The sequence below is a fragment of the Rhodococcus sp. IEGM 1305 genome (assembly GCF_030058635.1).
In the GTDB taxonomy this organism is placed as follows: domain Bacteria; phylum Actinomycetota; class Actinomycetes; order Mycobacteriales; family Mycobacteriaceae; genus Rhodococcus_F; species Rhodococcus_F opacus_D.
In genome coordinates, this window is record NZ_JASHKX010000002.1 from 172,872 (window position 1) to 230,542 (window position 57,671).

At 69.4% G+C, this 57,671-nt stretch carries 21 protein-coding genes (2 of these 21 cut by a window edge); 12 read left to right on the forward strand and 9 right to left on the reverse strand.

Translation table 11 applies throughout. The features are described from left to right. Positions 1–189, forward strand: partial view of a S1 family peptidase gene (locus tag QM693_RS04645; protein ID WP_283330809.1) — the end only. It extends 465 nt beyond the left edge of the window; 189 of the gene's 654 nt are visible here — the last part of the coding sequence; the start codon falls outside the window, past its left edge; it ends in the stop codon at positions 187–189. 68 nt (positions 190–257) lie between these two features. Here QM693_RS04645 and ilvD read toward each other — a convergent pair whose 3' ends face one another. Together ilvD and QM693_RS04655 are read right to left on the reverse strand one after the other, a co-directional pair. Beyond that, positions 258–1,952 (reverse strand): dihydroxy-acid dehydratase, encoded by a 1,695-nt coding sequence (gene ilvD / locus QM693_RS04650; RefSeq protein ID WP_065489475.1) that lies wholly within the window; start codon positions 1,950–1,952, stop codon positions 258–260. 37 nt (positions 1,953–1,989) lie between these two features. Next, entirely contained in the window at positions 1,990–2,556 is a 567-nt protein-coding gene (locus QM693_RS04655; RefSeq protein ID WP_283351564.1) for a TIGR03086 family metal-binding protein, read from the reverse strand. 84 nt (positions 2,557–2,640) lie between these two features. Between QM693_RS04655 and QM693_RS04660 the strand changes: the two genes are divergently transcribed. The 4 genes from QM693_RS04660 to QM693_RS04675 all read left to right on the forward strand — a co-directional run bounded on the left by QM693_RS04660 (position 2,641) and on the right by QM693_RS04675 (position 7,536). Further along, on the forward strand, positions 2,641–3,639 hold the full coding sequence (locus QM693_RS04660; RefSeq protein WP_105414220.1) for an aldo/keto reductase: 999 nt from the start codon (positions 2,641–2,643) through the stop codon (positions 3,637–3,639). A gap of 45 nt (positions 3,640–3,684) precedes the next feature. Next, positions 3,685–4,962, forward strand: a complete 1,278-nt coding sequence (locus tag QM693_RS04665) for an MFS transporter (protein ID WP_283351565.1) — start codon at positions 3,685–3,687, stop codon at positions 4,960–4,962. 82 nt (positions 4,963–5,044) lie between these two features. Further along, positions 5,045–6,625, forward strand: coding sequence for an FAD-binding oxidoreductase (locus tag QM693_RS04670; RefSeq protein WP_283351802.1), 1,581 nt, complete (start codon positions 5,045–5,047; stop codon positions 6,623–6,625). Continuing rightward, positions 6,622–7,536: a diacylglycerol kinase gene (locus tag QM693_RS04675; protein WP_280778510.1), complete on the forward strand. Its 915-nt coding sequence runs from the start codon at positions 6,622–6,624 to the stop codon at positions 7,534–7,536. Before QM693_RS04670 ends, QM693_RS04675 begins: the two co-directional genes overlap by 4 nt. Positions 7,537–7,540: 4 nt before the next feature. Here QM693_RS04675 and QM693_RS04680 read toward each other — a convergent pair whose 3' ends face one another. After that, positions 7,541–7,924 carry an RNA-binding S4 domain-containing protein gene (locus tag QM693_RS04680; RefSeq protein WP_283351566.1) on the reverse strand — a complete coding sequence of 128 codons (384 nt, stop codon included), beginning with the start codon at positions 7,922–7,924 and terminating at the stop codon, positions 7,541–7,543. Positions 7,925–8,065: 141 nt separating this feature from the next. Between QM693_RS04680 and QM693_RS04685 the strand changes: the two genes are divergently transcribed. Both QM693_RS04685 and QM693_RS04690 read left to right on the forward strand, forming a co-directional pair. Next, positions 8,066–8,749 carry a TetR/AcrR family transcriptional regulator gene (locus tag QM693_RS04685; protein ID WP_283351567.1) on the forward strand — a complete coding sequence of 228 codons (684 nt, stop codon included), beginning with the start codon at positions 8,066–8,068 and terminating at the stop codon, positions 8,747–8,749. Beyond that, positions 8,727–9,416 carry a GTP pyrophosphokinase gene (locus QM693_RS04690; RefSeq protein WP_005255930.1) on the forward strand — a complete coding sequence of 230 codons (690 nt, stop codon included), beginning with the start codon at positions 8,727–8,729 and terminating at the stop codon, positions 9,414–9,416. The genes QM693_RS04685 and QM693_RS04690 overlap by 23 nt, the downstream gene beginning before the upstream one ends. On the opposite strand, the gene QM693_RS04695 is transcribed toward QM693_RS04690, so the two are convergent. Then, positions 9,397–10,887: an MFS transporter gene (locus QM693_RS04695; RefSeq protein WP_283330814.1), complete on the reverse strand. Its 1,491-nt coding sequence runs from the start codon at positions 10,885–10,887 to the stop codon at positions 9,397–9,399. The genes QM693_RS04690 and QM693_RS04695 overlap by 20 nt on opposite strands. A gap of 6 nt (positions 10,888–10,893) precedes the next feature. Here QM693_RS04695 and QM693_RS04700 point away from each other — a divergent pair, with 6 nt between their 5' ends. Together QM693_RS04700 and QM693_RS04705 are read left to right on the forward strand one after the other, a co-directional pair. Continuing rightward, positions 10,894–11,421 (forward strand): GNAT family N-acetyltransferase, encoded by a 528-nt coding sequence (locus QM693_RS04700; RefSeq protein WP_283351568.1) that lies wholly within the window; start codon positions 10,894–10,896, stop codon positions 11,419–11,421. 53 nt (positions 11,422–11,474) lie between these two features. Beyond that, a complete protein-coding gene (locus tag QM693_RS04705; protein WP_283351569.1) occupies positions 11,475–11,894 on the forward strand; it encodes a hypothetical protein in 420 nt (139 codons plus the stop codon). Between the two features lie 15 nt (positions 11,895–11,909). On the opposite strand, the gene QM693_RS04710 is transcribed toward QM693_RS04705, so the two are convergent. Then, positions 11,910–13,355: an MFS transporter gene (locus tag QM693_RS04710; RefSeq protein ID WP_283351570.1), complete on the reverse strand. Its 1,446-nt coding sequence runs from the start codon at positions 13,353–13,355 to the stop codon at positions 11,910–11,912. Between the two features lie 87 nt (positions 13,356–13,442). Next, positions 13,443–14,687 (reverse strand): hypothetical protein, encoded by a 1,245-nt coding sequence (locus tag QM693_RS04715; protein WP_283351571.1) that lies wholly within the window; start codon positions 14,685–14,687, stop codon positions 13,443–13,445. Positions 14,688–14,777: 90 nt separating this feature from the next. Here QM693_RS04715 and ubiG point away from each other — a divergent pair, with 90 nt between their 5' ends. Further along, the gene (gene ubiG / locus QM693_RS04720; protein ID WP_283351572.1) at positions 14,778–15,611 is read left to right on the forward strand and encodes a bifunctional 2-polyprenyl-6-hydroxyphenol methylase/3-demethylubiquinol 3-O-methyltransferase UbiG; all 834 of its coding nucleotides are present in this window, start codon (positions 14,778–14,780) and stop codon (positions 15,609–15,611) included. Here ubiG and QM693_RS04725 read toward each other — a convergent pair. The 3 genes from QM693_RS04725 to QM693_RS04735 all read right to left on the reverse strand — a co-directional run bounded on the left by QM693_RS04725 (position 15,608) and on the right by QM693_RS04735 (position 18,563). After that, positions 15,608–16,456: a 3-hydroxybutyryl-CoA dehydrogenase gene (locus QM693_RS04725; protein ID WP_105422728.1), complete on the reverse strand. Its 849-nt coding sequence runs from the start codon at positions 16,454–16,456 to the stop codon at positions 15,608–15,610. The genes ubiG and QM693_RS04725 overlap by 4 nt on opposite strands. A 74-nt stretch (positions 16,457–16,530) precedes the next feature. Next, positions 16,531–17,691, reverse strand: a complete 1,161-nt coding sequence (locus QM693_RS04730) for an acyl-CoA dehydrogenase (RefSeq protein ID WP_009478133.1) — start codon at positions 17,689–17,691, stop codon at positions 16,531–16,533. Positions 17,692–17,864: 173 nt separating this feature from the next. Then, positions 17,865–18,563, reverse strand: coding sequence for a TetR family transcriptional regulator (locus QM693_RS04735; protein ID WP_283351573.1), 699 nt, complete (start codon positions 18,561–18,563; stop codon positions 17,865–17,867). A 118-nt stretch (positions 18,564–18,681) separates the two neighbouring features. On the opposite strand from QM693_RS04735, the gene QM693_RS04740 reads away from it, so the two are divergent. After that, a complete protein-coding gene (locus QM693_RS04740) occupies positions 18,682–45,381 on the forward strand; it encodes a non-ribosomal peptide synthase/polyketide synthase (RefSeq protein ID WP_283351574.1) in 26,700 nt (8,899 codons plus the stop codon). Positions 45,382–45,545: 164 nt separating this feature from the next. Continuing rightward, positions 45,546–57,671 carry the 5' portion of a non-ribosomal peptide synthase/polyketide synthase gene (locus tag QM693_RS04745; RefSeq protein ID WP_283351575.1) on the forward strand. Its footprint extends 14,460 nt past the window's final position, so the window shows 12,126 of its 26,586 coding nt (coding positions 1–12,126); the start codon lies at positions 45,546–45,548; the stop codon falls past the right edge of the window.

Consider the following 57,671-nt stretch of genomic DNA (forward strand, 5'->3'; position numbering starts at 1 on the left):
TGGACCCAGGCCTGCGTGATCGAGGGTGACTCGGGCGCACCGATGGTCGTCGGCACCACCCTGGTGGCCATGGTCAACGCCTACCTCGCGGCACCGTGCATCGGCCCGGAGATCGGCACCAACCTCAACTCGATCATCGCCGACATGAACGCGAGCGGCGGTCCCGGCGCCGGGTTCCGGCCCATCTAGGCGCCTCCGGCGCTCGTGCGCCTTTTTGGTAGCCAGGACAACCAGAAAGGCGCACGGGCGCGAAGCGCCTACCCGCAGACGGCGCCGCCCGACGCGGAACCGACCAGCTTCGTGTACTTGGCCAGGACCCCACGGGTGTAGCGCGGGGGCAGCGGCTCCCACCCGTTCTTGCGGCCGGCGAGTTCCTCTTCGTCGACGAGCAGTTCGAGGGTGCCCGTCCCGACGTCCAGCCGGATCTGGTCGCCGTCGCGGACGAACGCGATGGGACCACCGTCGACGGCCTCCGGTGCCACGTGGCCGACGCACAGGCCGGTGGTGCCGCCGGAGAATCGGCCGTCGGTGAGCAGGAGGACGTCCTTGCCCAGTCCGGCACCCTTGATCGCGCCGGTGATCGCGAGCATCTCGCGCATGCCGGGTCCGCCCTTGGGACCCTCGTAGCGGATGACCACGACGTCGCCGTTCGTGATGGTGCCGTCCTCGAGGGCGTCCATCGCGGCCCGTTCCCGTTCGAAGACGCGGGCGGTGCCGGTGAAGACGTCGGAGTCGAACCCGGCCGACTTCACCACCGCGCCGCCCGGGGCGAGGGACCCCTTGAGGATCGTGATCCCGCCGGTCGGGTGGATGGGCGAACTCATCGCGCGGAGCACCTTGCCGTCCGGGTCGGGAGGGGCGATGGCCGACAGGTTCTCGGCCATGGTCTTGCCGGTGACGGTGAGGCAGTCGCCGTGCAGCATCCCGGCGTCGAGCAGGGCCTTCATGATGACGGGGACGCCACCGATGTGGTCGACGTCCTTCATCACGTGCTTGCCGAACGGTTTGACGTCCGCGAGGTGCGGGACGCGGGCGCCGACGCGGGAGAAGTCGTCGAGGGTGAGTTCCACATCCGCTTCGCTCGCGATCGCCAGCAGGTGCAGGACGGCGTTGGTGGAACCGCCGAAGGCCATGACCACGGCGATGGCGTTCTCGAACGCCTCCTTGGTGAGGATGTCCCTGGCGGTGATGCCGCGGCGGAGCAGTTCGACGACGGCTTCCCCGCTGCGCCTCGCGAATCCGTCGCGACGACGGTCGGTGGCGGGCGGGGAGGCGCTGCCGGGTAGTGACATGCCGAGCGCCTCGGCGGCGCTGGCCATCGTGTTCGCGGTGTACATTCCGCCGCACGCGCCCTCGCCGGGACAGATGGCACGTTCGATGGCGTCGACGTCCTCACGGCTCATCAGTCCACGTGAACAGGCGCCGACCGCCTCGAACGCGTCGATGATGGTGACGTCGCGTTCGGTGCCGTCGGACAGTTTGGCGACACCCGGCAGGATCGAACCGGCGTAGAGGAACACGCTCGCGAGGTCGAGGCGGGCCGCGGCCATCAGCATGCCGGGCAGGGACTTGTCGCAACCGGCGAGCAGCACCGACCCGTCGAGGCGTTCGGCCTGCATCACCGTTTCCACGCTGTCGGCGATCACCTCACGGGAGACGAGGGAGAAGTGCATGCCCTCGTGTCCCATCGAGATGCCGTCGGACACGGAGATGGTGCCGAACTCGAGGGGATATCCGCCTGCGGCGTGGACGCCGTCCTTGACGGCCTTCGCGAGCCGGTCGAGCGACAGGTTGCAGGGGGTGATCTCGTTCCAGGACGACGCCACGCCGATCTGGGATTTCCCCCAGTCGTCGTCGCCCATGCCCACCGCACGGAGCATTCCGCGCGCTGCGGTCTTCTCCAGTCCGTCGGTGACATCACGGCTGCGGGGTTTGGGATCCGGGGTACTCATGTGTCCCAGCGTAGGCGGGACCCTCCGCGGCGGTTGGTTAACTGCGTTGCCGGGGATCGCGACCGGTCAGGGCGATCAGGCGGTCCTGCAGCGGCGCGTCGTCCGGAAGGTCGACGGGGTCGGCGAACAGCCCGCTCTCGGAGAGCATCTCGCGTTGGCCGTCGAGATCCGACCAGACGCCGGCGACGAGTTGCGGGTCGAGTGTGTCGTCGGATCCGGTGGCCTTGGCGAGGTCCCATGCGTGGATGGTGACGTCGGCGATCTGCTGCCGCAGATACGGCTCGAGTGGCACCGTCCCGTAGGACAGGTGGACCTTCGTCTGCGGGTCGGTCGACGACCACGCGTGGATGGCCGCGTCCGAATACCGCTGCCATTCCGAGCGCATGTCGCCGTGCAGCGGCTCGATGTCCGGGGTCGCTTCGCCGACCGTTTTCCCCGCAAGTAGTGGGGGAACCCACTGCTGTTCCTCGATGACGTGCCGCACCAGCTGGGTGACGTCCCATTCGCGGTCCGGGGTCGGCGCCGACCAGTCGGTGATCGCGGCGACCCGTGCACCGAACTCGCGGTGGGCGATGCGGGCGAGTTCGAACCAGTCGAATGCCATGCCTTCAGGGTAGAGGCAGCCGGGTCACGATCAGCGCGATTCCAAACGATGCACCTGTCGGGGTGCTCGGGAAGGATGGGGCGCATGACCAACATCCCCACCGTGCAGTTGTCCGAAGGCCTCACCGTCAGCGCGCAGGGCTACGGCGCCATGTCCGTCGCCCCCGTGTACGGCCCCGTCGATGCCGCGGAGGCGCTCGCGACCCTCCACCACGCCATCGACATCGGAGTGACGTTCATCGACACGGCCAACGTGTACGGAGACGGCGCGAGTGAGATCGCGGTGGGCACGGTGCTGAAGGAACGCCGCGACGAGGTGCAGCTGGCCACCAAGTTCGGTCTCGTCGGCAACATCGCGAACGGCCGGCGCAGCATCAACGGCAAGCCCGACTACGTGGCGCAGGCCCTCGACGAATCGCTGTCCCGGCTCGGCGTCGACACCGTCGATCTGTACTACCTGCACCGTGTCGACCCCGAGGTGCCCATCGAGGACACCGTCGGCGCGATCGCGGAACAGGTGAAGGCAGGCAAGGTCCGCAACATCGGACTGTCGGAGGCGACCGGCGACGAACTGCGTCGCGCGTCACAGGTGCACCCGATCGCCGCGATCCAGAGCGAGTGGAGCATCTGGAGTCGCGACGTCGAGAAGCACGTGGTTCCCGCGGCGGCCGAACTGGGCATCGGCTTCGTGCCGTACTCCCCGGTGGGCCGCGGCTTCCTCACCGGAACGTACGACCCGGCCACGCTGGGCGACAAGGATCTGCGCCGCCGGTTCCCGCGTTTCGGCGACGATGCGCTGCCCGCGAACCTCAAGGTGCTCGACGTCGTCCGCGAGGTCGCTGCCGAGCTCGACGCGACGCCCGCCCAGGTGTCGCTGGCGTGGCTGGACGCGAAGGGCCGCGAATTCGGGTTGCCGTCCGTGTCGATTCCCGGCACCCGGTTCGCGGCGCGCGTCACGGAGAACGCCGGCGCGCTCGCACTCACGCTGACCGAGGGGCAGATCGCGCGTCTGGACCTGCTCGCGGATCTCACCGTCGGCGAGCGCACGGCCGATCCGACCTGGGTGTCGCTGGGTCGCGAGTGACTTCACTCAGCGGGTAATGCCTGCTGGGGGGTAGTTTGATCTGCGATGAGCAGAGTGTGGTTGGTGTGGGGCGTCGGGGTTGTCGCTTATATCGTCGCCGTCCTGCACCGAACCTCGTTCGGTGTGTCGGGCCTCGCGGCGACGGAACGATTTTCGATCAGTCCGAGTGTGTTGTCGGGGTTCGTCGTACTTCAGATCGTGGTGTACGCGGGGATGCAGATCCCGGCCGGTGTGCTCCTCGACCGGTACGGGTCGCGGATCATGATCTCCGCGGGCGCCCTCATCATGGCCTCGGCGCAGATGCTCCTCGCGCTCACCGAATCGCTGCCGCTGGCGGTCGCCGCGCGCGTTCTCGTCGGCGTCGGCGACGCGATGACGTTCATCTCCGTGCTGCGCCTGGTGCCGCAGTGGTTCGCGCCGCGGCGGGTCCCGCTCGTGTCGCAGCTGACCGGCATCTTCGGTCAGATCGGTCAGATCCTGTCGGCGCTGCCGTTGATGCTGTTGCTGAACGGGCCGGGCTGGAGTTTCGCGTACGGCAGCGCGGCGTCGCTCGGTTTGCTGTCGTTCGTGCTCGCCGTCTCCGTCATCCGCAATGCGCCTCCCGGTCTGGAGGTGGTGGCCGCGCCCGCCGGACTGCGGGAGGTGGGCAGACAGATCCGCGCCGTGTGGGGCCGTCCCGGCACCCGGCTCGGGTTCTTCACGCACATGGGCACGCAGTTCTCGATGACCACGTTCGCCCTGCTGTGGGGTGTGCCGTACCTGAGGTCGGCGCAGGGGTTGTCGCCGGCGGAGGCCGGTTCGCTGCTGACGCTGTCGGTGATCTCGGCGATCGTGGCCGGGCCGATCATCGGCATCCTCAGCGGGCGCTTCCCGATGCGCCGCTCCTATCTGGTGCTGGCCATCATGATCAGCAACGCGGCGATCTGGACCGTCGTCCTGTCGCTGCCGGATCCGGCGCCGATGTGGTTGCTGATCGTGCTGGTGATGGTGATCTCGGTGGGCGGCCCCGGTTCGATGATCGGCTTCGACTACGCCCGCATGTTCAATCCCAGCACCAGCATGGGAACGGCGCAGGGAATGGTCAACATCGGCGGCTTCCTGGCGTCGTTGCTGGTCATCCAGGCGATGGGTCTCATTCTCGACGCGATGGGCGGGTACTCGTTCGACGCGTTCCGGGTGGCCTGGCTCGTGCAGTACCCGGTCTGGATCGTGGCGATCACGGGTGTTCTGGTGACGCGGGGGAAGACGCGGAAGCAGATGGGGTTGGTGTTGCGGCCCATCCGTCAGGTGTGGCGGGAGCGGGGCGGTCGCCGAAAGGGCTAGTTACACTCTTACATGATGTGTAACACTATAACGCATGAGCAATGAGCGATCGGAAGATCACGCCGTCCTGACGGCACCCCCGATGCAGTGGGACGCCTGGGGCGCGCCGGAAAAGCACAAGGTCCTCTCGGACGGCATCAAGGGACTGCTGCAGCAGGCCCTCGGCGTCACGATCAGGGAGCCCTCCGACCGGGCGGCCGACGACGTCGTTCTGGCTCCGAGCGCACTGTCCGACCAGCAGGTCGCCGCGCTCGCGGACATCGTCGGAGAACAGTTCTGCAGCACCGCGCACTCCGACCGGCTGCTGCGTTCCGGCGGCAAGAGCACGCTCGACCTGCTGCGCCGCCGCAGCATGGAACCGCAGAACGCACCCGACGCCGTGGTCACTCCCGGCACGGACGACGAGGTCGCCGACGTGCTCCGATACTGCGCCGACCACGGCATCGCCGTGGTGCCGTTCGGTGGCGGAACGAGCGTGGTCGGCGGGCTCGACCCCGTGCGCGACCGATTCGACGCCGTCGTCTCGCTGGACCTGCGCCGGTTCGACGCGCTCGTCGACCTCGACACCGACTCCGGCATCGCGACGCTGGGAGCGGGTGTGACGGGTCCGCTGGCCGAGGAACTGCTCGGCGCGCACGGCTTCTCGCTCGGGCACTTCCCGCAGAGCTTCATGTTCGCGACCATCGGCGGCTTCGCGGCCACCCGGTCGTCGGGGCAGGCGTCCGCGGGGTACGGGCGGTTCGAGGACATGGTGCAGGGACTGCGGGTGGTGACCCCCACCGGGACCCTCGACACGGGGCGCGCCCCGGCCTCCGCGGCGGGTCCGGACCTCGGCGAACTGTTCGTCGGGTCGGAGGGCACGCTCGGTGTCATCACCCGGGTGCGGGTGCGGGTGCACGCGGTCCCCGACACCACCGTCCGGGAAGGGTGGAGTTTCCCCGACTTCGAGACGGGCGCGGCGGCTCTGCGGGCGCTGCGGCAGGAAGGTGCGGTCCCGACCGTGTTGCGACTGTCCGACGAGGCGGAGACGGCGGTGAACCTCGCGACCACCGACAAGATCGGTGAGGAGACCGTCACCGGCGGCTGCCTGGCGATCACGACGTTCGAGGGCACGGCCGAGCACACCGCGGAGCGGACGGCGGAGGCACGTGCCGTCCTGGTGGCGCACGGCGGCACGTCCCTGGGCGAGGGACCCGGAAACGGCTGGGAGCACGGCCGTTTCGACGCACCGTACCTGCGCGACTCGCTGCTCGACGCCGGAGCGCTGTGTGAGACGCTGGAAACCGCGACCACCTGGGGCAACCTCGCTGCGCTCCGCACGGCCGTGACCGCCGCGCTGACGGAGTCGCTGTCCGGGCAGGGCACCCCGCCGCTCGTGCTCTGCCACATCTCGCACACGTACCCGACCGGCGCCTCGCTGTACTTCACTGTCGTGTCCGCGCAGGCGGACGACCCGATCGAACAGTGGCGGAAGGCCAAGGCCGCCGCCGGGGATGCGATCGTCGCCGCCGGCGGCACCATCACGCACCACCACGCGGTCGGGGTCGACCACCGCCCGTGGATGCGGGACGAGATCGGCGACCTGGGCGTCGCGATCCTGCGGGCGGTCAAGGACACGGTCGACCCGGCGGGAATCCTCAACCCCGGCAAGCTGATTCCGTGAGCACCCAGCAGGTGATCGAGAAGGTCACCGTCCTCGTCAACCCCCTCGCCGGGCACGGTCACGCACCCGTCGCCGGCCGCAAGGGGGTGGCCCGCCTGCGTGAGCGCGGGGTCGCCGTCACCGAGATCATCGGGACGGACGCCGATCACGCGCGCATGCTGGCCCGCCGGGCGATCGACGACGGCACCGACGCGCTCGTCGTCGTCGGCGGGGACGGCGCCATCAGCATCGGGTTGCAGGCGGCGGCGCAGTCCGGGACACCGGTCGGACTGATCCCGGCCGGCACCGGCAACGACCACGCGCGCGAATTCGGTATCCCCGTCGGCGATCCCGTCGCCGCGGCCGACGTGATCGCCGACGGGGAGGTGCAGGAGTCCGACCTCGCCAGGATCACGCTCACAGACGGCGCGGTGGTGTGGGCGGGCACCATCGTCGCGAGCGGATTCGACTCGCTCGTCACGGACCGCGCCAACCGGATGTCCTGGCCGAAGGGTCCGATGCGGTACAACCTCGCGATGCTCGCCGAACTGACGCAGCTCCGCCCGCTGCACTACACCATCGAACTGGACGAGGAGACGTTCCAGGTGGACGCCACCCTCGTGGCGGTGGGCAACGGACGCTCCTACGGCGGCGGCATGCAGATCTGCCCGGGTGCCGACAAGACCGACGGCCTGCTCGACGTCACGGTCGTCGACTACGGTCGCCGGTCGAGGCTGGTCCGCTTGTTCCCCCGGGTCTACAAGGGCACACACGTGGATCTCCCCGATGTACAGACCTACCGTTCACGGACGGTGCGACTGCAGTGCGACGGCATCACGGCCTACGCGGACGGCGACCGGGTCGGCCCGCTGCCGGTCACCATCGAGGCGGTGCCGGACGCCCTGCGCATCCTCAGCCACACCCCGGCCTGAGCGGTCACAACCCGCGCAACCGGTCCATCTCGCGGCGTTCGCGTTTGGTGGGCCGGCCGGCGCCGCGGTCGCGCTGCGGTATCGACGCGAGGACTTCGCGCGGTGGGGGCGGCGGTGTGTTGTCGGTGTAGCACTCGACCGCCACCACCGCGCCGACCCGTTTGGTGATCGGCCGGACGACCTCGACGATGCGTTCGACACCTGCCGCGCGAATGCGGACCTCGTCACCGGTCTTGACCGCCTGCGCCGGTTTGGCGGTGGTGCCGTTGACCCGCACGTGCCCCGACCTGCAGGCGGCCGCCGCCGCGGAGCGTGTCTTGAAGAGCCGGATCGCCCAGGTCCAGCTGTCGACCCGGACGCTCGCGGGATCGGTACCGGAAATCGCCACCCGACCAGGATACGAAAGGGTGCGACTCGATTGCTGATCGCGGGTGCCGCCTTCAGGTATCGGGCGCGGTCGTCCAGAACGCCGGGCGTGGGCTGACACGATAAACGGAGTGCGCTTTCCACTTCAGGTAGCATCGAGTTCATGGTGAAGCCGGGGTCGAAAGAGGCACGGGATGCGTGCAGGCAGGCGTTGCGCACCGACGCCGAGCGCAACCGCTCGCGCGTCGTCGATGCGGCGCAGGAGGTGTTCGCCGAGCAAGGGTTGACGGCCTCCATGGCCGAGGTCGCCCGGCGAGCCGGGGTCGGCATCGCGACGTTGTATCGCCGTTTCCCCACCAGGGAGGATCTGATCACCGATGTCTTCGCCGACAAGATGAGCGCCTACGTCGACGCCGTCGACGAGGCCGCGGCCGACCCCGATCCGTGGAACGGTTTCTGCGCCTACGTCGAGCGGGTGTGCGCCATGCAGGCGGAAGATCGCGGCTTCACTCACGTGCTCACCATGACGTTCCCCACCGCAAGCGAATTCGAGGCGAAGCGGGCCGAGGCCTACCGCGGCTTCGAGCGGCTGATCGAACGCGCCAAGGAGACGGGTCGGCTGCGCGCGGACTTCTCCTCCCAGGACCTGGTGTTGCTTCTGATGGCGAACGCGGGGGTGGTCGAGGCGACGGGCGCCGCGGCCCCTGATGCCTGGCGTCGTCTCATGGGCTACATGCTCCAGGCGTTCTCGGCTGACGGCGCCGCACCGCTGCCGCCTGCACCCACTCCGTCGGCGATGCACGAGGCAATGGTGGGGGTGACGTGTGGAGCAGCGAACGGCCGATGACGTGACCGGACTGCTGAGTCTCCGAAGCTCCGACGGGGGACGGGATCTCACCCGATTCCTGATGTCGTACAAATTCGGCATCGACGAGATGATGACCAAGATCAACATCTTGAAGGACGAGTTCACCTACATTCACGAGTACACCCCGATCGAGCACGTGAAGTCGAGGCTGAAGTCGGCCGACAGCGTGCTGGGCAAGGCTGCCCGCAAAGGTATTCCGCTCACTCTCGACTCCATCCGCGACAACATCCACGACATCGCCGGAATCCGGATCACCTGCAGCTTCATTCAGGACGCGTACCGGATCAGCGACCTGTTGACGGGCCAGCAGGACATCACCCTCATCGAGGTCAAGGATTACATCGCCGAACCCAAACCCAACGGATACCGGAGCCTGCATCTGATCGTCGAGGTTCCGGTGTTCATGTCCGACCGCGTCGAATCGGTGCGGGTGGAGATCCAGATCCGTACGGTGGCCATGGATTTCTGGGCAAGCCTCGAGCACAAGATCTTCTACAAGTACGACAAGGCGGTCCCGGCCGCGCTGCTGGACGAGTTGAAGGATGCTGCCGACGTGGCCCGCAATCTCGACGTCAAGATGGAGGCCCTCCACGACGAGGTGCGCGAACACGGGGCAGCGCTACACGTCATCGCTTCGGTGGAGTAGGGCTCGACCGGGCGATTGCCGGTTGCACTGCCGGACCGGTGACGTCGCAATGTGGTTTGCATGCAACCGAATCCGGGACGGGACCAAGCGGGGTGGGAGCGGGCGGGGCGGGCGCCCGGATCAGGGCTGCGGCGATGGTCGCCCCGACCAGGAGCAGTGCGATGCAGATGTACATCGCGATGCGGAAGCCGTGCGAGAAACTGGTGGGGTCGATCATGCTCTCGGCGTCGATCCCGGCGATCCCGGGGAGCGCGGCCACCGCCAGTAGCTGGCTGGTGCGCGCGACGGCGTTGTTCACTCCGGAGGCGATGCCGGACTGGTCCACCGGGACGGACCCGAGCACGGCGGCGGTCAGCGGCGCGACCATGGCGGACAGTCCGAGGCCGAAGACGACGACGCCGGGGAGCACGACCGTCCAATAGTTCGCACCCGGCCCGATCCGGGTCATCAACAGCAGGCCGACCGCTGCGAGTGCGGGCCCGACGGTCATCGGCAACCTGGGGCCGTGGGTCTGGGCGTAGCTGCCGGCGCGGGAGGAGAACGCCAGCATCGCCAGCGTGATCGGGATGGTGGCGACCCCGGCTTCGATCGGCGAGTATCCGGCCACCAACTGCAATTGCAGGACAAGCAGGAAGAAGACGCCGCCGAGTGCGGCGTACACGGCGAGCGTCACCAGGTTCGCCGCCACGAACATGCGCGACGCGAACAGGCTCGGCGGCACCAGGGCGTTCGGTGAGCGCCGTTCCACCACGACGAACGCGATCAGCGCGACGGTCCCGACCACCCCGGCGATCAGGTTCATCTCGATCAGACCGTAGGTGAGCGCGCCGAGGCCGATCACTGCGCACACCGACCCGACCACGTCGAGATGATCGGGAGGATGCGGGTCGCGGCTCTCGGGGACGTGCCGCATCGATGCCCACACGACGACGGCGGCGAGCGGAAGATTGAGCAGGAACACCGACCGCCAGCCTGCCACCTCCACCAGCCAGCCACCCAGTAGCGGCCCGATCGCCCCGGCCACCCCGCCGAGGCCCGACCACAGTCCGATCGCGGCGCCCCGGTCGTCTTCGTGGATCGACGCCGAGATCAGCGCGAGGCTGCCGGGGGTCAGCATCGCGGCCCCGACACCCTGCAGGATCCGCGCGATCACGAGCATCGTGATGTCGGGTGCGATGCCGCACAGGAGTGACGCCGCCGCGAACCAGACCGTCCCCCAGACGAAGACGCGGCGCCTGCCCCAGCGATCCCCGAGCGCCCCGCCCAGCAGGATCAGCGACGCCAGGGCGAGGGTGTAGCCGCTCAAGACCCACTGCATTCCCGCGACATCCGACCCGAGGTCCTCGCCGATGTGCGGCAGGGCGATGTTCACCACCGTGCCGTCCAGTAGCGCGAGGCTCGAGCCGAGAACGGTGGCGGTGACCACCCACCGTCCCTGGCGGGTGCTCAGGCGCAGCACTGTCTCGGTCATCTCCCCATGGTGCGCCGCCGTCCAGGCAGCGGGGTGCTCGTTGCGATTTCTCGCGCCGGCTTCGGCATACTCGAGCACGTGTACATCGAAGTCGACGACCTGTCCCGTGAGGCCGTGCACGGTCTGCTGGCCGAGCACCTGGCGGACATGCGTGCGACGTCGCCGCCCGACAGTGTTCACGCCCTCGATCTGCCCGGTTTGCGGGACCCGTCGGTCACCGTGTGGACGCTGTGGGGCGAGGAGACCGTGCTGGGAACCGTGGCTCTGCGTGAGCTCTCGCCGGCCGAAGGTGAGATCAAGTCGATGCGGACTGCCGCGGAGGCGCGCGGGCGGGGTGTGGCCACCCGGCTCCTCGCGCACCTCGTCGACGAGGCGCGGGCACGCGGGTACGTCCGGCTCAGCCTCGAGACCGGCGTCGAGGATTTCTTCGCCCCGGCCAGGCGTCTGTACACCGAGCACGGCTTCACCGAATGTCCCCCGTTCGGGGACTACGGCAACGATCCGAACAGCATCTTCTTCACACTCTCCCTGTGACGGCCCTGTCCGTGCGACACTTTCCGCCACGCACCTCGATATACGGAGAACTCATGGACATCATGCGCAAGGTCGCAGTCGGGGCCGTCGCGGTGGCCGGCCTGTCTTTCTTCGCCGCGGGGACGGCCGCGGCAGACCCGGTGCCGGCCCCCATGCCGCCGCCGCTACCCGCGCCGATGCCGGTCCCGTTGCCTGCCGGGACATACCTCGGCACCACCAACGTTCTCGGTGGCGACCTGATCTGGAAGGGCAAGACGTTCGGGCCCGGGTGGGTCATGGACAACTTCGGGGTGTTCTTTCCGTACATCTTCGGCATGACCACCCCGGAAGCGGGCGGTTCCCTCGTCAGCGACTACAGCCCCTCCGGGCTTCCCTTCCTGACCGACCGGATCACCCCGAGGCCCGACGGCACCTACGAGGGCACCGTCTACATCAACGGCAACCCGGTGGCGGGGTACGCCCTCCACAAGTAGGCAACCGGCAAGGTTCTACACCTTCGACGGCGCAAGCGGTTCGGGAATCGAGTCCGGCGCCGTGAGGTTGGCGCGACGGGTGGGAATGACCAGCGTGATGGCCGCGGCGACGAGTGCGACACCGCAACCGATCAACAGGCCGGTTCGGAAGCCGCCCTCGGTGGGCAGGGTGTGGCCGGCGACCTGGACGCTCATCTGGGCGAGGACCACTCCGACGACGGCCGCGGACACCGCGGTACCGACCGAGCGCATCAGGGAGTTGACGCTGTTGGCGGAGGCGGTCGCGGACTGCGGCACGGCGCTCATCACGAGTGCGGGCATCGCGCCGTAGGCCAGGCCGACGCCCGAGCCGCAGATGCAGGTCACCACGACCAGGCCCCACGTCGACCCCATCAGGAACATCGACGATCCGTAGCCGAGCGCGATGACGAGGCTTCCGACGAGCAGGGTTACCTTCGGTCCGCGGGTGGACGACAGCTTGGCGCCGAAGGGGGAGACCGCCATCATCATCAGACCCGAGGGGGCCATCCACAGGCCCATGGCCAGCATCGACTGTCCCAGGCCGTATCCCGTCGACGCCGGCAACTGCAGGAGCTGCGGAACGATCAGGGACTGGGCGTACATGGCGAAGCCGACGACGACGGACGCGGCGTTGGTCAGCAGCACCTGACGGCCGGCGATCACCCGCAGGTCGACCAGTGGTTCGGGAGTGCGGAGTTCCCACCAGCCCCAGGCCGTCAATGCGACGACCGTGGTCGCGAACAGACCGAGGGTGGTGCTGGTCGCCCAGCCCCAGTCGGCGCCCTTGGACACCGCCAGCAGCAGGGACACCAGTCCGACGCCCAGTCCGACTGCCCCGATGGGATCGAAGCGGGCCTTGGGCCCGTGGACGGGCGTGGCAGGCACGAAGAACCAGAGCAGCACGGCGATCAGCGCGCTGAGCCCGGCGGCGCCCCAGAACAGCACGCGCCAGCTCGCATTCTCCGCGACCGTTGCGGCGAGCGGCAGACCGAGGGCGCCGCCGATGCCCATGGACGAGCTCATCAAGGCGATGGAGGAGTGCAGGCGCTCGGGCGGCAGCAGGTCCCGCAGTGCGCTGATTCCCAGCGGAATCATGCCCACACCGATGCCCTGCAGCCCTCGGCCGATCACCATCGGGGCCAGGGACGTCGCGAGCGCACAGACCACCGAGCCCAGGACGAGCGGCACCGTGCAGATCAGCATCATCCGCCGCTTGCCGTACAGGTCGCCGAGACGTCCGGTGACCGGTGTCGCCACGGCGCCGGCGAGCAGCGTCGCGGTGATCACCCAGGACGCGTTGGAGGCGGTCGTGTCGAGCAGTCGGGGGAGGTCGCCGATCAGCGGCACCACGAGGGTCTGCATGAGCGCGGCGACGATGCCGGTGAAGGCCAGCACGGCGACGAGGCCGCCCGGTCGGACGGCGGGCATCGGACTGTCCACACGAATCTCCTCAACTGAGCGAAACACAATTTGTGCACCATACACAGCGTATGCATGGTGCACAACGTATGTATCGTGCAATGAGGCTTAGGAGGCGCGTTTTCCGAGGTAGGCGGCGGCGAGTCCGCACGCGACCACGGCAACCACCGACAGTCCGGTCGATGTCCACGCCCACGAGTCCGGCCCCGGCGCGCTCTCGGATCCGACGAGCGGCGTGTACGCCGTCCACCCGTAGTCGGCGATCAGCGGGACGGCCAGCGCGGCCGGGGCCGCCAGCGACATCGCGGTGACCGATTCGCTCGACGGCAGACTCGACGCGACCGTGTACGAGGCCGCGAGAGGAAGGAGAAGCCACGTCGCACCGACGTGCAGGTTGTCCCACGGTGGGTGCTCGAACAGCGCCGACGCGGCCACGACTGCGAGTGCCGCGATGCCGGACACCGGGTGAGGGAAACGCCTCCCGAGCACGGCACCCGTCAGCGCGAGCGCCGCCGGCACCAGCAGCCACGGCCAGGAGTCCGGGAACGCCGCCACGCCGATGTCCCCCGCGGCGACGAACGCCATCGCGGCAAGCAACACGATCCCGGTGCGGCCCTCCAACCACAGCGAGGCGGCGATCACCACCACGACGAGGACGAGTCCGAACATCCACCGGCCCTGCATCGCACCGTCGGCGCCCACGTTCCAGACACGACGAACGAACCACCAGTACAGCACCAGCCCGATCAGCGGCAGAACGATCCCGGTGACGAGGGCGCGCCCGCTCACCGCGACCTCCGTCCGCTCACCGAGGTCGCCGGACGCGAGCGTGACGGCCAGAACCACGGCCGTGAGCGCGAGGAGGGCCAGCGTCACCGGCTCGAACAAGGGTTCCGGAAGGTAGTCCGCGTAGCGCCGGGGAGCCGAGGTCCAGAAGTGGTCGATCGGGCCGGCGAGGAGGAGCCCGGTGAGCACCCCCGCCGCGAGTGCGGTCTGCAACCATGCCCGGTCGGCGGTGGCGCACAGTCCGACGAGACCGCCGAGGAGCAGGCCCGCACCGGCTCCGCCGAGGTACATCTCGAGGTCCCACGGCCCCGTCGCCGGAGCGACACCCAGCAGCGCCAGGCCGGCGAACGACAGCGTCGACAGGATCCGGCGGGCACGAACCAGCGCTGCCACCAGGACGGCGACGATCGCGGCGAGGAAGGCGCCTGCGGCCGGACCGACATACAGCGCGTCCAGGCGGTTGCCGTCGACCACGAACGCGAACTCACTGGACGTGGTGGACGTCAACGCAATTCCCGCGACGAACCCGCCCAGCAGCAGGCACACGTGCGAGATCCTGAATGTCATCCCCTGAGCATCGCGTAAGGGCACCGGCCTTGAAGTGACCGACGCGCAGGAGAAGGCTGGAGGTCGTGCTGTGTCCGCGGCAGAGAAGGGGTGGTCCGCTTGGTCATCGACAACGACGTCTACAACCGGGTGGGGGAGTCGTGGTGGGAGGAAGACAACCCACTCAACCTGCTGCACGGAAGTCTGACGCCGGGACGATTCGCCTACTTCCGTAAGGTGCTCGGCGAAACGGTCGGTCGTGACCATCGCGGACTCCGCGCCCTCGACGTCGGTTCGGGCGGCGGGTTCCTCGCGGAGGAGTTCACCCGCATCGGTTTCCGGGTGACGGGCATCGATCCGTCCCCGGTGTCGGTCGACACCGCACGGCGTCACGCCGCCGACTCGGCCCTCGACATCGAGTACCGCATCGGGTCGGGCGAACAGTTGCCGGTGCCGGATGCCGCGTTCGACGTCGTCTACTGCTGCGACGTCCTCGAGCACGTGTCGGATCTCGACGGAGTGATCGCCGAAACGTCCCGTGCGCTGAAACCCGGCGGCCTGTACCTGTTCGACACCATCAACCGCACATTCGCCAGCAAGCTCGTCGCGATCAAGATCATGCAGGAGTGGCGGATGACCCGGATGTTCGACACCCCCATCCACGACTGGTCGATGTGTATCCGTCCGGCGGAACTGGCACCGATCATGGAGCGGCACGGTCTGCGGCTCGGCGAGATCGTCGGGCTCGGGCCGCGGTCGAAGAATCCTCTTCGGCTCCTCGACCTCGCCCGGGCGGGCGGAACACGGCTCAGCTACGGGGAGTTGAGCCGCCGGCTCGACTTCGGGCAGATCAGGAGCACGGCCATCTCCTACATGGGATTTGCGGTCAAGAACGACGAAAGCCCGCCGCGACGACGCGACGGGCTTCCGGACGGGCGTGACTAGCTGTAGTCGTAGAAGCCCTTACCGCTCTTCTTGCCGAGCTGTCCGGCGTCCACCTTGCGCTTGAGCAGCGTCGGGGGAGCGTAGTGCGGCTCGGCGAATTCCGCGTACAGCGACTCCGCCGCGGCGAGGGTGATGTCGAGGCCGACGGTGTCGATCAGCGTCAGCGGGCCCATCGGGTAGCCGCAGCCGCCCTTCATGGCCTCGTCGATGTCCTCGGCGGTCGCGTAACCCGACTCGAGCATCCGGACCGCCGACGTGAGGTACGGGATGAGCAGCGCGTTCACGATGAAACCCGCACGGTCACCGGCCCGCACCGTCTTCTTGCGCAGCGTGTTCTTCGCGTAGTCGGTGACCGCGAGGACGGTCTCCTCCGACGTGACGAGGCTGACCACGATCTCGACCAGCGGCATCACCGGCACCGGGTTGAAGAAGTGGACGCCCACGACCTGCCCGGGACGCTGCGTGGCGTTGGCCATCTTGATCAGCGGGATGGACGACGTGTTGGACGCCAGGATGCCCGACGGCTTCACGATCTTGTCGAGCTTCTGGAAGATGTCGACCTTGAGCGCCTCGATCTCCGGCGCCGCCTCGATCACGAGGTCGCGGTCCGCGAACTCCTCGATGTCGAGGGTGACCCGCACGCGGGCGAGCGCGGCATCCGCGGCGTCCTGGTCGAGCTTGCCCGCCTTGACCCCACGAGCCAGGGACTTCTCGATCCGGGCCTGCGCGGCCTCGGCGAATTCCGGCTTGGTCTCGAGGATGAGAACCGAGCTACCGGCCTTGATGCATACCTCGGCGATGCCGGCACCCATGGTGCCGCCGCCGATCACGCCTACTAGTTCCACAAATTCTCCTCACGTAGCCGTGCGCCTTTTTGGTAGCGGGAGCTACCAAAAAGGCGCACGGGCGGCGTAGCCGCCTACTTCAACAGTGCACGCGACATCACGACGCGCTGGATCTGGTTCGTGCCTTCGTAGATCTGAGTGATCTTCGCATCACGCATCATCCGCTCGACAGGGAAGTCGGTGGTGTAGCCGGCGCCACCGAACAGCTGGACGGCGTCGGTGGTGACCTCCATCGCGACGTCGGAGGCGAAGCACTTGGCGGCAGCGGAGATGAAACCGAGGTTCTTCTCGCCGCGCTCGGCGCGGGCCGCGGAGGTGTAGACCATGAGGCGGGCGGCCTCGACCTTCATCGCCATGTCGGCGAGCATGAACTGCACGGCCTGGAAGTCGCTGATCGACTTGCCGAACTGCTTGCGGTCCTTGGTGTAGGCGAGAGCGGCGTCGAGGGCACCCTGCGCGAGGCCGACGGCCTGCGCGCCGATGGTGGGACGGGTGTGGTCGAGGGTCTGCAGCGCCGTCTTGAAACCGGTGCCGGGCTCGCCGATGATGCGGTCGCCGGGGATCTTGCAGTTCTCGAAGTAGAGCTCCGCGGTGGGCGAACCCTTGATGCCGAGCTTCTTCTCCTTCGGTCCGACGACGAAGCCTTCGTCGTTCTCGTGGACCATGAACGCGGAGATGCCGTTGGCGCCCTTGTCGGCGTCGGTGACGGCCATGACGGTGTACCAGCTGGACTTGCCACCGTTGGTGATCCAGCACTTGGAGCCGTTGAGGATCCAGTCGTCGCCGTCCGCCTTGGCGCGGGTGCGCATGCTGGCGGCGTCCGAACCGGCCTCACGCTCGGACAGTGCGTAGGACGCCATGGCCTCGCCGGACGCGAGCTGCGGTAGGACCTGCTGCTTGAGTTCCTCGGACCCGTTGAGGATGAGGCCCATGGTGCCGAGCTTGTTGACGGCGGGGATCAGGGAGGAGGAGCCGCAGACGCGGGCGACCTCTTCGATGACGATGCAGGTGGCGACGGAGTCGGCGCCCTGGCCGTCGTATTCCTCGGGGACGTGGATGGCGTTGAACCCGGAGTTCACGAGGGCGACGCGGGCCTCTTCGGGGAAGCGTGCGTCCTCGTCGACCTGCTTCGCGTAGGGGGCGATCTCCTTCTCGGAGAGCGCGCGGATCGCGGACCGCAGTTCGTCGTGCTCTTCACCGAGCTTGAACAGATCGAAGTCCGGATTTCCGGCCATGGGGCGCTCCTTGCTGAGTCTCGACGGCACCGAGTCTGAATAGGCACTCCGTGCCAGGGTCATTGTCGTTCAGGCGGGCCGCAATGTTCGTGGTCGGCAAACTACTGCCACTACAGTGCAGTCAACCACGGCACTGAGTGCCAGTCAAGGGTGGTTGTCATCACCCGGCCGCCTCAGCCCCGGCGCCGGGACAGCTGGGCCTGGATGCGCCCGGTGATCTCGTCCACCGGCGTTCCCGGCGGGTACGACACCACCAGCACGGCGTCCTGTTCCTGCGTCGATGCCCCCGGAGCGACGCCGAACGTCCGGCGCACGTCGAGGAGGGCCCGCTCGAGTTCCTCGGCGGTGGCGTCGGGGTCGCCCTTGATCATGTTCCGGAGCAGGAAGTTGTGGCACGCGGTGACAGCGGCCGCGAATCCGATGACCTTCAGGGCCGGCTCGGTGGGTACGACGCCGCGCAGGTAGTCCACGAACAACCGCTCGTAGCGAAAACCGGTGACGATCTCCCGGTCGCGCAGGGCGGGCACCCGCTGCACCACCTGGTACCGGCGAGCCGACAGCTCCCGGTTCTCGCGAAACCTGTCGAAGACCAGGCCTGCCGTCCTGCAGACCGCCGCCCACGGGTCGTCGGAATCCGTGGACAGATAATCGCCTGCCTGCTGCAACAGCGATTCGTGATCGGCGAAGATCACGTCCTCCTTGGAGCGGAACTGGCGGAAGAACGTCCGCCGGGACACGCCCGCCGCGGACGCGATCTGCTCGACGGTCGTCGCCTCGTACCCGTTCTCGGAGAACAGCCGGATGGCCTGCGCCACGACGTGGACGCGGAAGTCCGCGGGATCGATGCCGGGTGTGTCGACGCGCTCGGTCATGGGGCCCAGTATCCATTGGCGGCTTTTGTCCCGCAGTGCCCTGGACCCGGCGCGTCCGAGGGGCGGATACTCGAAACAGTGCGTCCGTCCTGGTAGGGCGGGGCGAGGTCGAGTTCGAGTGTGCCCAGGACAAGGTGAAGGACCCGTTCCGGGGGCGGGAGAAACGCGCCGCCCCGCGGACCTCCGTGTTCCGGACGGCGGCGAACCGATTCCGCTCTCGGCGGCCCAGCGGGCCACGTGGTTCGCGCAGCAACTCGAACCGCTGGTCCCGATCTCCATCGCCCAGTACGTCGAGTTCCACGGTGTCCTCGACATCGACCTGCTCCGGCAGGAGACGGTGGAAGCGGCCCGCGAATTCGAATCGCCCTTCCTCAAGGTGTACGACGTCGACGGGCGGCCGCTGCAGTACGTGGACCATCGGACGGACACGTCGATCGCGTACGTCGACTTCCGCGCGGACGAGGACCCGGTGGCGGCGGCGCACGCATGGATGGAACGTGACTACGTCACGCCGCTCGATCTGAGCGCCGACCGGCTGGTCGAGACGTCGATCCTGCAGACCGGTGACACACACTTCCTGTGGTACAGCAGGATTCACCACGTTGCTCTCGACGGCTATGGGGCCATGACGATGCTGCGCCGCATCGCACACCGGTACTCCGCGAAAGTCGCGGGCCGCGAACCGGATCCGAACCGGGCGGTGAGCCTGCGGCAGTTGTACGACATCGACAGCCGGTACCGCGCCTCCGAGCGGTTCGTGACCGATCGGGAGTACTGGGCGGGGCGGGTCGCCGGGCTCGAGGGCACCACGCTGGCGCGGACGGCGGGGCAGGTGTCGGCCACCAGCACGGTGGAGAGCGCTGTCCTCTCGGACGACGTCGTGGCCGTTCTCGATTCCCGCGACAGCCTGTCGGCGGCGACGATCATCGCGGCCGCGGCGTGCTACCTGTCGCGACGTACCGGCAGAACCGATGTGCTGGTGACCATTCCGGTGTCGGCCCGCACCACGGCGGTACTGCGCAATTCCGGGGGCATGCTCGTCAACGTGGCACCGATGCCCGTCAGTGTCCGGGCCGACGACACCGTCGCGGAACTGATCGAGCAGGTGCAGCGTGAGCTGGTCGCCGCACTGCGACACCAGCGGTGCAGCCTCGACGACATCCGCCGCGACGCCGGCGACACCGCGACGACGGCACTGTACGGGCCGATGGTGAACGTCATGTTGTTCCGCCAGGAGGTCGCGCTGGGTTCGCTCCTCGGCGATTTCCACATCGTCACGTCGGGTCCGGTCGAGGACCTGCTGATCAACGTGTATCAGAGCGGCACTCCCACCCGGATCTTCGTGGACTTCCGCGCCAACCCCAGCCGCTACGAGGACGCGGAACTGCGGGAACACCATCGTCAGTTCGTCGAACTGCTCGAGGAACTGGCCACCGCAGACCCGGCGTCCCGGGTGGGCAGCATCCACGAGACCAGTTCCCGCACCGGCGAACGACTTCTGCGCGAGGCGGCGGAAATCGACTACTGGCGCCGGCAGCTGGACGGGTTGCCCGACCTCCTGCCGTTGCCCACCGATCATCGGCGGCCCGCGAGGTTGTCGCAGGCGAGCGATCGGGTCACCGTGGTGGTGCCGAGGGAGTTGCACCGCCGCGTGGCCGCACTGGCCGACGCCGCAGGCACCACCGGCCGCACGGTGTTCCTGACGGCCCTGTCGATCCTGCTGGGGCGGGTGACGGGTAGCAGCGACATCGCCGTCGGAACGGCTGTGGACGTGGGCGATCGCACGGACGTCGTGGTGGTGCGGTCGCGGTACGCGAGCGAGGAGTCGTGCCGCGACTATCTGTCGCACGTCCGGGACGTCGCTACCGAGGCGACGGCGCACACCGGTGTTCCGTTCGATCGTCTGGTGCGGGAACTCGATGTGTCGGTGTCGGACGCGTACGCACCGATCTTCCAGGTGCTGCTCGACACCCGCGCGCCCGGCTCCCCGGGTTCTGCCGTCTCCGGACTCGACCTGTGCGTGACCGTGACCGAAGCGGCCGACGAGTCGGGCGATCCGGCGGGTGTCGCCGTCGAATTCGGTTTCGCCGCCGACCTGTTCGACGCCCACACGATTCGGGTGGCCGCCGAGCGGTACCTCCGCATCCTCGACGCGATGGCGGCCGATCCGGTGGTTCCGGTCGGTGACATCGAGATCCTCTCCGCAGACGAACGTTCCGCGCTGACACCGGTACGAGGACGACCGGGCCGGTCCGAGCGCACCCTGCCCGACCTCTTCGCGGACGCCGCCGCACTGGATCCGGCGGCGACGGCCCTGTCGCGGCAGGGCGAGGAGTTGTCGTACCGCGAGCTGGACCGGTGGTCGACGCAGGTCGCGCGCATGCTGATCGACCGCGGGGTGGGGCCGGAATCGTTCGTCGCGCTGGCACTGCCGCGTTCGTTCCGGTCGGTGGCGTCCGTGTGGGCCGTCGCCAAGGCCGGGGCGGCGTTCGTTCCGGTGGACCCGAATTACCCGCCCGACCGAATCGACTACATGCTCGCCGATTCCGGTGCGGTGCTGGGCTTGACGGAGGAGTCGCTGCGGGGACGCTTACACGATTCGATTCCCTGGTGCGTGCTCGACGACCCGGACTTCCAGGCCGACTGCGCCGCCCGCTCCGACTGTCCGGTGACCGACTCCGACCGCATCCGGCCCCTGCACCTCGACAATTCCGCGTACCTGATCTACACGTCCGGCTCGACGGGGCAGCCGAAGGGCGTCACCGTCACGCACCGCGGGCTCGACAACTTCGCGGCCGACCAGCAGGAACGTTTCGGCGCCACGAGATCGTCCCGGACGCTGCACTTCTCGACGCCGAGTTTCGACGCGTCCGTGTTCGAATACCTGCAGGCGTTCGGGGTGGGTGCCACGATGGTGGTCGTGCCGCCGTCCGCGTACGGCGGCTCGGAACTGGCCGACCTCCTGCGGTCGGAACGTGTCACGCACGGCTTCGTCACCACGGCTGCGCTGGGCACGATCCCGCCGGATTCGCTGGGCGACTTCCTCGACGTGGTCGTGGGCGGTGAGGTCTGCCCGCCCGAACTGGTGGCCCGGTGGGCGCCGGACCGCAGGCTGCACAACGCGTACGGTCCCACCGAAACGACCGTCATGGCGAACATCAGCGCACCGATGACCCCGGGTGACCCCATCACACTCGGCGGTCCGATCAGAGGTACCGAGGAAGTGGTACTCGACGCCCGGCTCCATCCGGTACCCGTCGGGGTACCCGGTGAGCTGTACATCGCCGGTGCCGGTGTGGCGCGGGGCTATCACCGCCGTCCCGGTCTCACCGCGGCGCGGTTCGTCGCCGACCCGTACGGCCGGGGCCGGATGTACCGCACCGGTGACGTGGTGCGGTGGCGGCCCGACCACACCCTCGAGTACCTGCGCCGCAGCGACTTCCAGGTGAAGGTGCGGGGCTTCCGCATCGAGCTCGGCGAGATCGACGCGATGCTGCAGACGCATCCGGACGTGCGACTGGCCGTCACCATCGGCAGGCCGGGACCGACCGGGGACACCGTCCTGGTCTCGTACGTCGTCCCGGCTCCGGGCAGGCCGATCGAGACGACGGAACTGCTGCGGCAGGTGCGGAACCGGTTGCCGGCGTACATGGTTCCCTCGGTCGTCGTGGTGCTCGACGAGATCCCGCTGACCCCGGTCGGGAAGCTGGACCGCGCGGCGCTGCCGGAACCGCGGTTCCTGTCCGCGGCCGCCGAGTTCAAGGCGCCAACCGACCCGGTCGAGGAGTCGATCGCCGAGGTCTTCACCGAGGTCCTCGGCGTCGAACGGATCAGTGTCGACGACAGCTTCTTCGACCTCGGCGGCAATTCTCTCGTGGCGACGCGGGTGATCGCGCGCGTCAACGCGGCGCTCGGATCGGACGTGGGTGTGCGGGCGTTGTTCGAGGCGCCCACCGCCGAACTGCTGGCCGCGTACGTTCGGCGTGCGGGGACCGAACTCGTGGACCGACCGCCCCTGGTCGTCGGGGAGCGGCCCGACCGGATCCCGTTGTCGCTGGCGCAGCAACGGATGTGGTTCATCAACCAGTTCGACACGTCGTCGGTGGCGTACAACATCCCGATGGCCGTGCGCCTCACCGGACCTCTGGACGCGGACACGCTGCGGGAAGCGGTCGGCGACGTGATCGAGCGGCACGAGTCGCTGCGCACCGTGTATCCCGCGTCGACGGACGGGCCCTACCAGGTGGTGGTCGACACCGCGGACGTCGTCCCGGACCTCACCCCGCACGTCGACGGCGACGAGTCGCTGTACGAGAGGATCGCGACCCTCCTCGCGGGCGGATTCGACGTGAGCGCGAAGGTCCCGCTGCGGGCGGCGCTGTTGTGGACCGGCCCCGACGAACACGTGCTGGTGATCGTGGTGCATCACATCGCCGCCGACGGGGCGTCGCTCGCGCCGCTGGCCCGCGACCTGATGGTCGCGTACTCCTCGCGCCGGTCCGGGACGCCGCCGAGCTGGGAGCCGCTGCCCGTGCAGTACGCCGACTTCAGCGTGTGGCAGCGTCGCCTTCTCGGCAGTGCCGAGGACGCGGACAGCCTCATGTCCCGGCAACTGCAGTACTGGCGCGGTGTGCTCGCAGAACTGCCGGAGGTCAGCGCCCTGCCGCTCGACCGGAACAGGCCGCCCGCCCGCTCACTCGAGGGAGCGACCGCGGCGTTCGCGATCGACGCGGGCCTGCACCGGCAACTGCTCCTCCTCGCGCGCGAGCACCACGCAACCCTGTTCATGGTGATGCACGCGGCGCTGGCCGTACTGCTGTCGAGGATGTCCGGGTCGGGTGACGTCGCCATCGGCACCCCGATCGCGGGTCGCGGTGAGGCGGCGCTGGACGACCTGGTCGGGATGTTCGTCAACACGCTGGTGCTGCGGACTCCGGTGGAGCCGGGTGAGGTGTTCACCGACGTGCTGGCCCGGGCCCGCGACACGGATCTGGGCGCGTTCGGGCACACGGACGTTCCCTTCGAGAGCGTCGTCGACGAGCTGGCACCAGGCCGGTCGACGTCCCACTCGCCGCTGTTCCAGGTACTGCTCGAATTCCAGAACACCGTGCGCGCCCACCTCGAACTGCCGGGCCTGACAGTCGAGGCGGTCGACGTCGACCCGGGGGTCGCCAAATTCGACCTCCAGCTGTCGCTCGCCGAACATCACGACGAGAAGGGCACCGCCGCCGGAATGTCCGCTGCCTTCCTCTATGCGACGGATGTGTTCGACCGGACATCGGTGGAGGGGTTCGGGGAACGCTTCGTCCGGGTGCTGCGGGCGGTGGTCGACGACCCGGCGGCGGTGGTGGGGGACATCCCGGTTCTCGGTGCGGTCGAGCGCGACCTGGTGCTGGACCGATGGAACCACGAGGGCGTCACCGCCGACGCGCAGACCGTGGTCGAGTTGTTCGCGCGGGTGGCCGCGTCGACCCCGGACGCCACCGCGGTCGTGTGCGGTGACGCGACGCTGACCTACGGCGAACTGGACGAGCAGGCGAACCGGTTGGCCCGGTTGCTGATCGCCGAGGGGGTGGGAACCGAGTCGCTGGTCGCGGTGATGGTGGATCGCACACCTGCCCTCGTGGTGACGTTGCTGGCGGTGCTCGCCGCCGGTGGCGGGTACGTGCCGGTCGACACCAGCTATCCCGCCGAGCGGGTGGCAGCGATGTTCGAGGACGCGCGACCCGTCTGCGCCGTGGTGAGCGCCGAATTCGCGTCGCTGGCACCGGCCGGAATCCCGGTGGTGGCGATCGACGATCCGGCGACGGCCGGTGCGGTGGCCGAACTGTCCGGGCTGCCGGTCACCGACTCGGACCGGTTGCGGCCGCTGCGGGCCGACGCCGTCGCGTACGTCATCTTCACGTCGGGGTCCACCGGGCGACCCAAAGGCGTCCAGGTGTCGCACCGGTGCGTCGTCACGCTGCTCGCCAACACCCGGGAACTGTTCGGATTCGACTCGTCCGACGTGTGGACGCTGTTCCACTCGTACGCTTTCGACTTCTCCGTCTGGGAACTGTGGGGTGCGCTCGTCCACGGTGGCCGGCTGGTGCTGGTCGACTACTTCACCGCACGATCGCCGGACACGTTCCTCGAACTGCTGCGCCGGGAACGGGTGACGGTGCTGAACCAGACCCCGACGGCGTTCTACCAGCTGACGGAGGCCGATCGCGCGGCGAACGCCGTCGAGGACACCGATCAGGCGCCATTGTCGTTGCGGCACGTGATCTTCGGCGGCGAAGCCCTCGACGTCGGGCAACTGGAGCGGTGGTACACCCGGCACGACGACCGGGCCCCCGTGCTGGTGAACATGTACGGCATCACCGAGACCACGGTGCACGTCAGCTTCCTCGCCCTCGACCGAGCGCTGGCGGCGTCCGTGCCGGGCTCGGTGATCGGCGGCGGACTCCCCGGTCTGCGGGTCTACGTCCTCGACGGCCGGCTGCATCCGGTACCGCCCGGGGTGGTGGGCGAACTGTACGTGTCCGGCGACCAGGTGACCCGCGGCTACATCGGCAGGCAGGGTTTGACCGCGACGCGTTTCGTCGCCGACCCGTTCGACCACCACCGGGCGGGGGCGCGCATGTACCGCTCGGGCGACGTCGTGAAGTGGGGTGCGGGCGGCCGGCTCGAGTACGTGGGGCGCAGCGACTTCCAGGTGCAGCTGCGCGGATTCCGGGTGGAACTCGGCGAAGTGGAGGCGGCCCTGGCCGCGTGCCCCGGGGTCGCGCAGTCGGTGGTCGTGGTGCGCGGCGACGACCGGGACGGTGACCGGCTGATGGGTTACGTGGTCCCGGAGACGGGTGCGGATGTCGACGCGGCGGCGGTTCTCGACGCGGTCGGGGCGAGCGTTCCGTCGTACATGGTGCCGGCCGCGGTCGTGGTGATCGACGCCCTGCCCCTGACGGTCAACGGCAAACTCGACCGGAAAGCCCTTCCCGAAGCGGACTTCGGCACGTCGACGGTGGGTTTCGTCGCCCCACGCAATCCGGTGGAGGAGATCGTCGCCGCCGTGTTCGCCGATCTGCTCGGCAGCGTCCGGGTGGGGGCGAACGACAGCTTCTTCGCACTCGGCGGGAACTCGCTGACCGCGACCCGGCTCGTCGCGCGCGTCAACGCTGCCGTCGGCGACCGGCTGGGCGTGCGGGACGTGTTCGACGCCCCGACCGTCGCCGGATTGGCCGCCCGCGCCGAGGCCGGGGACTCCAACCTGGAATCCCGGCCGCCGCCGGCCCCACGGGACCCGTCGCGGGAGGTCCCCGTCTCACTCGCACAGCAGCGGATGTGGTTCATCAACCAGTTCGACACGGCCAGTGCGGCGTACAACGTCGCGATCGCGCTCCGCCTCGCCGGCACCCTCGACGCGCAGGCGCTGGAGGAGGCCGTCGCCGACGTCGTCGAGCGCCACGAGTCCCTCCGCACCGTCTTCCCTCTCACCGACAGCGGTCCGCGGCAGGTGATCCTCCCGGCAGAGAAGGTGGCGCCCGCACTCACACCGCACGCCGTCGGGTCGGCGGACCTCGGCGCGGAACTCCACCGCCTGCTCTCCGCCGGGTTCGACGTGACGACGGAGGCGCCGGTGCGGGCCCGGCTGTTCGGGGTGAACGAGCACGAGCACGTGCTGGCCGTGGTCGTGCATCACATCGCGGCGGACGGTTTCTCGATGGTTCCGCTCGCCCGCGACGTCCTGTCGGCGTACACCGCCCGGTGCCGCGGCGCCGCGCCCGACTGGACCCCGCTTCCCGTGCAGTACGCCGACTACACACTGTGGCAACGAGACTGGCTCGGCAACGAAGACGCAGACGGTTCGCCTCTCGCCCGCCAGCTCGACTTCTGGACCGCGACGCTGGCCGACCTTCCCGATGTACTGGAACTGCCGACGGACCGGCCCCGCCCGGCCGCCCGCACCCTGGGCGCGGGTCGTATCGAATTCGACATCGACCCGGATCTCCACCGGAACGTCGTGCAACTCGCACGCAGGCACGGATCGACCGTGTTCATGGCCCTGCACTCCGCGCTGGCCGTCCTGCTGGCGCGGCTGAGTGCGTCGGACGACATCGCCGTGGGCACCCCCATCGCGGGCCGCGGCGAGGTCGAGCTCGACGACCTGGTCGGGATGTTCGTGAACACCCTCGTGCTCCGTACCCCCATCGACGGCGCCCGCACGTTCGCCGAGCTGCTCGCGCAGGTCCGCGAGGCCGATCTCGGGGCGTTCACGCATGCGGACGTCCCGTTCGAACGTGTCGTGGAGAGCCTGCGGCCCTCCCGTTCGACGGCGTACTCACCGCTGTTCCAGGTGATGCTCGAATTCCAGAACACCGAGCGCCCCGAGTTGGAACTGCCGGGCCTCCATGTCGAACCCCTCGACCTCGCGTTCGACACGATCAATTTCGACCTCCAGCTGACGCTGAGGGAGAACGTCGACGCCGACGGTCATCCCGCGGGGATCAGTGCGGCGCTGGGGTATGCCACCGACATCTTCGACACGGACACGGTGGCCGCGTTCGCCGAGCGCCTGGTCCGGATCCTGAGCGCCGTCACCGAATCGCCGGACGCCCCGGTCGGCGATGTCGACGTCCTCGGCGCCGGCGAGCGGGCCGCGCTGACGTCCGCGAGCGGAGGCCCCGGCGTGGCCGCTCGGACGCTGCCGCAGTTGCTGACGGCCGCCACGGCCAGGGACCCGGCCGCCGCGGCGCTGTCCTTCGAAGGACGCCAGGTGTCCTACCGGGACCTCGACGAATGGTCGAACAGGCTCGCCCGGCTCCTGATCGAGCGCGGCGTCGGCCCGGAACAAGTGGTGGCTCTGGCACTGCCGCGGTCGATCGAATCCGTGCTGGCCGTCTGGTCGGTGGCCAAGACCGGGGCCGCGTTCCTGCCGGTCGACCCGAACCATCCGGCCGAGCGCATCGAGTACATGCTCGGCGACTCGGGCGCCGTCGCCGGTCTCACCACGGCCGCGCTGCAGTCAGCCCTTCCCGCGTCGATCCCGTGGCTGGTGCCGGGCGACCCCGGGACCGAGGCCGAGCTGGCGCTGCTCCCGGCGGCGGCGGTGACCGACACCGACCGGACGTCACCGTTGCACGTGGACCACCCCGCGTACGTCATCTACACGTCGGGATCGACGGGCAGGCCGAAAGGTGTGGTGACCACGCACCGCGGTCTGGCGAATTTCGCTGCGACGGAGCAGAGCACGTTCGGCACGTCCGCGGCGTCCCGGACCCTGCACTTCGCGTCGCCGAGCTTCGACGCCTCCGTGCTGGAGCTGATGCTGGCGGTTGGGCCGGGCGCGACGATGGTCATCGCGTCCCCGTCCGTCTACGGCGGCGACGAGCTGGCGGAACTGCTGCTGCGCGAGCGGGTCACGCACTGCTTCGTCACCCCGGCGGCGCTCGCCTCGGTCGATCCCGCCGGTCTGGAGAGCGTGCAGTGCGTGGTGACCGGCGGCGAAACGTGCCCGCCGGAACTGGTGGCCCGCTGGGCACCGGGCCGGGCCATGTTCGACGCGTACGGTCCGACCGAGTCGACGGTCGTGTCGAGCATCAGCACCCCGCTGGCGCCGGGCGAACCGGTCACGATCGGCGCGCCGACGCTCGGGTTCACCGAGGCGGTCCTCGATCAGCGGCTGCATCCCGTACCGGCGGGGGTCGCGGGGGAGCTGTACCTCGCGGGCCCGGCGCTCGCGCGCGGCTATCACGGCCGATACCCGCTCACCGCGGAACGCTTCGTGGCCAACCCCTTCGGGCCGCCGGGCAGCCGGATGTACCGGACCGGCGACCTCGTGCGCTGGACGACGGACGGGCAACTCGACTACCTCGGGCGCACCGACTTCCAGGTGAAGATCCGCGGATTCCGGATCGAGCTGGGCGAGGTCGAGTCGGCGCTGCTCGCGCACGGCGACGTGGCGGCGGCGATCGCCGACGTGCGCCGCGACGAACGCTCGGGCGACCGGCTGATCGGATACGTGGTCCCCGAACCCGGAGCGGACATCGATCCGGGCGAAGTGCTGCAGTTCGCGGGCACGCGCCTCGCGTCGTACATGGTGCCCGCCGTTGTCGTGGTGATCGCGGCGCTCCCGGTGACGGTCCACGGCAAGCTCGACCGGAAGGCGCTGCCGGAACCGGACTTCGGTGTCGCCGTCACCGACAGTCGTCCGCCCCGCACCGAGACGGAGTCGCTGCTCGCCGGCCTGTTCCGGGACGTGCTGGGACTCGAGTCGGTGGGTGTGGACGATTCGTTCTTCGCGCTGGGCGGCGACAGCATCATGTCGATCCAGCTGGTGGCCCGCGCGAAGGCAGCGGGTCTGATCCTCTCCCCGCGGGACGTGTTCGAGCGCAGGACCGTCGCCGGTCTCGCCGAGGTGGCCCACTACGAGCGCGCGGATGCCGTGGTGCTGGAGGAACTGCCCGGCGGTGGCGTCGGCCCGGTTCCGCTGACACCCGTCGTCGCGTGGATGCTGGGACGCAGCGGCGGCCGGCTGGACCGGTTCTCCCAGGCCGTGCTGGTCACCGCGCCGCCCCGGCTCACCCGTGGCGATCTCGCCGCCGCCGTCGACGCCGTGCTGGACCGCCACGACATGCTCCGCGCGCGGCTCGCCGTCGACGAGTCGGGGCGGTGGGCCATGACGGTGCTGCCGACCGGATCGGTGCCCGCCGATGCGCTGATCCATCACGTGCCCGTGACGTCGTTCGACGCCGGCGACTTCGATGCGGTGGCGAGAGCGGAACTGAACGCGGCGGCGGACCGCCTGGACCCGGCCTCGGCCAGCATGGTGCAGGTGCTCTGGTTCGACGGTCCCGGCGGGCAGGGGCGGTTGCTGCTGGTCGCGCATCATCTCGTGGTCGACGGCGTGTCGTGGCGGATCCTGATCGCGGATCTGGCGGCGGCCCACACTCGCGCCGCCGAGGGTCTGCCTGCCGCGCTGCCTGCCGTGGGGACGTCGATGCGGCGGTGGTCGCACGGACTCACCGATGCCGCGTCGGCCCGTCGCACCGAAGCGGGGCGGTGGCAGTCGATCCTGGACGGCCCCGACCCGCTCCTCGGCTTCCGGCCGCTGGATTCGGCCGTCGACGTCGATGCCACGACGGGCCGCGTCACCGTCGACGTGCCCGCACCCGTCACCGAGGCTCTCCTCACCACACTGCCGGCCGCGTTCCACGGCACCGTCGGCGACGGCCTCCTCACCGCGCTCACACTGGCAATGATCCGGTGGCGGCGGCACCGCGGGGTCGAGATGGCCGACGTACTGATCAACCTCGAGGGTCACGGCCGCGAAGACCACGTCGTGCCCGGCGCCGACCTGTCCCGCACCGTCGGGTGGTTCACCACACTGTTCCCGGCGCGACTCGACCTCACCGGCATCGGCATCGACGCCGCCCTCGCCGGCGACGACGCGGCCGGGTCCGCGATCAAGGCGATCAAGGAACAACTCCTCGCCATCCCCGATCACGGCATCGGGTACGGGATCCTGCGATACCTGGATCCGGTCGGCTCGGAGGCACTGCGCCGATTCCGGCCACCGCAGATGAGTTTCAACTACCTCGGCCGGGTGGCGACGAGCGGGGGCGACGTGCCCTGGCTACCCGTCGCGGGCAGCGGGGACCTCGGCGGAACCCAGAACTACGACATGCCCGCCGCCTGGGTCGTGGACGTCAACGCCGCCACCACCGTCCGGGACGGCGCACCGGTACTCACGGCGACGTGGTCGTACCCCACCGGTGTGCTGGCCGCCGAGGACGTGGAAGAGCTGTCCGCACTGTGGGTTCGGGGACTCACCGCCCTGGCCGAGCACGCGAGCCGCCCGGGCGCAGGGGGGCTGACGCCGTCCGATCTCGATCTGGTGTCCGTCGGGCAGGCAGACATCGACCGGTTCGAGAGCACCTACCCGGACCTCGCCGACGTCTGGCCGCTGTCACCGCTGCAGGCCGGTCTGCTGTTCCACGCGCAGCTGTCCGAGCATCGCCTCGACGCGTATCAGGTGCAGCTGGTCTTCGACCTGCGCGGCACCGTCGACTCCGCCAGGCTCCGCCGCGCCGCACAGGGCCTGCTCGACCGGCACGCGAACCTCCGGGTGGCGTTCGCGGAGACCGGTGGCGGACCGGTCCAGGTGGTGCTCGCCGGGGCGACCGCGCCGTGGACCGACGTCGACCTGTCGGATCTCGACGACACCCGGATCGCCGCGGAGGCGGAGGCACTCGTCGCGGCAGACCGCGCCGTCCCGTTCGAGATGTCCGAGGCGCCGCTGCTCCGATTCACGTTGCTGCGCACCGCACCCGACCGGTACCGGCTGGTCGTGACCCATCACCACATCCTTCTCGACGGATGGTCGACGCCCCTGGTGATCAAGGACCTGCTGATCCTCTACGCCACGGACGGCGACACGACGGCCCTTCCCCACGTCACGTCCTACCGCGACTACCTGCAGTGGATCGGCAGGCAGGACCACGAACGCTCCACGGCCGCCTGGGTATCCGCCCTCGCCGGCTCGGACGGGCCGACATTCGTGGCCCCCGCGGCGCGCGGCGAGCAGAGCTTCGCCGAACCCGAGGACGTGCGCCTCGACGTGGGCGAGGAGAAGACCCGGGCGCTCGAGGCCCTCGCGCGGGAACACGGACTGACCATGAACACCCTCGTCCAGGTGGCGTGGGGGCTGGTGCTGACCACACTCGGCACGCGCGAGGACGTGGTTTTCGGAGCCACGGTGTCCGGCCGCCCACCGGGAGTCGCCGGCATCGAGTCGATGGTCGGGCTGTTCATCAACACGGTGCCCGTCCGGCTGCGCCTGCGCCGCGAGGAGACGCTCGCGGAACTGCTGCAGCGTTTCCAGCGTGAACAGTCTGCCCTGCTCGATCACCACTACGTGGGCCTCACGGAGATTCAGCGCGCCGTCGGGGAAGGTGCTGCCTTCGACACGCTGACCGTGTTCGAGTCCTATCCGGTGGACCGCATGGGATTGTCGGAAGACACCGACATCGACGGCATGCACGTCGCCGGGATCGAGGGGATCGACTCCACCCACTATCCGTTCACCCTGATGGCGCACGTCGACACCGGACTGCACCTGCGACTGCGATACCAGCCGAACGTCTTCCGGAGCGAGTTCGCGGAGTCGGTGGCGGACCGCGTCGCGCGCGTCGTGCAGATCATGCTGTCGGACATCGACACACCCATCGCCCACCTCACCCTGCTGTCGGAGGCCGAACTCCAGGAGTACACCGCGGTGTCCGGGGCCCCCGCCGGGCCGCCGAAGACCCTGCCCGAGATCCTCACCGCCTCGGCCGGGAACCGGCCGGAGGTGCCCGCGCTCGTCTTCGACGGACGCGAGACGAGCTACCGCGAGCTCGACGAGCGGTCGAGCGCGCTGGCCCGCGTCCTCATCGAACGCGGTGCCGGGCCGGAGAGGTTCGTGGCGCTCGGGCTACCCCGATCACGGGAATCGGTGCTGGCGGTGTGGGCGGTCGCGAAGGCGGGCGCGGCGTTCGTGCCCGTCGACCCGAACTATCCCGCCGATCGCATCGAACATATGCTGGCCGATTCCGGTGCGGCACTGGGTGTGACGACGTCCGCTCACCGACACCGATTGCCCGGTTCCGTGCCGTGGCTGGTGCTGGACGAACCGGCCTTCGACCGCACGTGGGCCGCCGCATCGCCGGTCCGCGTCACCGACCTGGACCGCCGGTCGGTGCTCGACGTCGACCACGCCGCGTACGCGATCTACACGTCCGGGTCCACCGGCAGGCCGAAGGGCGTCGTCGTCACCCACCGCGGTCTGGCGAACCTGCTCACCGAGCAGACCGAGCACTACACCGTCTCACCCGACTCCCGGTGCCTGCACATCTGTTCACCCAGTTTCGACGTGGCGATACTCGAACTCGTCCAGTCCTGTGCCGCCGGGGCGACGCTCGTGATCGCTCCCCCCGACGTCTACGGCGGGGCGGAACTGGCGGCGCTGCTGCGCCGCGAACGCGTCACCCACGCCTGCATCACCCCGGCCGTCCTGGCCACCGTGGAGCGCGACGGCATCGAGCACCTCGAGGCGCTCGTCGTGGCCGGCGACGCCGTCGGCGACGAACTGGTCGCCGCGTGGGGTGCGGATCGGGCGATGTTCAACGGGTACGGCCCCACCGAGGCCACCATCCTCACCACGTTCAGCCGGCCGATGAGACCGGGCGAGCCGGTCACCATCGGGGGGCCTGTCCGTGGCATCGCGCTGTCGGTCCTCGATGCGCGGCTGCAGCCCGTTCCGGCCGGGGTGCCCGGCGAGTTGTACATCGCGGGACCGGCGCTGGCCCGCGGGTACCACCGGCGGCCCGCGCTCACCGCGGAGCGGTTCGTCGCCGACCCCTACGGCGGCGGCCGGATGTACCGCACGGGCGACGTCGTGCGCTGGTCCCGCGACCACACCCTCGAATACCTCGGGCGCAGCGACTTCCAGGTGAAGATCCGCGGTCAGCGCGTCGAACTGGGCGAGATCGATTCCGTTCTCACCACCCACCCGCACCTCGACTTCGCCGCGACCCTCGGCAGGCCGGGCCCGCTGGGGGACACGGCGCTGGTGTCGTACGTGCTGCCGCACGACGGCGAGGAGGTGGCGGCGCCGGACGTGCTCGCGTTCGCGGGCCGGATCCTGCCCAAGTACATGGTGCCCGCCGCGGTGGTCGTCCTCGACGAGATTCCCCTGACCCCCGTCGGCAAGCTCGACCGGAAGGCTCTGCCCGCACCGGAATTCACGTCGGCGACCATCGGGTACCGGGCGCCCACCACTCCGGTCGAGGAGGCTGTCGCGCAGGTGTTCGCCGACGTGCTCGGCGCCCTGCGCGTCGGTGCGGACGACAGCTTCTTCGAATTGGGCGGCGACTCGCTCAGCGCCACCCGGGCGGTCGCGCGCATCAACTCCGCCCTCGACGCCGGGATCGGCGTGGCCGCACTGTTCGACGCTCCGGTCGTCGCCGATCTGGCGGTCCGGATCGACTCGGCGGTGACGGCGGCCACCCCGTCGGTGGCGCTCGCCGCACGACAGCGCCCCGACCGGATCCCGTTGTCGCTGGCGCAGCAACGCATGTGGTTCGTCAACCAGTTCGACACGTCGTCGCCCGCCTACAACATTCCGATCGCCCTGCGACTGACCGGGGTCCTCGATCACGCCGCCCTGCTCGCGGCGGTCGGCGACGTCGTCGCGCGGCACGAATCGCTCCGCACCGTGTTTCCCGGGTCGGTCGACGGACCGCACCAGGTGATCGTCGATGCCGGGCGGGCCACCCCCCGCCTCGATCCGGTGGCCGCCGCCGGTGACCGCGCACTGCGGGACGCCCTCGCAGCCCTGGTCGGCGCCGGTTTCGACGTGAGTGACGAGATCCCGTTCCGCGCACGGCTGTTCGAGCTGGAACCCGAGCAGCACGTCCTCGCCATCGTCGTGCACCACATCGCCGCCGACGGGTTCTCCATGATGCCGCTGGCCCGCGACGTCATGCTCGCGTACACCGCCCGGACCGTGGGGGAGACGCCTGGCTGGACCCCGCTGCCGGTGCAGTACGCCGACTACAGCGTGTGGCAGCGGGACTTCCTCGGTGCGGTGGACGATCCGGACTCGGTGCTGTCGAGGCAACTGGGCTACTGGACGGACACCCTGTCCGGTTCGCCCGAGGTGCTGCAGATCCCGGTAGACCGGCCGCGCCCCGTCCAGCGGTCCTACCGCGGGGACGTCGTCGAGTTCGACGTGCCTGCCCGGCTGCACCGTGCGTTGAACACGATCGCAGCACAACATAATTCGACACTGTTCATGGCGGTTCACGCGGCATTCGCCGTCCTGCTGTCCCGGCTGTCGGGCACGGACGACGTCACGATGGGAACGCCCGTCGCCGGTCGCGGGCAGGCGGTGCTCGACGACGTGGTGGGCATGTTCGTGAACACGCTCGTCCTGCGGACGGTGGTGGATCCGCGGGCGTCGTTCGGTCAGGTACTGACCGCGGTGCGGGCGGCGGACCTCGGTGCGTTCGAGCACGCGGACATCCCGTTCGAGCGGCTGGTCGACCATCTCGCCCCCGAACGATCCACGTCGCACACCCCACTGTTCCAGGTGCTCATCGAGTTCCGGAACGCGGAGGGCACCCACCTCGAACTGCCCGGACTCACCGTCGATTCGCTCGGCGTGGACTTGGGCGTCGCGAAGTTCGACCTGGAACTGAGTCTCGCCGAGCAGATCGACAGTGACGGCGCGCCCGCCGGACTCAGTGCCGGACTGCGGTTCGCGACGGACGTGCTCGATCGCAACACCGTGGTCCGATTCGGGGAACGGTTCCTCCGGGTGCTCGAGTCGGTCGCCGCGACCACGGAACTTCCCGTGGGCGACATCGAGATCCTGGACACCGCGGAGCGGGGCCGGGTGCTGCCGGCGTTCGCCGAGTCCCCGGCCCCGGACGCGACCCTGGTAGACCTCTTCGAGCGGGCCGCGCAGCGATCCCGCCGCGCGACGGCCGTCGTGTGCGAAGGCGTCTCGCTCACCTACGACGAGCTGGACACCCGGGCGAATCGCCTGGCGCGGTTGCTGATCGCGCGGGGCGCCGGCCCCGAGACCCTGGTGGCCGTCGCCGCCGCGCGGTCGGTGGAGCTGGTGGTGGCGCTGCTCGCGGTGGTGAAGTCGGGTGCCGGCTATGTGCCCGTGGATGTGACGTACCCGGCGGAGCGGCTCGCGTTCGTGTTCGCCGACGCCCGGCCGGTGTGTGTGCTGACCACCGAGGCCGAATCCGACGCGGTCCGGGCGAGCGGGGTCCCGCTCCTGCTCGTGGACAGTGCGGAGACGGTGGCCGAACTCGACCGTACGTCGCCGCTGCCGGTCACCGACGGCGACCGGACCGGGCCGCTGCGCCCGGACTCGGTGGCGTACGTCATCTACACGTCCGGCTCGACGGGGCAGCCGAAAGGCGTTCAGGTGGCGCACCGCAACGTCGTCACCCTGTTCGCGAACACGCAACCGCTGTTCCGGTTCGATGCCTCCGACGTGTGGACCATGTTCCACTCGGCGGCGTTCGACTTCTCCGTCTGGGAACTGTGGGGTGCGCTGCTCCACGGCGGCCGGCTGGTGGTGGTCGACTACTTCACGACCCGCTCACCCGACATGTTCCTGCGACTGCTGCGGGACGAGAACGTCACCGTCCTGAATCAGACCCCCACCGCCTTCTACCAACTCGCCGAGGCGGACCGGGTCGCCGGCGCCACCGAACTGTCCCTCCGCGTCGTGGTATTCGGCGGCGAGGCCCTCGACCTGGGGCAGCTCACCCGCTGGTACGCGCGACACGACGACACCGCCCCGGCGCTGGTGAACATGTACGGCATCACGGAAACCACCGTGCACGTCAGTCACCTGCCGCTGGACGTGGAACTCGCCGCGTCCGCGTCAGCCTCCGTGATCGGCCGGGCACTGCCCGGACTGCGCGTGTACGTGCTCGACTCCCGACTGCACCCGGTGCCGCCGGGAGTGGTCGGGGAACTCTACGTGTCGGGCGCGCAGGTGACCCGGGGCTATCTCGGCCGGTTCGCACTCACGTCGACCCGGTTCGTGGCCGACCCGCACACACCCGGTTCGCGGATGTACCGGTCCGGCGACCTCGGCCGGTGGAACGCGGACGGTCAGCTGGAATATCTGGGCCGCAACGACTTCCAGGTTCAGGTCAAGGGCTTCCGCATCGAGCTCGGCGAGGTGGAGTCGGCGCTGCTCGCCTGCGACGGTGTGGCGCAGTCGGTGGTGCTGGCGCGGCGCGAACGACTGGTGGGCTACGTGGTGCCCGAGGCGGGCCGGGTGCTGGATCCGGCCGCAATCGTCGACGCGGTCGCCGGCCGGCTGGCGGCGCACATGGTGCCCGCGGTCGTGGTGGTGCTCGACGTCCTGCCCCTCACCGTGAACGGCAAACTCGACCGCAGGGCGCTGCCCGAACCGGACTTCGGACGGCAGGTGTCGCTCGGCCGCGCACCGGCGACGGAAACGGAGCGGATCCTTGCCGGCCTGTTCGCCGAGGTGCTCGGCCTCGAATCGGTGGGCGTCGACGATTCGTTCTTCGCGGTCGGCGGCGACTCCATCATGTCGATTCAGCTCGTCACCCGGGCGAAGGCGTCCGGGGTGGTGATCACCCCGCGGGACGTGTTCGAACGCAAGACGGTTGCCGCGCTCGCGGAGGTCGCGACCGCGGGAGAGCAGGCGGTCACGCTGGAGGAGCTGCCCGGCGGCGGCGTCGGCGAATTCCCCCTCACCCCGATCGTGCACTGGATGCTGGGCAGGGACGGCGATTTCCGCCGGTACTCCCAGGCTGCGCTGTTCACCACCCCCGCCGCACTGGACGAGGACACGCTGACGGCGGCGATGCAGGCCGTCCTGGACCGGCACGACATGCTGCGCGCCCGGCTGTACCGGAGTGACCGGGCCGAGCACGGTGCGGCGATGGCGGTCGCGCCGCCCGGCTGGGTGCGGGCGACCGCGGTGGTGCGCACGGTGCCGATCGACGCCGCCGACTCGTTCACCGAGGCCGCGTCCCGCGAACTGGACGCCGCCGCGGGCCGGCTCGACCCGGAGTCGGGTGTGATGGTGCAGGCGGTCTGGTTCGCGAGCAGCGCGACACCGGCCGCCGCGGGACGGCTGCTGATCGTCGCCCATCACGTGGTGGTCGACGGGGTGTCGTGGCGGATCCTCGTCCCCGACCTCGCCCTCGCCTGCGCTCAGGTGCTGTCGGGTGAGCCGCCCACCCTGCCCGGCACCGGCACGTCGATGCGCCGGTGGGCGCACGCCCTCACCGATGTGGCGCAGGAGCCCTCTCGCACAGCCGAACTCGACCTGTGGCGGCGGATGCTCGACACCCCCGACCCACCGCTCGGGTCGCGGCCCCTCACCGCAGCCGACGTCCAGACCTCCGACGTCGAGGTCCGGGTTCCCGTCGAGGTGACGGAGGCGCTGCTGACGACGCTTCCCCAGGCCTTCCACGGGAGTGTCGGCGACGGACTGCTGACGGCGCTGGCGTTGGCGCTCGTCCGCTGGCGCCGGGCGCGCGGGATCGAGTCGTCCGGCGCGCTGGTGAATCTCGAAGGGCACGGTCGTGAGGAGCAGGTGGTTCCGGGCGCCGATCTCGCCCGCACCGTCGGCTGGTTCACCACGATCTTCCCGGTGGGCCTCGACCTGAGTGGTGTGGACATCGACGACGCGTTCGCGGCCGGCCCCGCCGCCGGGGCCGCGGTCAAGACGGTGAAGGAGCGGTTGCAGTCGATCCCCGACCACGGCATCGGGTTCGGGCTGCTCCGTTACCTCGACGCCGAGACGGCTCCCGAACTCGCGGCCCTGCCGGGCGCGCAGGTGAGCTTCAACTACCTCGGCAGGCTCGGTTCGGGTTCCGCGCCGGACGGCGACTGGACGCCGGTCGCCGACGCGGGCCTCGCCGCCGCCGCGCACTCCGGGCTGCCCGCGGCGGCCGTCGTCGACGTGAACGCCAGGACCACCGACACCGCCGCCGGTCCCGCCCTCACCGCCACGTGGTCGTTCCCCGTCGGGGTGATCGCCGCCGACGACATCGGCGAACTCGCGAGCCTGTGGGTCGGCGCGCTCGAGGCCCTCACCGAGCACGCCCGGTCCGGTGGCGGCGGATTCACCCCGTCCGACCTGAACCTCGTCCGGCTCGGCCAGAGCGCGATCGACGACCTCGAGCGCCGCTACCCGGCGATGACCGATGTCTGGCCGCTGTCGCCGTTGCAGGCGGGCATGCTGTTCCACGCCGAACTGGCCGACGAATCGGTGGACGCCTACCTCGTCCAGCTGATTCTCGACCTCGGCGGCGACGTCGACGCCGCACGACTGCGCCGGGCCGCCGCCGCACTCCTCGACCGTCACCCGAACCTGCGCAGCGCGTTCTGTCACGACGCCGAGGGCGGGGCCGTGCAGGTGGTCTCGGGCCGGGTCGCCGTGCCCTGGCGGGAGATCGACCTGAGCGCACTGGACGAGGACGCGGCGGCCGCCGAGATCGAGCGACTGCTGGCCGCCGACCGGACCACCCCCTTCGACATGGCCACCGCGCCGCTGATCCGGTTCCTGCTGGTGCGAACGGCCGGCGGCCGCTGCCGACTGGTGTCGACGAACCACCACATCCTGCTCGACGGCTGGTCGATGCCGCTGATGATCCGGGAACTGCTCACGCTGTACGCCACGGACGCCGACCCCTCTCCGCTGCCCCGCGTGCGGGACTACCGCGACTACCTGGTGTGGATGAGCGGGCGCGACACCGAGCTGTCCGCGCGGGCCTGGGCGGACGCCCTCGCGGGGGTCGAGGAACCGACGCTGCTGGTGCCCGCCGACCGGGCTCGGCAGCTGTCGACCGTGTCGCGGGAGTGGGTGTTCGACCTCGACGAGGACCGGACCGACCGGCTGCGCGAATCCGCGCGGGCGCGCGGGCTCACCCTCAACAGCATTCTGCAGACGGCATGGGGCATCGTGCTGGCGATGCTCACCGGACGCGACGACGTCGTGTTCGGCGCCACCGTCTCCGGCCGGCCGCCGGAACTCTCCGGCATCGAGACGATGGTCGGGCTGTTCATCAACACCGTTCCGGTGCGCGTCACTCTGCATCCGGAGGAGACGCTCGGCGCGTTGCTGGAGCGGGTGCAGGCCGAGCAGGCGGCGATGCTCGATCACCACTACACGGGTCTCGCCGAGATCCAGGACGCCGCGGGTCCCGGCGTCGGGTTCGACACCCTCACCGTGTTCGAGTCGTATCCGGTGGACCGGGCCGGGCTGTCGGAAGACACCGATATCGCCGGACTCCGCGTGACCGGTGTGGATGCCCGCGACGCCGCCCACTACCCGCTGAGTCTCGTCGCGTCGGCGGCGGCGAGCCTGCACCTGAAATTCGAGTACGTGCCCGGCCTGTTCGCCGCCGGCGCGATCGAGGACATCGCCGAGCGGGTGGTGCGGGTGCTCGACGCCTGCACCGGACCCGACGTGCCGCTGGCCCGGCTGTCGCTGCTCACCGAGCGGGAACGCGCGGAACTGGTACCGGTCCGCGGTGGTCCCGCCGGCTCCGTCCGCACGCTCCCGCAGATCTTCACGGACGCCGCCGCGGTCGACCCCGATGCGGTCGCCCTGTCGTCCGGCGACGTCGAGGTGTCGTACCGGGAGCTGGACGAGCGGTCCAACCGGCTCGCCCGTGCTCTGATCGCCCGCGGACTCGGGCCAGAAAAGTCGGTGGCCGTGGGTATTCCACGCTCGATCGAGTCGGTGCTGTGCGTCTGGGCGGTGGCCAGGACCGGGGCCGTGTTCGTGCCCGTCGACCCGAACTATCCGGGCGAGCGCATCACGCACATGCTCACCGACTCGGACTGCGCACTCGGGTTGACGACGTCCGAGCATCGCGCCCGTCTGCCCGAGAACATCGGCTGGCTCGTTCTCGACGACCCCGCGTTCGCCGCCGAGTGCGCGGCCGCATCCGCGGAATCGGTCGACGACGGCGACCGCACGGCACCGGTCACCCTCGACACGGCCGCGTATCTCGTCTACACGTCGGGGTCCACCGGCAGGCCGAAGGGCGTGACCGTGACGCACCGCGGTCTCGACAATTTCGCGCGCGACCAACTCGCCCGCTTCGGAGCGGATTCCGAGTCCCGGACGCTGCACTTCTCGACACCGAGCTTCGACGGATCCGTATTCGAATATCTGCAGGCGTTCGGTGCGGCGGCGATGATGGTGATCGCGCCGACCACCGTCTTCGGCGGCGACGAACTCGCCCAGCTGATCCGGGACCGGCACGTCACACACGCGTTCGTCACCACGGCGGCCCTCGCGTCTCTCGACCCGGCGGGGCTGGATCATTTCACCGACGTCGTGGTCGGCGGCGAGGCCTGCCCACCCGAACTCGTGTCCCGGTGGGCACCGGGACGCCGGTTGTACAACGGGTACGGGCCGACCGAGACCACGGTCATGTCCAACATCAGCGATCCGCTGAGGCCGGGGGAGCGCATCACCATCGGTGGACCGATTCGCGGTGTCACGGAGTTGGTGCTGGATTCCCGGTTGCGGCCGGTTCCGGTCGGGGTTCCGGGGGAGTTGTACCTCGCCGGTGCGGGATTGGCGCGCGGTTACCACCGGCGCCCCGGGGTGACGGCGGAACGGTTCGTCGCCGATCCCGCCGAGCCCGGGCAACGGATGTACCGCACCGGCGACATCGTGCGCTGGACTGCCGAGCACACCATCGAGTACCTCGGCCGCAGCGACTTCCAGGTGAAGGTGCGCGGGTTCCGCATCGAACTCGGCGAGATCGACACCACTCTCACGGCCGACCCCGACGTCCGGTTCGCGGTCACGGTCGCCTACCGCGGTCCGGCCGGGGACACGCTCCTCGCGTCGTACGTGGTGCCCGCGCCCGAACGTGCCCTCGATACCGAGACGATCACCCGCCGTCTCACGAGCAGACTGCCCGCCCACATGGTTCCGTCCTCGATCACGGTGCTGGACGAGATCCCGCTGAACGCCGTCGGCAAGTTCGACCGCAAAGCCCTGCCCGCACCCGAATTCGACGTCGGCACGCGCGAATACCGGGCACCCGCCGATCCGGTCCAGGAGACGGTGGCCGAGGTCTTCGCGGAGGTCCTCGGACTCGACCGGGTGAGCGCGGACGCGGGATTCTTCGACCTCGGCGGCAACTCACTGAGCGCGACCCGCGCGGTGGCCCGCCTGCGCGCCGCACTCGACACCGACATCGGCGTGCGGGCGTTGTTCGAGGCGCCCACGGTCGAGGCGTTCGCCGCGCGTATCGAGCACGCGGGAGCGGGTCCGTCCGGCCGTCCCGCCCTCACCGCCGGGGACCGGCCCGACCGCATCCCGCTGTCCTACGCCCAGCAACGCATGTGGTTCATCAACCAGTTCGACACGAGTTCGCCCGCCTACAACATCCCGATGGTGGTGCGGCTCATCGGCGACCTCGACGTGGATGCGCTGACCGCCGCCGTCACGGACGTCGTGACCCGGCACGAGTCGTTGCGCACCCGCTTCCCGCTCCGCGACGGCGAACCCGTCCAGGAGATCCTCGCGCCTACCGCGCCGATGCTCGCGCCGACCGCGGTCGCGGACGACGGTCGGCTCCGGGAGGAGCTCACCCGGCTCGTGACGGCCGGCTTCGACGTCGCCCAAGCCGTTCCGCTACGCGTCGCCCTGTTCTCCCTCGACCCGACGGACCACGTGCTCGCCGTCGTGGTCCACCACATCTCCGCCGACGGCTTCTCCATGGCACCGCTGGTGCGGGATGTGATGATCGCGTACGAATCCCGCGTCCACGGTCGCGCTCCCGGATGGACGCCGCTGCCGGTCCAGTACGCCGACTACACACTGTGGCAACGCAGGCTGCTGGGTTCGGAGGACGACCCCGGGTCGCTGATCTCGCGGCAACTGGCCTACTGGGAGTCGGCGCTGGCCGGGCTGCCCGAACTCCTCGAACTGCCCGCCGACCGTCGGCGTCCCGCACAGCAGTCGTTCCGCGGCGAGCGGGTGCGCTTCGCGATCGAGCCCGGCCTGCACGAGCGGATCCGGACGGCGGCGCGGGAGCACCGGTCCACCGAGTTCATGATCGTGCACGCTGCACTCGCTGTGCTGCTCGGCCGGCTCGGCGGCACCGGGGATGTGGCGATCGGCACCCCGATCGCCGGCCGCGGCGAGGCGGCACTCGACGACCTCGTCGGCATGTTCGTCGGCACGCTGGCCCTGCGCACCCCGGTGGAGGCGGGACAGCCGTTCCGTGACCTGCTCGCGCGGGTCCGCGACGCCGATCTCGGCGCCTTCGCGCACGCCGACCTGCCCTTCGAACGGGTGGTGGACGCCGTCGGACCGGTGCGGTCGACCGCCCACTCGCCGCTGTTCCAGGTGTCCCTCGAATTCCAGAACACCGAGAATCCCGCTCTGCGGTTGCCGGGGCTGACCGTCGAGGGGCTCGATCCCGACCTCGCCGTCGTGAAGGTGGACCTCGAGGTGATCCTCGACGAGCGGTTCGCCGCCGACGGCACCCCGGCGGGCATGGTGGGTGCGATCGACTACGCGACCGACCTGTTCGATGCCGACACGGTGCGCGGGTTCGCGGAACGGTTCGTGCGCATCCTCGGCACCGTCACCGCGGAACCCGGTGTTCCGGTCGGCGACATCGAGATCCTCGGCACCGACGAAGTCGCGGCGCTCACCCCGGCGCGCGGCGCACCCGACGCCCCGAATGTCCTGCTGCCGGAACTGCTGTCGGCCGCCGTCGAACGAGACCGGGGCGCCGACGCGGTGTCCTACCGGGGCCGGACGATCAGCTACCGCGAACTCGACGAGGCGTCGAACCGGCTGGCGCGCCGCCTGATCGAGGACGGTGCGGGTCCGGGAACCACTGTCGCTCTGAGCCTGCCGCGCTCGATCGAATCGGTGCTGTCGGTGTGGGCCGTCGCTCGGACGGGCGCCGCGTTCCTGCCGGTCGACCCCGGGTATCCACTCGACCGCATCGAGCACATGCTCACCGATTCCGGGGCGGTGTCCGGGGTGACCCTGCGGGCACACCGAGATCGGCTGCCCGGCACCGTGAACTGGATCGTGCTCGACGACGCCGAAGACGAGGAACGGATCCGGCTGCAGTCGCCTGCCCCCGTCATCGACGCGGACCGGACGGTACCGCTGCACGAGGCACATCCCGCGTACCTCATCTACACGTCCGGATCCACGGGCGTCCCCAAGGGAGTGGCCGTCACACACCGCGGCCTGGCGAACCTCGCCGCGGAGGAGCGCGACCGCCTCGTCGTCACACCCGGCGCCCGGGTGCTGCACTTCGCGTCGCCGAGTTTCGACGCGTCCGTGTTCGAACTGGTCATGGCATTCTGCGCGGGCGCGACGCTGGTGATCGCCCCGCCGACGATCTACGGCGGCACCGAACTGGCCGCACTGCTGAGCAGTGAGCGGGTGTCCCACGGATTCGTCACCCCGACCGCACTGGCGTCGATGGACCCCCTCGGCTTCGAGTCGCTGCGGATGCTGGTCGTGGCCGGTGAAGCCTGTCCACCCGAACTCGTCGCCCGGTGGGCGCCCGGCCGCCGGATGTTCAACGCCTACGGGCCGACCGAGACGACGATCATGTCGAACATCAGCGACGCGCTGGTGCCGGGCGAGCCGATCACGCTCGGCGCACCCACCCGCGGCGTCTCCGAGGTCGTGCTGGATTCGCGGCTGCGCCCGGTGCCGGTCGGTGTCGTCGGTGAGCTGTACGTGTCGGGACGCGCTCTGGCGTCCGGGTATCACCGTCGGCCCGATCTGACGGCGTCCCGTTTCGTGGCCGCCCCCTGGGGTGCCCCGGGCGAGCGGATGTACCGCACGGGAGACGTGGTGCGGTGGCGCCGGGACGGCACCCTCGAGTACGTCGGGCGCAGCGATTTCCAGGTGAAGATCCGCGGGTTCCGCATCGAACCCGGCGAGATCGACGCCGTACTCACCGATCATCCCGACGTCGGGTTCGCCGTCACCATCGGCCGTGCCGGGCCTGCCGGGGAACCGCTGCTCGTCTCGTATGTCCGGCCGATCGGCGGTGCGGACGTCGACACCGCGGAACTCACCCGTCTCGTCGGGGAGCGTCTGCCGGCCCACATGGTGCCCGCCGCGATCGTCGTCCTCGAACAGATTCCGCTGACGCCGGTGGGCAAACTGGATCGCGCCGCACTGCCCGCACCCGAGTTCCTGTCGGGCGCCGCCTTCCGGTTGCCGGCGAACGACCTCGAGGCGGCGGTCGTGGACGTCTTCGCCGAGGTGCTCGGGCTCGACCGGGTGGGGGCCGAGGACAACTTCTTCGAGAGAAGCGGCAACTCCCTGCTTGCGACGAAGGTGATCGCCGCCCTGCAGGAGAGGCTCGATCGGAAGATCCCGCTGCAATGGATGTTCCTCGATCCCACCCCGGCCGGCCTCGCCCGCAGGATCGCAGTGCCGTCGGCCGAGAGCGGGGTGACGGAGGCGCTGGGGGTGGTCATTCCGCTGCGCACGGAGGGCACCGGACGACCGCTGTTCTGTGTCCACCCGGGAATCGGGCTCTCCTGGGGGTATGCGGGTCTCGTCCGGTATCTGCCCGCCGACCGCCGTGCGTTCGGACTGCAGTTGCCCACGATCAGCGGGGACGGCGACTACCAGTCGATCGAACAACTCGCGCACCGGTACGTCGAGGAGATGAAGGCCATTCAGCCGGAGGGACCGTACGACCTGCTCGGCTGGTCGCTGGGCGGGGTCATCGCCCACGCGATGGCCGTCGAACTCCAGCGTGCAGGCGACGACGTCGCCACCCTCACGGTCATGGACAGCTATCCCGACAACGGCGAGGATCCGCTGTTCGGGAAGCTCGACATGCGGGATCTGCTCCGCGGCCTGGGGCTCGTCGTCGCCACCGACGGCGAGCTCACGTACGAACGCGCGGCGCAACTGCTGAACGAATCGTGGGGCAGTGACTCCGGGCTACGCGGAGAACACCTCGCGCGGATCAACGCCGGATACGAGAATTCGCGAAATCTGGTCCACCGGTTCGAGCCGCAGGTCTACGATGGCGAGCTGCTGATCTTCCCCGCGACCGGCGACGACGACGGCACCACGCGCTCCCGGTCGGCGGACGAGTGGCGGCCGCTGGTGACCGGTCGAATCGTGGAGCACCGGGTGGACTGCGGGCACAACGACATGATCGAGCCGCAGTCCCTCGCCGTCATCGGTCCGGTGTTGTCGGGGTATCTCGAGGCCGGTCGCACCCGGCGCCGCGACGACCGAATCCGCTGAACGGAGCCGTGCCGCTGTGCAACGATGGGGTCTGTGCGCCCTGTGGACGGCGAACGAGTTTTCTGGGGGACGGCGAAAAGCTACCGCCTCCCGCATTCGCGAGCCAGGATACGGACGCGGTCACGCTGTGAGCGGTCGGGGATACCTTATGGGGAGGAACCGCCGTGAAGCCCGTCGACACGCGGAAGCCGGCAACACACGATTCCGAAGGGGAGCCGTTCCCCCTGTCCGCGGCGCAGCGTGCCACCTGGTTCGCGCAGCAACTCGACCCCGCGGTGCCGATCTCGGTAGCGCACTATGTGGAACTGCACGGCGACCTCGACATCGACCTGCTGCGCCGGGAGACCATCGCGGTGGCCCGCGAATTCCAGTCGCCGTTCCTCAAGGTCGTCGAGGTCGACGGCCGACCGATGCAGTACGTGGACCACGCCACCGACACGTCCATCGCCTTCATCGACTTTCGCGGTCAGGACGACCCGGTCGCTGCCGCGCACGAATGGATGGACCGGGACTACCAGGCCCCCCTCGATCTCGATGTGGATCGACTGTTCGAGACCTCGATTCTCTGCGTCGGAGAGTCGCATTACCTGTGGTACAGCCGCATTCACCACGTCGCGCTCGACGGATACGGCGCCATGACGCTGATCAACCGCATCGCGCACCGGTACTCGGCCTCGGTGGCCGGCCGCGAACCGGATCCGAGTCGCGCCGCGACCCTGCACGAGCTGTACGACGTCGATGCCCGCTACCGGTCGTCCGACCGCTTCGAGGCGGATCGGGAGTACTGGGCGAAGCGAGTCGAGGCCGTCGACGGATCGACTCTGGCCGACGCGCCCGCCCCCGCACTCGCCAGGAGCAAGGTCGAGAGTGCCCTGCTGTCCGAGGCGGCCGTGTCCGGTATCCACGGCGCCGACAGTCAGGCAAACGCCACCGCGGCAGTCACGATCATCGCCGCCTTCGCCTGCTACCTGTCGCGAATCACGGTGAAAACCGATGTCCTCGTGAATGTTCCGATGTCCGGCCGGACCACGTCGGTGCTGCGCAACTCCGGCGGCATGATGGTCAGCGTCGCGCCGCTGCCGATCACGGTCGACGAGGACGAGACGGTCGCGGACCTCGTGTCACGGGTCAGGCGAGAGCTGATGGGCGCGTTGCGGCATCAGCGGTGCAGTGTCGAGGACATCCGCCGCGACGTGGGCGCGGGCAGCGGCGCCGATCTCCACGGACCGATGGTCAACGTCATGCTGTTCCACCAGAACGTGCAGCTGGGTCCACTGGTCGGCGAATACCACATCGTCACGTCGGGTCCGGTGGAAGATCTCCTGGTCAACGTGTACCCGAGCGGGACACCGGCCGAGATCTTCGTCGATTTCCGGGCCAACCCGAACCGATACGAGGACGTGGCGCTGCGCCTGCACCACCGGCACTTCGTCGAACTGCTGGAAGAGTTCATCTCGGCCGACCCGCAGGCCCGGGTCGCGACGATTCACGAGGTCACGGCCCGCGACGGCGAGCGACGACGCCGCGAGGCGCATCAACTCGAGTACTGGACGGATCAGCTGGCGGGGATCCCCGAAGTGCTGAACCTGCCGTCCGATCGGCCGCGGCCCGTCGCGCAATCCGGGCGGGAAGACCGCGTAGAAATTCCGATCGGCGCGGAAGCGCATGCCGCGGTGCTGGCCCTCGCGCACGAACACGACACCACCGCGTTCTCGGTTCTGCACGCAGCGTTCACCGCGCTGCTGAGCAGGCTGTCGGGCGTCTCGGATGTAGTGATCGGAACCACGACCACGGTGGACCACGACCGGAACCTCGTGGCGCTCCGTACCCGCGTCGAACCGGACACGTCCTTCACGCGTCTCCTCGGCCACGTCCGCGACATCGACCGGGAGGCGTTCGAGCACCGCGACGTCCCATTCGAACGGGTGGTCCGGACGCTCGCCCTCGGCGATTCGCCCGCGTACTCGCCGATCGTCCAGGTCCTGCTCGAGTGCAGTGACGATCCGGAGACGTCCGGGATCGGCCGACTCGACCTCCGGGTGACCGCGACCGAGACCTTCGACGCCGACGGCATCCCGTCCGGCATCACGGCGACCCTCGGGTTCGCCACCGATCTGTTCGACCCCGGCACGGTCCGTCGCCTCGGCGAACGGTTCCGCCGAACCCTGGAGACGACCGCCGGCGACCCCGGACTCGTCGTCGGCGACGTCGACGTCCTGTCCGATACCGAACGGGCCACCCTCGTTCCGGTGTCCGGCGGGCCGGGGCGACGGGGCCGCACACTGCCCGAATTATTCTCAGCGGCAGCACGATCCAACCCCACCGGTGTCGCGCTCTCGTATGACGGTATCGAGATGACGTACCGCGAAGTGGACGAGCGCTCGAACCAGTTGGCACGCGTCCTCGCCGAACGCGGTATCGGGCCGGAGAACTTCGTCGCACTGGGCATGACTCGCTCGATCGAGTCGGTTCTGTCGATGCTGGCGGTGGCCAAATCGGGCGCGGCCTACGTGCCGGTGGACCCGAACTACCCGGCCGAACGGATCGAGCACATGCTGGGCGATTCGGGTGCCGCCCTGGGCGTGACGGTGTCCGCCGTCCGTTCCCGGCTTCCGGACGCGATTGCGTGGCTCGTGCTCGACGACGAAGAATTCCGGACCCTCTGCGCAACGCAGCCGGTATCCGTCGTGACCGATGCCGAGCGGGCACGGCCCCTCCGCGTGGAGAACCCGTCCTACGTGATCTACACATCCGGTTCCACAGGCAGGCCCAAAGGCGTCGTGGTCACACACGGTGGCCTGGACACCTTCGCGGCCGAGCAGCACTCACGATTCGGAGCGACGCAGACATCCCGGATTCTGCACTTCTCCACACCGAGTTTCGACGCGTCCGTCTCCGAGTACCTGCACGTGTTCGCCGCCGCGGCAACCATGGTGATCGTGCCGCCCACGGTCTACGGCGGCACCGAGTTGTCCCGGCTCCTGAAATCGGAGCGGGTCACTCACGGATTCGTCACCACTGCCGCGCTCGGAACGGTCGAACCGGACGGACTCGCCGACTTCGGGGACGTGGTGTTCGGCGGCGAGGCGTGCCCGCCGGAACTCGTCGAGCGGTGGGCGCCCGGTCGCAGATTGTGCAATGCGTACGGGCCCAGCGAGGCCACCGTCATGTCCAACATCAGTGCGCCGATGTCACCGACCGGAGCCATCACGGTGGGCGGTCCGCTCCGCGGATTCCACGAGGTCGTCCTCGATGCGCGGTTGCAACCCGTGCCGCCCGGCGTCGCCGGAGAGCTGTACGTCGCGGGTGACGGCCTCGCTCGCGGATATCACGGCAAATCAGCGTTGACGGCCGAACGGTTCGTGGCCAACCCCTTCGGCGGCCCCGGCGAGCGGATGTATCGAACCGGGGACGTGGTGCGGTGGCGAACCGACAGCACACTGGAGTACTTGGGCCGCAGCGATTTCCAGGTGAAGGTACGTGGCTTCCGCATCGAGCTCGGGGAGATCGACACCGTCCTCCACACCCATCCGCGCGTGCGGACCGCGGTGACGATGCCGCGAACGGCACCGTCCGGCGACACGGTGCTCGTGTCGTACGTGGTGCCTGCGGCCGGGCATCAGCTCGCGACTGCTGAGGTGATCGAGTATGCCGCAGAGCAATTGCCGACGTACATGGTGCCGGCGGCGATCGTGGTACTGGACGAGATCCCGATGACACCGGTGGGGAAGCTCGATCGTGCGGCACTGCCGGCGCCGGAATTCCTCTCCACGGCCGCCGAGTTCCGTGCACCTGCCACTCCGGTGGAGCGGGCCGTCGCGCGGGTGTTCGCCGACGTACTGGGTGTGGAACGAATCGGGCTCGACGACAGCTTCTTCGACCTCGGCGGAAATTCACTGGTCGCGACGAAAGTGGTGGCGCGGGTCAACGCCGCCCTCGGCGTCGACCTCGTGGTGCGGACCCTGTTCGAGGCACCGACGGTGGAGGCACTGGCGGACCGGATCGAGGGTACTCACGCGAGGCGCCCCGACCGCCCGGACCTGGTGGCGCAGACGCGTCCCGACCGGATCCCGCTATCGCTCGCCCAGCAACGTATGTGGTTCGTCAATCAGTACGACACCTCGTCACCGGCCTACAACATTCCGATGGCGCTCCGACTGTCCGGAACGCTCGACGTGGAGGCGCTCCGGGCCACGGTGGCGGACGTCCTCGAACGACACGAATCGCTGCGCACGGTGTATCCGGCGTCAGTGGACGGACCGCATCAAGTGATCCTGCCACCGGGGGAGGTGATTCCGGACCTGGATCCGACGGTCTGCGACGACGAGGACGCGGTGCGCGCGCGGATCGCCGAATCGACCGCTCGGGGCTTCGACGTGAGCACCGAGGTGCCCGTGCGTGGTGCCCTGTTCCGGACCGGCCACGACGAGCACGTCCTCATGCTGGTGGTGCACCACATTTCGGCGGACGGAGCGTCGCTGGCCCCACTCGCGCACGACCTGATGGTGGCGTACTCGGCGCGGGTACAGCAGCAGGCATCCGGCTGGGCGCCGCTGCCCGTGCAGTACGCCGACTACAGCCTGTGGCAGAGGGCGGCCCTCGGCAGTGACGAGAATCCCGACAGCCTGATGTCGGCGCAGTTGGAATACTGGAAGCAGACGCTGTCCAGCCTCCCCGACGCGATGGATCTGCCCTTGGATCGACCGAGGCCCGCGGACAGAGCATTACGGGGTGGGATCGTCCGGTTCCCGGTGTCAGCGGAACAGCATCGGGCGCTTCTCCTCCTTGCGCGGCAACACAACTCCACGATGTTCATGGTGATGCACACGGTGCTGGCGGTGCTGGCGGCGCGGCTGAGTGGTTCCGGAGACATCGCGATCGGGACGCCGATCGCCGGGCGCGGCGAGGAAGCACTCGACGACGTGGTGGGGATGCTCGTCAACACTCTGGTCCTGCGGACGACCGTCGAGTCCGCCGCGACGTTCGGCGAGGTGCTGTCCCGGGCGCGGGAGGCGGATCTGGCGGCGTTCGGTCACGCGGAGGTGCCGTTCGAGAGCGTGGTCGACGCGGTCGCACCGACCCGCTCGACCGCGTACTCACCGCTGTTCCAGGTTCTCCTGGAGTTCCAGAACACCGCCCCGGCGCACCTCGACCTGCCGGGACTGACGGTGGAGATCCTCGATGTCGAAACCGGTGTGTCCAAGTTCGATCTGCAGTTGACGCTCGCGGAGCGCTACGACGCGTCCGGGACGCCGGCAGGCATCGACGCGTCGTTCACGTTCGCGTCGGACGTGTTCGATCCGGAGACGGTCACGGGATTCGGGGAACGGTTCCTCCGGATTCTGGCGGGAGTGGTTGCGGATCCGGATGCGCCGGTCGGTGATGTGGAGGTTCTGGGGCCGGGTGAGCGGGCGTTGGTGGTGGGTTCGTGGAATGCGACGTCGCGTGTGGTGCCGGCTGTGACGTTGGTGGGGTTGCTCGACGCGCAGGTGGCGCAGACTCCGGACGCGGTCGCGGTGGTGTGCGGTGCGGTGGTGTTGTCGTATGGGGAGTTCGATGCGCGGGTGAATCGGCTGGCGCGGTTCCTGATCGCGGCGGGGGTGGGTCCGGAGTCGTCGGTGGGTGTGGCTGTGCGTCGTTCGGTGGAGATGTTGGTGGGGTTGTACGCGGTGGTGAAGGCGGGTGGGGCGTATGTGCCGATAGATCCGGATCTGCCTGCCGAGCGGGTGGGGTATGTGGTGGGGATTGCGGATCCGGTGTTGGTGTTGACGACGTCTTCGGATCGGGTGGTGGTGCCTGCGGGTGTGCGGGTGGTGGAACTCGACACCCTGGATGTGTCGGGGTTCTCGGCGGGTTCGGTGGGGGACGGCGATCGATCGGCTCCGGTGCGGCCGGAGAATCCGGCGTATGTGATCTTTACGTCGGGGTCGACGGGTCGGCCGAAGGGGGTGGAGGTTCCGCACGAGGGTGTCGTGAATCGGTTGTTGTGGATGCAGGATCGGTACCCGTTGGCGTCGGATGATGTGGTGTTGCAGAAGACGCCGGTGACGTTCGATGTGTCGGTGTGGGAGTTGTTCTGGCCGTTGATCGTCGGTGCGCGGTTGGTGATCGCGGAGCCGGACGGGCACCGTGACCCGGCATATCTGGTGAACGCGATCGTCGAGAATGACGTCACGACACTGCATTTCGTCCCCTCGATGTTGGCCGTGTTCACCGCGGAACCGGCAGTGACGCGATGCACGAGCCTGCGGCGGGTGTTCGCCTCGGGTGAGTCATTGCCCGCGCAGACGGCCTCGAGGATGCAGGCGTTGTTGCCAGGCGCCCGGATCCACAATCTGTACGGTCCGACGGAGGCGTCGGTGGATGTGACGTTCCACGAGGTCACGGGGGCGGATCGGACTGTGGTGCCGATCGGGGTGCCGGTGTGGAATACGCAGGTCTACGTGCTCGACGGGCGGTTGCGGGTGGTGCCGGTGGGGGTGGCGGGGGAGTTGTATCTCGGGGGTGTGCAGTTGGCGCGGGGGTATCAGGGGCGGCCGGATTTGACGGCGGATCGGTTCGTGGCGAATCCGTTCGGTGCTGGGGTGGAGGGTTCGCGGTTGTATCGGACGGGGGATCGGGTTCGGTGGTTGCCGGGTGGGGTGTTGGAGTATTTGGGGCGTACGGATTTTCAGGTGAAGTTGCGGGGTCAGCGGGTCGAGTTGGGGGAGATCGAGGCGGTGTTGTTGCGCCGGGAGGATGTGGCGCAGGCGGTGGTGGTGCTGCGCGGTGATGGGTCGTCGGGGGAGTATCTGGCGGGGTATGTGGTGCCGGTGGCCGGTGCGGTGGTGGACGAGCGGGTGGTGCGGGAGTCGGCTGCGGTGGCGTTGCCGGGGTTCATGGTGCCGTCGGTGGTGGTGGTGCTGGCGGAGTTGCCGGTGACGGTGAACGGCAAACTCGATCGAAAAGCTCTGCCCGAACCGGACTTCGTCAGCGCCGCGGTGGGTTTCGTCGCTCCCCGATCCCCGATCGAGGGGATAGTGGCCGCCGTGTGCGCCGACCTGCTCGGTCTCCCGCGGGTAGGCGTGAACGACGACTTCTTCGCCCTCGGCGGAAACTCTCTGATCGCCACCAGGTTGGTCGCGCGGATCAATGCGGCCGTCGGGGACCGGATCGGTATTCGCGACGTATTCGACGCCCCCACCGTGGCCGGTCTGGCGGCGCTGGCCGAGTCGCAGGAAGGGTTGGAGGCCCGGCCACCGCTGAAGCCGAGGGATGGTACCGCCGAAGTCCCCGTGTCCCCCGCCCAGCAGCGAATGTGGTTCATCAACCAGTTCGACACCTCCTCGTCCGCATACAACGTCGCGTTCGCGTTGAGGCTCGAGGGGCGGCTCGACCTGCATGCGCTCCAGGCGGCGGTGGCCGACGTCGTCGAACGGCACGAGGCCGTGCGCACCCTCTTCCCGCTCACCGACGACGGGCCACGCCAGGTGATCCTCCCCGCGGCGACCGCGGTGCCCGACCTCGAACCGATCGCGGTGTCGGGGGAATCCGAGCTTCGCGACCAGTCGCGGAGAGTGCTGTCCGCGGGATTCGACGTCACGACGCAGGTGCCGTTGCGCGCACGACTGTTCAGGCTCGACGAGGATGTGCACGTGCTCGCGGTGGTGGTGCACCACATCGCGGCCGACGGCTTCTCGATGGCACCCCTCGCGCGCGACGTCATCGACGCGTACGTGTCCCGGGCAGGCGGGTCGGCCCCGGACTGGGCCCCGCTCGAGGTGCAGTACGCCGACTACGCGCTGTGGCAGCGCGAGTGGCTGGGGTCGGAATCCGACGAGAATTCACCCATTTCACGACAGCTGACCTACTGGACAACCACGCTGTCGGATCTGCCCGAAGTGCTGGAGTTGCCCACCGACCGTCCCCGTCCCACCGTGCGGTCACTTCGCGGCGGCCGCGTCGAGTTCGTGATCGATCCGGAAGTTCATGCCGGTGTGGTCAGGCTGGCGCGGCAACACACCACGACGGTGTTCATGACGTTGCATGCCGCGTTGGCGATGATGCTGGCACGGGTGAGCGGTGCGGACGACATCGCCATCGGGACGCCGATCGCCGGTCGCGGCGAACGCGAACTCGACGACGTGGTGGGCATGTTCGTCAACACCCTCGTCCTGCGCACCCACGTCGACGGCGGCGCCACCTTCTCCGAGTTCCTGGCCGGCGTTCGAGAAACCGATCTGGGCGCCTTCACCCACGCGGAGGTCCCGTTCGAACGGGTGGTGGAAGTCCTGAGTCCTTCCCGGGTGACGGCGTACGCGCCGCTCTTCCAGGTGATGCTGGAGTTCCAGGACATCGAGCGCCCCACGCTGGAGTTGCCGGATCTGCATGTCCGGAACATCGACCTCGAGATCGACACCGTCAACTTCGATCTGCAGGTGACACTGGCCGAGAACGCCGACGCCGACGGCAACCCGACCGGCATCGCCGCGGCGCTGGGCTACGCGACCGATCTGTTCGACGAGGACACGGTGCTCGGCCTCGCGGAACGGCTCGTGCGCATTCTCGAAGAAGTCACGGCCGACCCCGGCGCCCGGGTCGGAGACATCGACATTCTCGGACCACTGGAGCGTGCCGTACTGACCCCGGTGACGGGCGGTGCGGCAGTTGAAGCACGGACGCTGCCGGATCTGATGGCTGAGGCGGCCGCGAACGATCCGGAGGCCACTGCGCTGATCTTCGACGGGCGCGTCGTGCGCTACCGGGACCTCGACAGGCGATCGAACCAGCTGGCCCGCATGTTGATCGGGCACGGTGTCGGCCCGGAATCCGTCGTCGCAGTGTGTGTGCCGCGGTCCGTCGAATCCGTCCTGGCCGTCTGGGCGGTGGCCAAGTCGGGGGCCGCGTTCCTCCCGGTGGATCCGGACCATCCGGCAGCACGGATCGAATTCATGCTCACCGACTCCGGTGCCGTGTGGGGTGTGACGGGGTCGGCGCAGCGCGGCGCACTTCCGGACACGGTGCCGTGGCTGGTGCTGGATGAACCGGGCTTGGAGGATCGACTGTCGCACTATCCGTTGTCGGCGATCACCGATGGCGAGCGGACAGCGACGATTCGGATCGACAATCCCGCCTACCTCATCTACACCTCGGGGTCGACCGGCACGCCCAAGGGTGTGGTCACCACGCACCGTGGTCTCGCCTCCTTCGCTGCACAGGAGAGGGCGGCGTTCGGCACCACGCCCGAATCCAGGACGCTGCAGTTCGCATCGCCGAGCTTCGACGCGTCCGTTCTCGAACTGCTGCTGGCGGTCGGCGCGGCAGCCACGATGGTGATCGCACCGCCGGCCGTCTACGGCGGTGCCGAATTGGCGCAGTTGCTGGAATCCGAGCGGGTCACGCACTGCTTCGTCACTCCGGCGGCGCTGGCGTCGGTCGACCCCGACGGTCTCACCGCGCTCGAGTGTGTGGTGACGGGCGGCGAGGCGTGCCCGCCCGAACTGGTCGAACGGTGGGCGCCGGGCCGTCGCATGTTCGACGCGTACGGGCCGACCGAGTCGACCGTCGTGTCGAGCATCAGTGACGAACTGGTACCGGGGGCTCCGATCACCATCGGCGCGCCCACGCTCGGTTTCGCCGAGGTCGTGCTGGACGCGCGACTGCACCCGGTGCCTGCCGGTGTCGCAGGGGAGTTGTATCTGGCAGGCCCCGCCCTCGCACGCGGGTACCGCCGGCGGTTCCCGTTGACCGCCGAACGATTCGTCGCCGATCCCTTCGGCCCGCCGGGAAGCCGGATGTATCGCACCGGCGACCGTGCGCGCTGGCTGCCCGACGGTCAGTTGGAGTACCTCGGGCGCACCGATTCCCAGGTGAAGATCCGGGGTTTCCGGATCGAACTCGGCGAGGTCGAGTCGGCGTTGCTCGCCCACGTCTCCGTGGCCCACGCGGTCGCGAGTGTGTGGAAGGGGGACGGCGGCGATCGGCTGATCGGTTACCTGGTGCCTGAACCGGGTGCGACGATCGATGCGAGGGCTGTCCTCGACTTCGTCGGGGGCCGGTTGGCGTCGTACATGGTGCCGGCGGCGCTCGTGATGCTCGAATCGCTTCCGCTGACGGTGCACGGAAAGCTCGACCGCACAGCGCTTCCGGCTCCCGACTTCGCGGGTTCCGAGAGTCGGCCGCCGCAAACCGAGACCGAGGCGCTTCTCGCCGGACTGTTCGAGGAGGTGCTCGGCCTGGACTCGGTGGGCGTGGACGACTCGTTCTTCGCCCTTGGCGGCGACAGCATCATGTCGATCCAGTTGGTGGCGCGCGCACGAGCCGCCGGTGTAACCCTTTCTCCCCGAGATGTGTTCGACCACCGGACGGTCGCCGGTCTCGCCGCGTCGGCGCGATTCGACAGCGACGGCGCGGTGGCGCTCGACGAGCTGCCGGGCGGCGGAATCGGCCCCCTGCCGCTGACACCCGTCGCGTGCTGGACGTTCGAGCGCAGCGGCGGACGGCTCGACAGGTTCACGCAGGCACTGCTGCTGGCGGCCCCCGCCGGTCTCACCCGTGAGGTCCTCGTCCGCGCCGTCGACGCGTTACTGGACCGGCACGACATGCTCCGCGCGGGTGTGTCCCGAGAAGGCATGGACGTGTTGCCTGCGGGCGCGGTGCCGGCGGACGCACTGGTCCGCCGGGTTCCGGTCGACACGGTGGCGGGAGACGGCTTCACCGCACTCGCGACCATGGAACTCGATGCTGCGGCCGACCACCTGGACCCCGCCGCGGCCCGCATGGTGCGGGTGGTCTGGTTCGACGTCCCCGACGGCGCCGGGCGACTGCTCGTGGTGGTGCACCACCTCGTGGTCGACGGTGTCTCGTGGCGCATCCTCGTCGCGGATCTCGCGTCGGCGTGCAGCCAACTCCAGGCCGATCTCACACCGGCACTGCCGCCGGTCGGAACGTCGATGCGGCGCTGGTCGCACGGCCTGTCCGACGCTGCGCGGCACCGGGCCGGCGAACTGGCCTCGTGGGAGAAGATCCTGGACGGCGCGGACCCGCTGATCGGTTCGCGGCCACTGGATCCCGCGATCGACGTCGACGCGACCGTCGGCACCGTCACGGTCGACGTGCCGTCGGCGGTGACCGATGCCCTGCTCACCACGCTTCCGGCCGCGTTCCACGGGAGTGTGGGCGATGGACTGCTCGCCGCCGTCGCGCTGGCACTGATCGCCTGGCGACGGGATCGGGGCGTCTCCGTCTCGGACGCTCTGATCACCCTCGAGGGCCACGGCCGCGAGGAGCAGGTCGTCGCCGGCGCGGACCTGTCCCGCACCGTCGGCTGGTTCACCACCGTGTATCCGGCGCGGTTGAACCTCACCGGAATCGATGTCGACGACGCGATGGCAGGCGGTGTCGCGGCAGGGCGAGCGGTCAAGGCCGTCAAGGAGCAGTTGCTGGCGATCCCGGATCACGGGATCGGTTACGGACTGCTGCGCTACCTGGGCGACGAGACGTCGGAGGCCCTCCGCCGATTCCGCGCTCCGCAGGTGAGTTTCAACTATCTCGGTCGAGTGACCACCACGGACGGGGCCGAGGACTGGCTGCCGGTGGAAAGCACGCTCGGCGGCACGCGCAACCCCGACCTGCCGGTCGCGTCCGTGATCGACATCGACGCCGTCGTCGCCGACGGTCCCGAGGGACCCCGGTTGAGGGCGTCGTTCGCCTTTCCGGCCGGGGTCCTCGACGAGGCCGAGGTCGCGGCGTTCGCGGATCTGTGGTGCCGCGCCCTCGACGGGCTTGCCGCGCACTTGTCACGACCGGATGCGGGCGGGCTGACACCGTCCGACCTTCCGCTGGTATCGGCCGGCCAGCAGCAGATCGAGCGCTGGGAGGCGCGGTTCCCGCGACTGCGGGACGTGTGGTCGCTGTCTCCGCTGCAATCGGGATTGCTGTTCCACGCGTCCCTGGCCGCGGAGTCGATGGACGTCTACACGGCGCAACTGCGCATCGACCTCGCGGGTGCGGTCGACGCCGGACGTCTGCGCGCCGCCGCGGCGGGACTGCTGGCCCGTCACCCCAGCCTGCGGACCGCGTTCGTCTACGACGACGGGGTGCCCGCGCAACTGGTGGTCGACGCGGTGGACGTGCCGTGGCGGGAGGTGGATCTCACCGTCGAGGGGTCGGTCCCCGACACCGAACTCGTGCGCCTACTCGACGACGACCGCAGTGCCCGATTCGACCTCACCCGGCCGCCGCTGCTCCGTCTGACCCTGTTCCACACCGCACCGGAGCGCTTCGTGCTGGCGGTCACGAATCATCACATC

Excerpts from the sequence above, each read along its gene's own strand:
- ilvD (WP_065489475.1), bottom strand. The coding sequence starts at position 1,952 with ATGAGTACCCCGGATCCCAAACCCCGCAGCCGTGATGTCACCGACGGA.
- QM693_RS04655 (WP_283351564.1), bottom strand. The coding sequence starts at position 2,556 with ATGGCATTCGACTGGTTCGAACTCGCCCGCATCGCCCACCGCGAGTTC.
- QM693_RS04660 (WP_105414220.1), top strand. The coding sequence starts at position 2,641 with ATGACCAACATCCCCACCGTGCAGTTGTCCGAAGGCCTCACCGTCAGC.
- QM693_RS04665 (WP_283351565.1), top strand. The coding sequence starts at position 3,685 with ATGAGCAGAGTGTGGTTGGTGTGGGGCGTCGGGGTTGTCGCTTATATC.
- QM693_RS04670 (WP_283351802.1), top strand. The coding sequence starts at position 5,045 with ATGCAGTGGGACGCCTGGGGCGCGCCGGAAAAGCACAAGGTCCTCTCG.
- QM693_RS04685 (WP_283351567.1), top strand. The coding sequence starts at position 8,066 with ATGGTGAAGCCGGGGTCGAAAGAGGCACGGGATGCGTGCAGGCAGGCG.
- QM693_RS04695 (WP_283330814.1), bottom strand. The coding sequence starts at position 10,887 with ATGACCGAGACAGTGCTGCGCCTGAGCACCCGCCAGGGACGGTGGGTG.
- QM693_RS04700 (WP_283351568.1), top strand. The coding sequence starts at position 10,894 with ATGGTGCGCCGCCGTCCAGGCAGCGGGGTGCTCGTTGCGATTTCTCGC.
- QM693_RS04705 (WP_283351569.1), top strand. The coding sequence starts at position 11,475 with ATGGACATCATGCGCAAGGTCGCAGTCGGGGCCGTCGCGGTGGCCGGC.
- QM693_RS04715 (WP_283351571.1), bottom strand. The coding sequence starts at position 14,687 with ATGACATTCAGGATCTCGCACGTGTGCCTGCTGCTGGGCGGGTTCGTC.
- QM693_RS04730 (WP_009478133.1), bottom strand. The coding sequence starts at position 17,691 with ATGGCCGGAAATCCGGACTTCGATCTGTTCAAGCTCGGTGAAGAGCAC.
- QM693_RS04735 (WP_283351573.1), bottom strand. The coding sequence starts at position 18,563 with ATGACCGAGCGCGTCGACACACCCGGCATCGATCCCGCGGACTTCCGC.